Below are 56,317 nucleotides of genomic sequence, written 5' to 3' on the forward strand. Positions count from 1 at the left end.
CGGATCGCGACGAAGAAGTCGTCGCCGACCGAGACCAGCCCGATCGTCCCGCCGAGGCTCGGCTGCTGGCGCAGGGCATGGATCAGCCCCGCGAGATCGCCGGTCAGCGCGACCGGGAGGATCTCGGCCTCCCAGCTCTCGTCTTCCCGGTACACCACGACGGCGAAGTCCGTCGCGTCCACATCCGTCATTTCCACCCCACCGGCGCGGTTCCTGCCAGGGCATGGTCGCAGATGCGGCGAGCCCTCGTGCGCCCCACCGCCAAACTCGGCGCCATACCCGTGCGTGAGGTGGGGAGTCAGCACCGCTTTGCGGTGCCCGCGGCAAGAACCTACTGGATCCGCGTCAATTGATACGGAAGGTACGGCGGCGCAACGCCGCGTGGATCCGCGCCCGGCGCGACCGGTGCGGCGTCACGCGGCGGCGCAGCTCGCGGGCCTCGGCCAGCTCCCGGAGGAAGAGCGCGCGGCGCCTGAGGTGCTCGCGCACCTGCTCGGGGGACACGTCCGCATGGGGGTCCGCGGCGGGCTCGGCCCCGGTCCCGGGAGCGCCTGTGACATCGGTCACCGCGGCGTCGCGCGGTTCCGGAGGGCCGGGAGGCCCGGGCGGGTCCGGCGCGGACTCGCGAGCCCGCGCCGACACTTTCGGCTGCTGGTCGCTCTCGCTGCTCATAGGGGCATCGTGCCCAGCTCAACGAGCCTCTACCCCGCTTTCGCGAGGTCCTGCCGGTGATCCCGAGTGGGCTACGGTGAGCGCATGCAGGTACTCGCCGTCGACCACCCGCTCGTCGCGCACAAGCTCACCACGCTGCGGGACGTGCGCACCGACTCGCCGACGTTCCGCCGCCTGGCGGACGAGCTGGTCACCCTCCTGGCGTACGAGGCGACCCGCGACGTCCGGGTCGTCGAGGCCACGGTCCGGACCCCGCTGGTCCCCGCCCAGGGCGTCCAGCTCGCGAGCCCGAAGCCGCTGGTCGTGCCGATCCTGCGCGCGGGACTCGGCATGCTGGACGGCATGACCCGGCTGCTGCCGACGGCCGAGGTCGGCTTCCTCGGGATGATCCGGGACGAGGGCACCCTCCAGGCCCAGACGTACGCGACCCGGCTGCCGGACGACCTGTCCGGCCGCCAGTGCTACGTCCTCGACCCCATGCTGGCCACCGGCGGGACGCTCGCGGCGGCCGTCAAGCTGCTGTTCGACCGCGGCGCGGACGACGTCACCGCCATCTGCCTGCTCGCGGCTCCCGAGGGCCTGAAGTACCTGGACCAGGCGTGTGAGGGCATCGCCGCGCCGATCCGGGTGGTCACGGCCGCGATCGACTCCCACCTCAACGAGCAGGGCTTCATCATCCCGGGCCTCGGCGACGCCGGGGACCGCCTGTACGGCGTGGTGTGATTCCGCCCGAGTCGGCGGGAGTGGCGGCGCATCGTCCCAGTTGAGGGGCTGGGTGTTACGGAGCGCCAGATGTTCGTTCCAAGTGGCAAGGGGTAATAACCCGCTACGGAACGTCAGTGCGCGTTCCCCTCCACCGCCCCGGCACAGGGGACCGTTTCGGACCGGGCGGCGCGAGCGAGCTTCGAGGAAGCGTCATGGCACACCAGATGGCACACCAGGGGGACGGCGAACTGCCGCGCTTCGCCGCGATCGGCGAGCGGCTCATCGAGGAGTACCACGGGGTGCACGCGGCCGAGACGGTGTCCCGCTGCGTCTCCGCCGCCCACTACGGCGCCGAGGAGGTCCTGGGCGCCGCGCCGCCGGACCTGGTCGAGAAGATCGCGCGCAGGCACCTGGACGTGCTCGCCGCCGTCGCCGCCGACAAGCGGCGCCAGTCGCGGCGCTCGTCCTTCGACAACGCGCCATAGGCCCTGCTTTGCCGGGGGTGGGGGCTGTGCGAAACTGAACCGGGGTCAGTACCACCGCTGGGGGGTGGGCCCCAGTCCCCCCGAGGGCTCGCGTCCCGAGGGCGGGACCAGTGGCTCGACGCTCCGGGAGGCAGCCGTGCCCGCCAAGAGGTACATGACGTACGCCGCCATGGCCTTCGTCGTGTTCTACGTCATCAGGGAACCCGGCGCGCCCGCCCGTTCGGTGGGCAGCGCGGCCGGCGGCCTCGCCTCCGCCGCGGACTCCCTGACCGCCCTCGTCACGACGCTCGCCTGAGGCCCGCATGAGGCTCGTGACTCCCGGTGACTCCGCCCCGGCGTCGGTCAACAAGTACCTGCTCCCGCACGAGAACCAGGTCATCACGGTGCGGCGGCATCCCGCCGTGCTGATGGTGCCGGTCGGGCTCGTCCTCGGCGGCCTGATCATCGCGGGCGTGCTGAGCAACACCGTCGCCAGCGACGCGGGCACCGTCATCTCCTGGATCTGGTGGGGCTGGCTGATCCTGCTCGCCTGGTTCGTCTGGCGCGTCGCCGAATGGTCGGTCGACTACTTCGTGATCACGAACCAGCGCATGCTGCTGACCACCGGCCTCATCACCCGCAAGGTCGCGATGATGCCGCTGGCCAAGGTCACCGACATGAGCTTCAAGCGGACGATCGCGGGCCGCATGCTCGGCTACGGCGAGTTCGTGCTGGAGTCCGCCGGCCAGGACCAGGCCCTCTCGACCGTGGAGTACCTCCCCTACCCGGAACAGCTCTACCTTGAGGTCTGCGAGATGATCTTCCCGAACAAGAACCCCTCGGACGACTGAGGCGCGTTCCTCGTTCCTCGTTCCTTGTTCGCGCCGCCGCGCCGTCCCGGGCGCGTCCCGCCGCTGTGCCGTTCGCCGTCCTGCGCCGTGCCTTTCGCCGTCTCGCCGGTCGGCGTGCTCGGGCCGGTGCGCGAAGGCGCTGGGCAGAGGCGCCGCGGCGCGGAATCGTGAAAGCGTCTCGCGAACACGGTCCGTCCGAAAACTGAGCTTCGGCCGATCTTGCCCGGCATCGTCGGATACCGTCGGAGGCGACAGGCGTCGCGACCGCCGGACGGGCCCGCGCGCCGGAGCCGGGAAACCGGACCGGTGTTCCGCGACGTTGACCACCGGTGTCAGGGGACGGGCCGCGCCGGACGGACGATCTCTTCTTCCGCCGCTTCGTTACTCTCGATGTGCGATAACCCGCAATGTGCAATCATGTCGGCACCCCAGCCGCCTGATTACTTCCGCTAAGTGAGTCCACATGCCGGGTCCAGGCAACGTCGGCGAACGTGTCCGCAACCTGCGCCTGACCAGACGCTTGTCGCAGGCACAGCTCGCCGGTCACGACCTTTCTGACAGCTACATCTCACTGATCGAGTCCGGGAAACGGACCCCGACGCCGACCGTGCTGCGCATGCTCGCCGAGCGCCTCGGCTGCACCCCGGAGTACCTCGCCGAGGGAGTGGAACCCGAGCAGCGCGCCCATCTGGAGGTACGGGAGCGCCACGCGCACCTCGCGCTGCTGGGCGGCGACCCCGCGACCGCCGAGGCGGGCTTCGACGAGGTGATCGCCCGCAGCGACGATCCCGACCTGACGGCGCGGGCCCGCTGGGGTCGCGCCCGCGCCCTGGAGGAGCTGGGACGCACCGAGCACGCCATCGCGCTCTTCGAGGAGCTGCGCGAGGCCGCCGAGCGCGACCCGGGCCGGGCCAGCTGGCTCCCGCCGGTCATCGCGCTCGCGCGCTCCTACCACGCGGTCGGCGACCTCGGCCAGGCCGTCGCCCTGGGCGAGCGCGCGATGGAGCGGCTGCGCCGGCTCGGGCTCACCGTGGGGCAGGAGTACACCGAGGCCGGCCGCGTTCTGCTGCTCGCCTACGTGGATCGCTCCGACCCTGTTCGCGCGCACACCATCGGACGAGCGCTCCTGTACCCGGAGGCGTCCGGCGAGGCGGACACCACGAGCGCCGCCTATCAGCGGGCGAGCACGCGCGCGCTGGAAGAAGGCGCGATCGGTGACGCCCTGTACTTCGCGGATCAGGCCCTCGCCGCCCGTACCGACACCACGCCGGTCCAGGCCCGTGCCCGTCTCAACCTGGCGGCCGCCAAGGCGCTGCTGAGGGGGGTCATGCCGTTCTCGGAGGCCGCCCCGGCTCCGCTTCCCGGCGGCGCCTCCGTTCCGGTGACCGGAGAGTTCACCGGTGAGGGCACGCCCGGTATCGAGCGTCCGCGCGCGGAAGGCACCCGTGAGGCCGCGCAAGAGGCACTGGAACTGCTGAAGGGGACGACGGAGCTCGGAGGGGCGGAGGCGACGGAGAGCACCATCGCCAGGGCGCGCGCGCTGGTGCTGGTGGGCGAGCTGGAGCAGGGGATCGCGGCGCTGGAGCAGTTCCTCGACACGGGGATGGCGCTCGCCCCGCCGGCGGACACCCACCCGATGACTCCGCAACCTGCGGGCGACCTCATCGCACGCACTCAGAAGACCGTCCTGGCTCGTTTGGCCCTAGCGCGTGCACGAGTGGCCCAGGGGGAAGTGTCGGCCGCCCAAGTGGTCCTCCGCGCCGCGTCCGAGCAATTGAGCACGCTCCCCGCCGGTCGTCCAGCGGCCCATCTCTACCGGGAACTCGCCGAACTGTACGAGCTCGTCCAGGACCCCGACAGCGCCGCTGGGGCGTACCGGCAGGCACTGGAGGCCGCGGGGCTTCGGGCCGCCAGAGCGCGCGAGGCGAACTGCGACCTCGGCCGCGTCTGACCCTCCGGTTTTCGGACAGCGGGGGTGTGGAATAAAACCACACTCCCGCTGGTCTTATCCTGCAAACGTAGGATGATTGGCTGACCGGACGTGCCGGTCGACCGGGGGGAGGGACATGACGCTGCGCACCGCCCGCCGCGCGTCGCTCGTCGACCAGGTGATCGACCAGCTCACGAGCGAGATCACCGCGGGTACCTGGCCGGTCGGCGGCAAGATCCCGCCCGAGCCCGTCCTCGCGGAGGCGCTCGGGGTCGGCCGCAACACCGTCCGGGAGGCCGTCCGCGCCCTCACCCATGCGGGGCTCCTCGACAGCAGGCAGGGCGACGGCACGTACGTGCGCGCCACGAGCGAGCTGTCCAGTGCCGTCCGGCGCCGCCTGGAGACGGCCGAGCTCGTCGAGACCCTGGAGGTCCGGCGCGGCCTTGAGGTGGAGGCGGCCCGGCTCGCCGCCGCGCGCCGCACCGCGGCGGACATCGAGGCGATCACCGCGGCCCTGGAGCGCCGGGACGCGGCGTGGACGCTCGGCGACCACGCCGCCTTCGTGGAGGCCGACCTCGCCTTTCACACCGCCGTCGTCGAGGCCACGCACAACCGGGTCCTCACCGACCTGTACCGCGACTTCAGCGCGGCGCTGAGGGCCAGCATCGGCGCCGCCGGGACCCTCCTGGAGCACGCCGACGTCCCGCACGGCCCGATCGCCGCCGCCATCGAGGCGGGCGACGCCGCGGCCGCCGCCCAGGCCACCCACGCCTGCCTGGACCGGATCCTCGCCTCCGCGGCTCCCGACCATTGACGCCGGACGCGTGAGACGGCGCCCCTGAACCGGCCTCACGCAGCCGTCCTGCCCCGTTCCCCGCTCCCACGTTCGGTACGACGCGCCCAGAAGGCGCATGACGAAGGCGAAATGAACCCCTCTGCGATGACCCCCGTTCCGCACGCACCCCGAGCCTCCCGCGCCACGGCCGCCTGGTCGCTGATCGGGATCGTCCTGCTGACCGTCAACCTGCGAGCCGCGATCACCGGCGTCTCGCCGGTGCTCGGCGAACTGCGGGACGCGCTCGGCCTCTCCGGCGTCGAGGTGAGCGTCCTGACCACGCTGCCGGTGCTGTGCCTCGGAATCTTCGCCTCGCTCGCGCCGGTGCTGGCCCGCCGGCTCGGCACCGAGGTCGCCATCGCCGGGTCGCTGGTGCTGATCACGGCGGGGATCATGCTGCGGCTCGTCCCGGCCCGTGCGGCGCTGTTCGTTGGAACGGTCCTCGCGGGTGCCGGGATCGCGATGGGTAACGTCCTCCTGCCCGCGGTCATCAAGCGCGTCTTCCCCGCCCGCGTGGGCTCGCTCACCGGGCTCGCCATGATGCTGATGGCCGCGAGCGGCGCCGTCGCCGCCGGGCTCGCCGTCCCGCTGGACGACGCCGGCGGCTGGCGCCTGGCCCTCGCCGTGTGGGCCGTCCCGTCCCTGGTCGCCGCCCTCGCCTGGGGGCCGCTGGCGCTCCGTGCCCGCCGCTCGGAACCGGCCCCCGCCGCGCCCGCGTCGCGTCCGTCCTCCTCCGAGGGCTCGCTGCTCCGCTCACCGGTCGCCTGGTACGTCGCGATCTTCATGGGGCTGGCGTCGCTGATGTTCTACGTCCTGATGTCGTGGCTGCCGGAGATCATGCGGGACGCCGGATACGCCCCCGCCACCGCCGGGATGATGGTGTCGACCATGATGATCGTCGGCATCCCGCTCGGCTTCCTCGTCCCTGTGTTCGCCGCGCGCCTGCGCGACCAGCGCCTCCTCGTCGCCGCGGTCGCCGCCGCCATGGCCGCCGGCATCGGCGGGCTGCTCCTCGCACCCGCGGCGGGCTGGGCCTGGGTCGGCGTCCTCGGGATCGGGACGGGCAGCGCGTTCCCCCTCGCCTACACCCTGCTGAGCCTGCGGGCGCCGGGTCCGGGGGTCGCCGCGCGGCTGTCCGGCATGGCGCAGACGGGCGGCTACCTCCTCGCGGGACTCGGTCCGCTGGCGGTGGGCGTCCTGCACAGTGCCACGGGCGGCTGGGACGTGCCGCTCGTCCTCCTGCTCGCCCTCATCGTGCCCGAGCTCGTGTTCGGCCTCCTGGCCGCGCGCCCGGGATTCGTCCAGCCGAGTGCCACCCGTCCTGAGGGCCACCTTGAGCACCTGGTCGAGCCCAAGGAGATGGCCGTCGCCGAACCCGCCCGGAGCCGCTGACCGGAAAGGTCAGCCGTTCATGTTCACGGCGTCGAGGTCCAGGACGCGCGCGTGCAGGACCAGGCGCTGGTGGAGGGCGGCCCGGAGCGCGCGGTGCAGGCCGTCCTCCAGGTAGAGCTCGCCGTGCCACTGGACGACGTGGGGGAACAGGTCGCCGTAGAACGTCGAGTCCTTGGCGAGCAGCGACTGGAGGTCGAGCTCGCGCTTCGTGCTGATGAGCTGGTCGAGACGGACCTGGCGCGGCGGGATCTTGGCCCAGTCCCGGGACGAGAACCCGTGCTCGGGATAGGGCCTTCCGTCACCCACCGCCTTGAAGATCACGCTCCGAGTCTACGGCGTCCCGCGGAGTCGGAGAAGGCGTCGCAACTGGCCGGGTCATCCGACCGGCTTCCGCCGGTAAACCACCTGCGGCACCGCTCAGTGGCACGGTAGGTAAGTACCGCCGCGGCCGGTGCGGCCCACGCTCCGTCCGCCGGGATTCCGGGACCCGCATTGTCTCGGGACAAGGGCGCGGACGCGCGCCGCATTTCCCACCTCCCATAATGGCGTGCCCGCTGTATTCGTTGCTCGTCAAGACTTGCCCTGTGGGCAATCGCGGGATACAACACGAACGAGGGATGAAAAACACGGTCCGCACGCAGGCGCCCCGGGACGGCGGTCGCGTCGCCCTCGCTCTCACCATGGGCGATCTGCGTCATCGCTCCCGATCCCGCCGACGGTTCGGAGGTTCACGCCGGCGGATTCGACCATTTGCCGTCCCGGTCCGGCCGGACCGGGGAGCGAAAGGGGTGCTGAATGTCGAAAGCCGGTTGGTCTCGCGCGGTATGGCGAAGGAGCGCGCGCAGTAACGGCAAAGGCAACTGCGTCGAGGTGGCGTCGGCGGCGTCCGTCATCGGCGTCAGGGATTCCAAGGACATCGGCGGTCCCGTGCTCGCCTTCTCCGCGGCCGAGTGGCGCGCCTTCATCGACGGCGTCAAGGCGGTCGGGCGGTAAGACGGAGAAGCCGCCGAAAGCAGCGGGTCTCGATGCCGTGGGGACGGCATCGAGACCCGCCTGGATCACTTGAACGGCAGCTCGGACGGAGGCGCCGGCCTGGTGCCGGTCCACGCGGCCGAGCGGAGGGTCTGGTACTCGATGACGAAGCCCGGGCGCATCTCCCGGTACTCGCCGCCGGACCTGGTCAGCTCCTCCTGCCGGGACAGCATCGCGCCGGTCCGCTCATCGAAGATGATCACCGTGCGGCTCCGGTAGGTGCCCGCCTCGCTCGCCGGCCGCCCGTCCGCGGCGGTGACCGTCGTGGTGCGCTCGCCGGAGGCCAGCGCGATGCCCCGCCGGCCCAGCGGGTCGCTGTCGCGCCCGATCGCCCGGACGCCCGGCTGCGCCGCCAGCGCCCGCATCAGGCCCGCCCGGACCTTCGGCGGGAGCGGGGCGTCCATGATCGACGCCACCCGGTGGATCGTGGACGAGGCCCGCTGCTCCGGCGGCAGACCCTTACCCGCCGGGAGACCCGCCGCCGCGTCCGCTTCGCCCAGGAACTCCTTGGCGAGCTTGGCCGGATCGGTCGGCAGGCTCTGCAACTGCTCCACCGACTTCCCGTCCAGGAACTTCCCGCCCCCATGGGGATAGGTGCCCTTCTCCGGGCCGTCGGACCGCCACTTCGTCGCCTTCGTGGTGTACGTGATGTAGCGGTCGTCCGACCGCACACGGAAGCTCGACGGCGACCCGGCCTTGCGCCACAGCTCCGCGTCCCGTGCGGTCAGCGGCCGGGCCGGGAGATCGCGTCCGTAGTACGCCTCGCCCATGCCCGACTTCGCGCCCCACCACCCGAACGTCTCGTCGTGCGCACCGGTGATCGCGTAGGTCCCGGTCCTGGCCCGCATGATGTACGACTGGCCCGACACCACGTCGGCGTACCAGTACCTTCCCACCGGCTGCTGCTCGGCCTTCTCCGCGGCCGCCAGGAACGCCGCCTTGCCGTCCAGGCTGACCGTGCCGGACGGCGCCGGCGCCGGCGCGTTCCCGCCGGTGAACGCGATCGCGACGGCCGCCGCCGCGCCCGCCGCCACCAGGCCGCCGCCGAGCCCCCAGCCCAGCCGGGGCCGCGAGCGGCGCGGCGGACCGTCCAGCAGCGCCCGCGCCCGCCCGATCATCTGGGCGGTGGGCGGCGGCGGCTCGGGGTAGGAGTCGCGGACCATCCGCACCTCATCCATGCTGTTCCTCCAGAGTGAGCATCGGATTGGTCCCGCCCAGCGCTTTGCGCAGCGTGGTTCGGGCACGGTTCAGCCGGGAACCGACCGTGCCGTAGGAGATCCCCAGCGCCGCCGCGACCTCGTCGTGGCTCAGGTCGGCCAGGGCGACGAGCAGCAGCACGTCCCGCTGCCCCCGCGGCAGCGCCGCGACGGCCCCGGCGATCTCGCCGCGCAGTCCCTCGGCGCTGACCCGCGCGTCGACCCGATCGGTGTGCTCCTCGGTGTCGCGGCCGGGCCCGAGCCGGGCACGCGCCCGCAGCGCCCGCGTCTCGGCCCGCTGATGCCTGCCGACGACCTTCGTCGCGATGCCGTACAGCCAGGTGCGCACGCCCGCACGCGCCGGGTCGTAGCGCCCTCGCTGCCGGAACGCCTCGAGGAACGTCTGCGCCGCGACGTCCGAGCCCGCGTCCGGCCCGAGCCGCTTGGCCGCGTACCGGTAGATCTCCGCGAAGTACGCGTCGAAGACCCGGTCGAACGACTCGGCCGGATGGGGCGGGGGATCCCCTGTCATGTGGTGCCTCTCCTTAGCGCGGATGGCGGTCACAGGGGTATCAACCGCTCCCCCCTCCCGCTTTCCACACCGCACACCCACCCTCGAACGCGACAAGGGCGGCACCCGAAGGTGCCGCCCTCATCAAGAAAGCGGAGGATGCGAGATTCGAACTCGCGAGGCGTTGCCACCAACACGCTTTCCAAGCGTGCGCCCTAGGCCACTAGGCGAATCCTCCACGCGGAAGCTTACCGGGTTCCGGGCAGTGACCGGACCTCAATAACCGCCGAGACAGGGATCGGGCCGTAGACGTGGGGGAACAACTCGTCGCCGGCGGGCTCGTAGCGGACGGGGGAGCCGATGGAGGCGGCGTCGATGACCAGGAGGACGAGGTCCGCGCGGTCGACGTCGCTGTAGAAGCGGGTTAGGACGCCGTCCACTTGGTCCATGTCGGACGAGCAGTGGATGAAGCCCTCCTCGTCCAATGTCCTGCCGAGGGTGGACATGGTGTACGACACACCAGTCTCGCGGGCGGACTCCCAGTGGCGCCGTTCGGCGATGTGCAGGAGGGTCTTGTGCGGAGGGACGGGCATGGAGGCGAGCCTACGCGCGCAACCGTGCCAACCCTGGACCCCGGATGCCATAGACTCTGGGCAGACCCCTCGCACGGCGTCACCCTGTGAACCTCCCCAGGGCCGGAAGGCAGCAAGGATAAGCAGGCTCTGGCGGGTGTGCGGGGGGTCCTTTTCGCTTCTGGCGCTCTGCTTCTCGAGGGAGGGCGGACCCCGATGAGTCTGGCTCTGTATCGCAAGTACCGGCCAGCGACGTTCGCGGAGCTCAAGGGGCAGGAGCACGTCGCCGAGCCGCTCCAGCAGGCCCTCCGCAACGGCCGGATCAACCACGCGTACCTGTTCAGCGGCCCGCGCGGCTGCGGCAAGACGTCCAGTGCCCGGATCCTGGCCCGCTCGCTGAACTGCGAGGAGGGGCCGACGCCCGACCCGTGCGGCAAGTGCGACTCATGCGTCGCGCTCGGCCCGTCCGGCACCGGCCACATCGACGTCATCGAGATCGACGCGGCCTCCCACGGCGGCGTCGACGACGCCCGCGACCTGCGTGAGCGCGCGTTCTTCGCGCCGGTCTCCGCGCGCTTCAAGGTGTACATCATCGACGAGGCGCACATGGTCACCCGCGAGGGCTTCAACGCGCTGCTGAAGCTCGTCGAGGAGCCGCCGCCGCACCTCAAGTTCGTGTTCGCGACCACGGAGCCGGAGAAGGTCATCGGGACGATCCGGTCCCGGACCCACCACTACCCGTTCCGGCTGATCCCGCCCGGCGTCCTCCAGGAGCTCGTCGAGGAGATCCTGAAGTCGGAGGACGTCCCGTACGAGACGTCCGCGCTGCCGCTGGCGGTGCGCGCCGGTGCCGGCTCGGCCCGCGACACCCTCTCGATCCTCGACCAGCTGCTCGCCGGCTCCGACGAGCAGGGCATCACCTACGCGCGCGCCGTCTCGCTGCTCGGCTACACCGACTCGGCGCTGCTGGACGAGGTCATCGCCGCGTTCGCCGCCCGCGACGGCGGCGCCGTGTTCGCCGCGATCGACCGGGTGATCGAGAGCGGCCAGGACCCGCGGCGCTTCACCGCCGACCTGCTGGAGCGCGTCCGCGACCTGGTGATCCTGGCGAACGTGCCGGGGGCCGGCGGGTCCGGGCTGCTGAACGTCCCGCCGGACGAGCTGGAGCGGATGCGGCGCCAGGCGTCCTCGCTCGGCCCCGGCGAGCTGACCCGCGCCGCGGACCTGCTGCACACCGGGCTGACCGAGATGCGCGGCGCGACGTCCCCGCGGCTGCTGCTGGAGCTGATCAGCGCGCGGATCCTGCTGCCCGCCGCGTACGAGGACGAGGCGTCGATGTTCGCGCGGCTCGACCGGCTGGAGCGCCAGGCCGCGCAGGGCGGTTTCTCCGGGAGTGTCCAGGATTCCGGTGGGATGACGCAGGCGTTCGCGCCGCCGTCCGCCGCCGCCGCTCCACCGCCCGCTGCCGCTGCTCCGCCTCCTGCCGCCGCTCCGCCTCCGCCTGTCCGTCCTCCGGCCGGGCCGCCGGCGGCTGCCGAGCGTCCGGCGCCGCCTCCGGCGGAACCCGCGCGGCCGCCCGTCGCCGAACCGCCCCAGCGGCCGGCCGCTCAGGCGCCGCCGCGTCCGGCGCGACCCCAGCCCGAGCCGTCGCAGCCCGTCCAGGCTCCGGCTTCGCAAGGCGGCGAGGGCATGGACGTCTCGACGGTGCAGCGCCTCTGGCCTGACATCGTCGAGGCGGTCAAGCTGAAGAGCCGCGCCACCTGGATGGTGGTGATGTCCGGCGTGCGGCCGGTGGCGCTCGACGGCAAGCTCCTGACGCTGGGCTTCGACGCCGAAGGCGCCCGCCTCGGTTTCGTCAACGGGAACCGCGACGCCGTCCTCCGCGAGGTCCTCAAGGAGCGGATGGGCGTCGACTGGCGGATCGAGACCGTCGTCGGCGGCGCGCCCCAGCAGGGCGGCGGACGCCCGCCTGGCAGGCCGACGCCGTCGGGCGGGGGATCCGGGCCCTCGGGCGGGTTCGGCGGGGCCGCACCGGCGCAGCCGCCCGCACCGCAGCCCCCGCCGCCCGTCCAGCCGAGCAGGCCCGCGCACCAGGCGCCGGCCCCGCGAGAGGCATCCGACCCGGGCCCGCTGCCCCCGCCGCCGGACGAGGAGCCCCCGCCCCCCGACCCCGGCCCCGTGGACGAGAGCGACGAGGTCGACCCGGAGGGCGACGCCGACGCGGACGGCAGCGAGGCGGAGATGAACGGCATGGCGCTCATCCAGCGGGAGCTGGGCGGCCAGATCATCCGGGAGATCGACAACTCCTGAACGGCGTCGGCACACCGGCGGACGGACGTACCGGAACACGTTCGGAGGCCGTAGTCTCGGGAAGACGGACACCCGGGAGGGCCGCCGGACAGGAGCCCTTCCGGGGGCTGGACATAAGGAGTGCACCGTGGAACCCGGTGGTCAGCTGAACATCCAGGAACTGCTCCAGCAGGCTCAGGCCGTGCAGGAGCAGCTCTTCACCGCGCAGCGCGAGCTCGCGGAGGCCGAGGTGAAGGGCTCCGCCGGCGGCGGGCTCGTCACCGCGACGGTCAACGGCGAGGGCGAGGTCACCGGCCTGGTGATCGACCCGAAGGCCGTCGACGCCGACGATCCGGCGGACACGGCCGAGACCATCGCCGACCTGGTGCTCGCCGCGATCCGCGACGCGTCCCGCAAGGCCCGCGAGCTCCAGCAGGAGAAGATGGGCCCGTTCGCCGAGGGCCTCGGCGGCCTCGGCGGCATGCCCGGTCTCGGCGGGATGCCCGGCGGCCTTCCCGGCGGGTTCCCCGGCCTCGGCGGCGGCACCGGAGGTGCTCCCGGGGCCTGAACCCGGCCGAACCGACCGGCGGCACTGGTGACCGGACGGCCCCTGCCCTAGGGTGAGCCGTCCCACCGGAGCCGCCGCAGCGACGAACGAGAGGAAGGTCCGTTGTACGAAGGGGTGGTCCAGAACCTCATCGACGAGCTGGGCAGGCTGCCCGGCGTCGGCCCCAAGAGCGCGCAGCGGATCGCCTTCCACCTCCTCGCCAGCGACCCCGCCGACGTCGAGCGCCTCGGCAAGGCGCTCAAGGAGGTCAAGGACAAGGTCCGCTTCTGCAAGACGTGCGGCAACGTCGCGGAGGAGGAGGAGTGCCGCATCTGCCGCGACGTCCGCCGCGACCCCCAGGTCATCTGCGTGGTCGAGGAGTCGAAGGACGTCGTCGCGATCGAGAAGACCCGGGAGTTCCGCGGCCGCTACCACGTGCTCGGCGGCGCGATCAGCCCGATCGAGGGCGTCGGCCCGGAGGACCTGCGCATCCGCGAGCTGATGCAGCGCCTCGCCGACGGCACGGTCACCGAGCTGATCCTCGCGACCGACCCCAACCTGGAAGGCGAGGCGACCGCCACGTACCTCGCCCGGCTGGTGAAGCCCATGGGCCTCACCGTCACCCGCCTGGCGAGCGGCCTGCCGGTGGGCGGCGACCTTGAGTACGCCGACGAAGTGACTCTCGGCCGCGCATTCGAAGGACGGAGGCTGCTCGATGTCTGACGCCAACAGCCCGGAGGACTGGAACGTCCTGGCCGAGCGCGTGGCCTGCCACGTCGAGAACTACCTGAACGGCCTGGAGGCCGTCGCGCGCGGCGACGGCGGGACGCACACCGTCCCGCTGCTCCTGCTGGAGGTGTCGCAGGTCATCCTGGCCGGCGCGCAGCTCGGCGCCAGCGCCGACGTCATCCTGCCGGACAACTGGGAGCCGGAGATCGGCGACGACCCCGACCTGGACACCGTCCGTCAGGGCCTCGCCGAGCGGCTCGACGGCCTCGACGACTACGTCGAGGTCTTCGACCCCTACAAGGACACCGAACCCACCGCGTACCGCCTGTCGGACGACCTGGTCGATGTCGCGAGCGACCTCGTCCACGGCCTCCGCCACTACAAGCAGGAACGCCCCCTGGAGGCGCTCTGGTGGTGGCAGTACTCCTACTTCAACCACTGGGGCAACCACGCCGGTGCCGCCCTGCGCGCCCTCCACGCCGTCGTCGCCGGCGCCCGCCTAGACGTAGCCCAAGAAGCCGCCACCGTCCAATAACCACCCGCCATCCGCCGCCGACGCCCGCCAGAGACAGTCGCGCGCCGATGCCGGGACACGTCCCGGCCAGATCGTGGCACGGCGCGACCGGCTCCCCGTGGACGAGACGAACCACGGCACACCGCCCCGGATGGGGCTCACGGCGCCGCCGTCCACACCACGACGCCGCCTGGCGTCGGGGCGGTTCAGGGGATGCGGAGCCAGGTGGCGAAGTTGGCCAGGGATTCGGGGCGGCGGCGTTCGAGGTCGTTCAGCATCCTGACCGTCTCGTGAACCATGGGATGGTTCCGCGTCTGCTGAGGCGCCACCTGCCGGGCCTTCTGTAGAGCTTCCAAGGCGCGGGCGCGATCACCGTGGTACAGGAAGCCCCTGGCCAGGTCGATGTAGTAGTGCCCGAGCCGGACGGGTGCGACGGTGTTCGGCAGGCGGGTGCGGCGTGCGCGCTCGACTGCTCCAGTGCCGTCGTACATCTCCACGGCGACGGCGACCTCGTGCATCGAGACGTTGGACGGGCCGAACTCCAGCCCGTAGTGGTTCGCGTCCACGCCGAGCAGGCGGGTGATCTCACGTGCTTCGTCGATGTGCGCCCATGCGGCGGCCGCGTCGGGCGTTCGGGCTGCGAAGACGGCCGACCGCAGATGGGTGGCGCCGAGGACGCTGAGGGCCGGGGCGTCCAACCGTCCGACATCGTCGCCGAGGTCTCGGCGCACGCGGTCCAGAACGGCAGTGCCTTTCGCGTAGGCGCCGCTCGCCAGGAAGAGGGTGGAGCGCTGCCATTGCGTACGAGCCGTACGGAGTGGGTCCTGGGACGCCTCGGCTGCTCGCTGTACGCGGTCCATGGCCAGTGCCCGCAGGTCGAAGTAGCCGAGGGTGTAGGCGATCGCGGTAGCGCCTGTGTACGCCTCCGAAAGGAGTGCCTGGAGCGGAGCCGGGGCGCTGGAGACGTGTGCGGCGGCTGTCAGCTCGTCCAGAAGGGCTGGAAGCATCTCGCCGAGTTGGACGTACCGCGCCTTCTGGCCGAGCTGGGATGCGCGGGCGACGTCCTTTCGTAGATCGGTGACGCCGCGGGGCCGGACGTCCTCGTCAGGCAGGTCCCACGCCAGGAGTGCCCGGCGCAGTTCGGGCACGGTGGAGTGCACGCGGTCATGCCGTGATTCGTCCCGGTAGGGCTGGCCGGTCAGCTCGTCGAGTCCCACTCGCAGCGCGCGAGCCGCACCGGCGATGAGGGCCTGGGACGCGGGTTTGTGGCCGCTCTCCACCTGGGCGATCAGACTCTTGGAACACGGAATGCGTTCGGCGAGCTGCCGCTGTGTGAGGCCGCGGAGTTCGCGGGCGCTGGCCATCCGCCGTCCGATGCTCGTCGGGTCGCATCCGGTACGAGTAGACATGTTCCGGCCTTTGCTAGGTGTCGCGCCGACTCCTCTCCAGACTAGGTAGGTGCGGGACTTTCGGGGTGGGGTTTTGGGCGTGTGGGGTGGGTAGTTTGGGGCGATGGCGTGTCGGATTAGTGAGCTTGTGTTGTTGTGCCGGGATCCGGAGCGGTTGGCGGAGTTCTGGTGTGAGGTGTTGGGTTATGTCGTCCTTGGGCGGGACGACGACGGCGATGTGGAGATCGGGCCGCCGGACGAGGGGTTCGGCGGGCTTCAGCCCGTGCTGATCCTGAGTCGCAGTGATCAGCCCAGGAGGGGGCAGCTGCCGCTGCACATCGATGTGAACCCCAGCGACCGGGATCAGGACGCGGAGCTGGAGCGGCTGCTGGCCGCCGGGGCGGTGCACGCGGACGTCGGGCAGACCGGGGAGGAGAGCTGGGTCGTCCTCGCCGATCCGGAGGGCAACGAGTTCTGCCTCCTGCGCAAGCGGCTCTGACGAGGAAGCTTTACCTGGCCGTAATGCATTCGGGTGCGCTCGGTAGACTCTCGGATTGGTACGCCCTGACCCCGATCCGAGGAGCGCCCACCCGTGGCTCTTGTCGTGCAGAAGTACGGTGGCTCCTCCGTCGCCGACGCCGAGTGCGTCAAGCGGGTCGCCCAGCGCATCGTCGCAACGAAGAAGGCGGGCAACGACGTGGTCGTCGTCGTGTCCGCGATGGGCGACACGACGGATGACCTCATCGACATGGCCAAGCAGGTCAGCCCCCTGCCGCCGGGCCGTGAGCTGGACATGCTGCTCACGGCCGGCGAGCGGATCTCGATGGCGCTGCTGGCGATGGCCATCGCGAACCTGGGCCACGAGGCCCGCTCGTTCACCGGCTCCCAGGCCGGCGTCATCACCGACGGCTCGCACGGTAAAGCCAAGATCATCGATGTGACGCCTGGACGCATCCGCACCGCGCTGGACGAGGGCTCGATCTGCATCGTGGCCGGCTTCCAGGGCGTCTCGCAGGGCACGAAGGACATCACGACGCTCGGGCGGGGCGGCTCCGACACGACGGCCGTGGCGCTCGCGGCGGCGCTGGACGCCGACGTCTGCGAGATCTACTCGGACGTGGACGGCGTGTTCACCGCCGACCCGCGGATCGTGCCGCCCGCCCGGAAGATCCCGAAGATCTCCTACGAGGAGATGCTGGAGATGGCCGCGAGCGGGGCCAAGATCCTGCATCTGCGGTGCGTGGAGTACGCGCGCCGGTACAACATCCCGATCCACGTGCGGTCCTCGTTCAGCCAGAAGGAAGGCACGTGGGTCGTCGACAGCAGCGAGATCGAAGGACACGACATGGAGCAGGCGATCATCTCCGGGGTCGCGCACGACCGGAGCGAGGCCAAGATCACCGTGGTGGGCGTGCCCGACAAGGTCGGTGAGGCCGCCACGATCTTCACGGTGCTGTCCGAGGCCGAGATCAACATCGACATGATCGTGCAGAACGTGTCCGCGGCGTCCACGGGACGGACGGACATCTCGTTCACGCTGCCGTCCAGCGACGGGCAGAGCGCGCTGACGGCGCTGAACAAGCTGAAGGAGCGGATCGGGTTCGAGTCGCTGCGCTACGACGACCGGATCGGCAAGGTGTCGCTGATCGGCGCGGGCATGCGCTCGCACCCGGGCGTCACCGCGACGTTCTTCGCCGCGATCGCCGACGCCGGGGTGAACATCGAGATGATCTCCACGTCGGAGATCCGGATCTCGGTCGTCGTCGCCCAGGACGACATCGACACCGCCGTCGTCGCCGCGCACCGGGCCTTCGACCTCGACTCCGACCAGGTCGAGGCCGTCGTGTACGGGGGCACCGGCCGCTGATCGCGCTTCCGGAGAGGGCCGCACGGGATCCGTGCGGCCCTTTCCGTCTGTGGCGCATGCCGCTGACGTTCCCGTCCCTCGGGTGGCATGGTCGATGCGGGAACCGGCCGCGAGCGGCGGGAGTTCAGTCAGATGGACGCGCGGACGCGACTCGACGACGAGAGGGTGAGTGCGACCATGGGCCCGACTGCCCGGCCGGCACGCACGATGACCAGGGGCACGGGCGGGCCGACGCTCGCCGTCGTCGGCGCCACCGGGGCCGTGGGGGCCGTCATGCTCGACCTGCTGTCCACCCGCCGGAACGTGTACGGGGAGATCCGGCTGGTCGCGTCGCCCCGGTCCGCCGGGCGGACCCTGACGGTGCGCGGTGAGCCGGTCGAGGTGGCCGCGCTGGCGCCGGAGGTGTTCGACGGGGTCGACATCGCGATGTTCGGCGTGCCGGAGGCCGTGTCCGCGGAGTGGGCGCCGGTCGTGACGTCCCGGGGCGCCGTGGTGGTGGACAACTCCGGTGCGTTCCGGATGGTCCCGGACGTGCCGCTGGTCGTCCCCGAGGTGAACCCGGAGCGGGTGCGCCGGCGTCCGCGCGGGATCGTCGCGAGCCCGAGCTGCGCGACGCTGTCGATGATCGTGGTGCTCGGGGCGCTGCACCGCCGGTACGGGCTGCGGGAGCTGGTCGTGTCGTCCTACCAGGCGGCGTCGGGCGCCGGCCAGGACGGGATCGACACGCTGTACGAGCAGATGGAGAAGGTCGGCGGCGACCGGGCGCTCGGCAACCGCGCGGGGGACCTGCGCGGCGCGGTGGGCGAGTTCGGGCCGTTCCCGGCGCCGCTCGCGCTGAACGTGGTGCCGTGGGCGGGCGAGGTCCGGGACGGCGGCTGGAGCTCGGCGGAACTCAAGATACGGGACGAGTCGCGGAAGGTCCTCGGGCTGCCCGAGCTGCGGGTGACGGCGACCTGCGTCCGCGTCCCGGTGGTGACGGCGCACTCGCTGTCGGTGCACGCGGTGTTCAAGGAGCGGGTCGAGCAGCGGGAGGCGCAGGCCGTCCTCGCCGCGTCGCCCGGGGTCGTCCTGTGCGACAACCCCGCGTTCCAGGAGTTTCCGACGCCCGCGGACGTCGTCGGCACCGACCCGGTCTGGGTGGGACGGGTGCGGCGCTCGCTGGACGATCCGAAGGCGCTCGACCTCTTCCTCTGCGGCGACAACCTGCGCAACGGCGCGGCGCTCAACACGGCTCAGGTGGCGGAGCTGCTCGCCGCCGAGCTCACCGCCTGAACGCCGCCCCGGCCGGAAGCCGCGTCCGCGCACCTTGCGGCGGGGAGACATGAGGATCGTCCGGGAAGCTCCACACCGCTTCTCCGCGCGAGCGAGCCGGCGCACCGGGCTTTAGGGTGGCATGCGTGACCGAGACGAAGGCCGTGAAGTCCGAGCAGACGCGGGCCCTGATCGTCGAGACCGCGCTCAGGCTGTTCCGCGAGCGCGGCTACGAGGCGACGACGATGCGGGCCATCGCCAAGGAGGCGGGCGTCTCGGTCGGCAACGCCTACTACTACTTCGGCTCCAAGGAAGAGCTCATCCAGGCCTACTACGACGAGCTCCAGGAGGAGCACGCCGCCGCCTGCCGCGCCGTGCTGGCCGCCGAGAGGGAGTTCGCGCCCCGCCTGCTGGGCGTGCTGAAGGCCCGGGTCGACACGATGGTCCCGTACCACGCGTTCGCGGGGAAGTTCTTCAAGTTCGCCGCCGAGCCGACCAGCCCCCTCAACCCGTTCAGCGCCGAGTCGGGCCCGGCGCGGGACTCGGCGGTCGCGATCTACCGCGAGGTCGTGGACGGCTCCAGCCTCAAGATCGACAAGGAGTTCCGCAAGGAGCTGCCCGAGCTGCTGTGGCTCTACTCGATGGGCATCGTCCTCTACTGGGTCCACGACAGCTCGCCGGGCTGCCGCAAGACCTACCTGCTCGTCGAGCGGACGGTCCCGCTGGTCAACCGCATGGTCTCGATGTCGCGCCTCCCGGGCTTCAAGTCGGTCACCCGGGAGCTCGTCCAGATCATCCGCGACGTCCGCGCCTGAGGCGGCGCGCCGCATCGACCGGCACAGGTGGCCGGGTCAGCGGAACAGGATGTCCCAGTGGTCGCTCTCCCTGGCGAAGAGGGTCCCGTCCGGGGCGCGGTAGAGCGCGGCGCCGTCCCCGCGCCTCCCCTCGGACGGGTAGCGCGCGATGGCGCGGTCGACGCAGGGCGTGGGCGCGATGTCCAGTTTGTAGCCGTTCGCATGGCTGTAGGTTCCGCCGGCGTGGCCGCGCTCGGTGCCGCCGGTGACGGTGATCTCGCAGCCGCTCTCCGCCGCGAAGTCGAGCAGGCCCTTGACGGTGCCCCACCGGAGGCCCTCGAACGAGGTGCAGGTGTGCTTCGTCCGGTCGGAGCAGTTGCCGGTGGAGCGCCACCCGATGCCGTTCACCCGCAGGACGTACTTGGCGTACTGCTCGTCCAGGGGGAGCGAGTCCGGTACCTGGGTCTCGTCGATGCGAGGCGGCACCGTGCGCGCCGGCAGAGGCTTCGGCGCGGACGCGGAGGCCGGCGGTGCCATGACGATGAGCGCGGCCGCGCCCGCCATCACGGCGGGCGGGATCGCGATCGGACGGACCGACCGGCCTCGGGACGCGTCGCTCGGGCGACGTCGGGACGTGCCGCCCGGGCCATGCCGGAGGCGGCGAGCTGACGTGCGGATACACGGATGTGCGTCGTCCGGCCGTGACATGCGGTCGTCCCCCCGGGTCTCGGCTCTCCGGCGCGGAGAGCGACGGTTCGAGCGCTGCGCCGCCGCGCGGGGCGGCGGTGCCGGGGGGCCGCCGGTCGCCGGGACCGGCTTCCGCTCGCGATCGGCCGTGGGGAGGAATGCCCGGCTTCTGATCTTGTAAACCCGGGGACGGGCGGGCCTTACCGCCCGTCCCCGGGACGGTTCACGACATACCGAGATGCTTACGGGCGAATCCGATCTCCGCCGCCATCTGGGTGATCCGCTCCTCGACCACCAGGGACCCGTGTCCGGCGTCGTAGCGGTACATCTCGTGCGGAACGCCCAGCTCGGCGAGCCGTCCGAGATAGTTGTCGATCTGCCGGATGGGGCAGCGCGGGTCGTTCTCCCCGGCGAGGATCAGCACCGGCGCTTTGACCCGCTCTGCGTAGGTCAGCGGCGACGACTCCCGGTAGCGCTCGGGCACCTCGTCCGGCGAGCCGCCGAACAGCGACCGGTCGAACGCCTGGAGGCCCTCCATCTCGTCCTCGTAGGCGGCGACGTAGTCGGCGACGGGAACGGCCGCGACCGCGACGCTCCAGTCGTCCGGCTGCGTGCCGATGCCCAGCAGCGTGAGGAAACCGCCCCACGAGCCCCCGGTGAGGACCAGTCTGTCCGGATCGGCCAGCCCGCTCGACACCGCCCAGTCGCGGACGGCCTTGATGTCCTCCAGCTCCGTGAGCCCGACGCGGCCCTCGATGGCGTCGCGCCACTCCGAGCCGTACCCGGTCGAACCCCGGTAGTTGACGCGGACGACCGCGAAACCGTGGTCGACCCAAGCCGCGGTGGACGCGACGAAGGAGTCGTCGTCCTGCGCGGTCGGCCCGCCGTGGATGTCGAACACGGTCGGGTAGGGGCGGTCTCCGTCTTCGGGCTTGCTGATGAGCGCGTGGATGCGTCCTCCGGGGCCGTCCACCCAGACGTCCTCGACGGGTACGGACGGCGGCGCGGGCGGGCCCGGCGGGACGAGGACGACCTCGCCCGACGTCGACCGGATCACCGGCGGTTCGGCGGCGGACGACCAGGAGAACTCGACCGTCCCGTCCGGGCGGACGTCCGCTCCGCCGATCACCCCGCGCGGCGTCTCGATCCGCGTGAGCTCGCCCGTGCCGAGGTCGTAGCGGTACAGCTCGTCCCGCGCCTCGTGCGAGTGGGAGATGAGCAGCGCGGACCCGTCCGGGTACCAGTCCGCCCCGATCTCGCCGGGCAGGTCGAGGACGATCTCCTGCTCGGTGCCCGCGACCGGGTCCCAGATGAGCAGTTCGTCCCGTCCGCGGCGCTCGTGCCCGACGAGCAGGCGCGCGTCCCCCTCCACCGGCGCGAACCCGGACCCGTACACGCCCTTCCCGGGACCGTCCCACAGGTCCGCTACCGTCGACCCGTCCGGCCGGACGACGCGCAGCGCCATGTGGCGGCTGTCGCCGTGCTCGCTGTGCCCGATCGCGATCAGGCCCTCGTCCCGGGACAGCCCGGCGACGTGCGCGTCCTCGGCATGGTGGTAGAGCACCTCGGGCTCCGCACCCGGACGGCACAGATGGACGGTGTTGCCCGCGTCCGTCGTCCGCCCGACGACGGCGAGGCCGCTCGCGCCGAGCGACAGCCCGGACGGGTACGACGGCTCAAGCCCGGGGACCGCGGGGACGCTCTCCGTGCCCTCCGCCGCGCCGAACGGGACGCGCTTCCACACGCCGAACTCGTCGCCGTCGGTGTCGGCGAACCACCAGACCCACGCGCCCGTGGGGTCGACGGCGCCCATCCACGTGCCGTTGGGCCGGTCGGTGACCTGCCGCCGCTCGCCGGACGCGCGGTCCCAGGTGTAGATCTCCCACGTCCCGGTGACGTTCGACCGGTAGATGCTGCGGTGCGGGGCGTCGCGCGCCCAGCGGGGCAGGCTGATCCGGGCAGCCCGGAAACGCGCCTTCCAGCGCTCTTCGTCGACCATGCCCCCAGTATCGCCGGTCCCGGACGGGACGGACGGCCCCTCGCGAACGGCTCCGCTCAGGCGCCGGACGGAACCGACCCGTCGGACCTCTCCCAGGTGCCGTCCGGCACGCTCCCGCGCATCGCCGACCGCGCGTCCGGACCGCACGCCTCATGGATGACACCCGCGACGCGCTCGATCGTCCGGACCCCGTAGGCCATGGACGGCGTGTCCTGGGTGAGCACCACGATCGAGTAGTCCTCGCCATGCCCGTCGAAGGCACCGATGCTGTGAACCCGCCAGTAGCGGTCATGCCGGGGCAGCCAGCCGTTCTTCACGTGCCAGTCGATCCCGGGAGGACGTCCGGTCGGGGTCCCCCAGTTCTGTGACGGGACGACCTCGCCCATCAGCTTCAGCGCGTAGGCCCGCGCCTTGTCCGGCAGCAACGCGTTGTGCGCGGTGAGCAGGTCGAGAAGGCGCAGCTCGTCCCGCGCGGTGATCTGCGTGAGTCCCCAGAAACCGGTGGGACCGAGCGTGGTCCGCGCCATCCCGGCCCGCTCCACGAACCGCTGGATCCGGGCGCGTCCCACCGACCGCCACAGCGCGGACGCCGCGGCGTTGTCCGACTGGGTGATCATCCTGCGTGCCAGGTCTCGCTCGAACGCGGCGAGCGCCCGCCGCTCGCTCGCGGCCCGGTGCAGCAGGGCGCCGAGGATCGTCACCTTCACGACGCTCGCGGAGTCGTAGCGCCGATCTCCCTGGACGGCGCAGACGATGCCGCGCCGCCGGTCGCGCACCGCGACCGACTCGGTGCCCGCGCGCCCGGCCAGCGCCGCGCGGATCCGCGCGCCGAGCCTCCGCGCCGCGGCCGGATGCCCGGAGGAGTGGCACGGACGTGCCGCGGCGGGCGGCGACGGCTCGGCCGCCGCAGGAACGGCCGCGCTCAGCGCCACCCCGGTGCTGACCACGACGAACAGGCTTCGGAAGAGATGCTCCGGCACGGACGCCACGCTAGTGATCACCAACAGTGATCAACTCGTCACGACACGCGGGAAAGTCGATCTAGACGCCAACCGCGCCGGAGGTCCACCGGCGCGTTGCGCTCCGCGTCGTTAGGTCGCCCCTAGCGCGAGGCTGGGGTCAGGGAAGCGTCACTGGGTGGTGAGCCGGCCGAGGAGCTCGTCGATCGCGGCGCGGACCTGCCGATCCATCGCGCGGGCGAAGCCGGCCTCGACGGTGACCTGGGCGCCGGGCCGCAGCCGCGCGAGCGTGTCGGTGAGGTCGCCGAGGTCCTGCTGGTCGATGCGGCCGACGACGTGCGTCGCGATCAGCCGGACGAACATCGCGGCGAGGTCGTCCATGCTGCGCTGGAGCTCCTGGCCCGCCGACAGCACCTCGTCCAGCGGCACGCCCGCCCGCACGAACGTCACGGTGGCGTCGAGCTGGCGGCGGCTCCAGTGGGTGACGCGGTCGCCGTCCACCTCGATGAGCCCGAGCGCCACGGCGCGCTCGACGGCGGCCGGATCGACCTCGCCGGGGAACAGTTCCGCCAGCTCGTCCAGCGTCATGGTCGCCGGGACCTCGTTGGACCACGGGGTCGTGACGGCCTTCTCCACGCCGAGGACGGCGCCGATGTCGCGGCCCTGCTCCCACGCGGAGAGCAGCTCGCGGATCCCTTCGAGGGTGTGCCCGCGTTCGAGGAGGTTGCCGATCATCCGGAGCCGGGCGAGGTGCTCCTCGGAGTAGAGGCCGACGCGGCCGGCCCGCCGCGGCGGCGGCAGCAGCTTGCGCTCCTGGTAGTAGCGGAGCGTCCGCACCGGGACGCCGGCGGCCTGCGCGAGCTCGCCGATGCGGTACTCGCGGTCCCCGCCGGGGGTTCCGCCCTGGTCCTCCGCCGACTCTTCGCTCACGGCCGCCAGCATAGTTCGGGGGCCCATGATCCGGCCCGGGAGATCCCGGTGTCGGACACCGTCGTGTTCGTCCGCTGTGGACGTGGGCTACTCTCGCCCGGTCGCCCCCTGCCGGAGAGTGAGGCCACCATGCCCAAGACCCGTTCCGCCCTGCTCGCCGCGACCGTCCTGGTCGCCGGGATCGGGCTCAGCGGCTGCTCGTCCAGCAAGAAGTGGTGCGAGCACGACGCGACCGACCGAGTGGTCAGCGACAGTTACTGCAAGAACAAGACCCCCGGGTACGAGTGGGAGTCCGGTTCGAGCAAGGAGTACAAGCGGCACAAGCGCAAGAAGTAGCCGTTCCGCGATGCCCCGGCCGTCGCGCGGACGTGGCGGCCGGAAGGCGGCAGGTGGCGGCGCTAGGTGAAGCGGCGCACGGTCATGGCTCTGCGTTGTCGGCGCCGGCGCTTCTCATCGCCGGCTTGCGCGTCATCGGCGGCGATCAGGTCGCGGAGCGTGCGGGGGACGATGTCCTGGGGCTTGTCGGTGAACGTCGAACGCAACGGATCTCTCCCTGGCATCTGGTTCGGACGGTGCTGCCCGTCGGGGCTGTGCGGGGTCAGCTGTGCGGGTCGGCCATGCGAGTCGGCCATGCGAGTCGGCCGTGCGGGGCCGGGCTGCGATGGTGCGGCCGGACGGTCGCGGGTGCGCTAGGCGGCGGTGGCGTAGGCGGCCGAGACGGTCGTCAGGGCCCAGCGCATCCGGGCGGCGTACGTCTCGGGGTGGTCGCCGGCCTCCTGGGCGACGAAGGCGGCGCAGATGGACCGGTCCCCGTCGCAGTCGCAGAGCCGGGCGTCGATCGCCGTGCGGACCTGCTCGGGCGACGGGTGGTCGGACGCCTGGAGCTTGGAGCTGAAGAGGATCTGGGCCAGGTCGGATGTGCTCATCGAGATGAGGCTCAGCGTGTTCGACATCGTGTGCCTTCTTCCTGCGGAGGGGTCCTCGTTCCCCTGCTGCTGATTAAGACTGTGACGACTCGGCGAACTCATCGCCATCGGGGAAAACCCCCAACCTTCGTGGGGCCTACCCCTCAGGTGACCCGTAGTCCTGCCCCTACCCTGCCGTCGGACATGACTCCACTCTAACAGAACGGAATGCTCTATTCCATAGTCGAAGGACTCGGACACACCGCTCTGACCTGCACGTTCGGAGATTTTCTGAGACGTAGGGGGTCAGGAAGTCGGAGCGGGATGAGCGTGGTCCAGTCCCTTGCCGCCGAGGAGGTCCAGCTCGACCATCTCGGCGTCCCGTACGAGCGCCATCGCGGCCGACACCTCCTCGCTGCCACGGATCCGCGCGAGCGCGGCGTCCAGGTCCTCCTGGCTGCGCCAGAGCTCCGTCACCCAGATGGTGTCGGGGGCGTCGGCCTGCCGGTTGACGAGGTAGAGCTCGCAACCCGGATCGTCGGCGAGGGCGTCGGCGGCGCCCAGCAGGAGCCGAGCGAGGTCGGCGCCGCGGCCCTCGTGGGCGACCATCTTTCCGTAGCGGGAAACGGTTGCCATGGAACCCACATTAATGCGGCAGTGCAAACCGCGCAGCCTCGTGGAGCGCCGCCCGGCAGGCCCGGACGGCGGGGTGCGCGCCGCCTCCCCGGCGGGTCGCCGTGAACAGGCGCCGGGTGCGCCGCTCCCCCGGCAGCGCGAGGACCGTGACCGTGGGCGGGCGTCCCGCCCAGACGAGATCGGGCAGCAGCGCGGCGGCGTGCCCGCGCTCGACGAGACGGAGGTGCAGCAGCAGGTCGCTGGACTCGAACCGGACGTCCGGCTCGAACCCGGCATCGCGGCAGAGGCGCATCGCCCACTGCCGGGACGCCGTCCCCGCCGGTTCCATCACCCAGGGCCGTCCCGCCGCCTCGGCCAGGACCGTGGCCCGCGACTGTGCCGGAACGAGTCCACTCGCGCCTGCCACGGCCGGCGGTGATCCGGCGGAGGACGGGAGGGCCAGCCGGATCTCGTCTTCGCACAGCTCCTCGAACTCGATCTCGGGCGGACGGGGCATCGGGTCACCCGGGTACTCCTCGGTAACGACCAGGTCGAAGTCACGGGACAGCAGGGCCGGCAGCGCGCTCTCCGGCTCGTGCTGAGTGACCTCGACGCGGAGGCCGGGATGGGCGTCGCGCAACACGTCCAGTGCGTCCGGGACGAGGGCGAGCGCGGCGGTCTGGAACGCCGCGACTCGCAGCACGCCGCTGATGTCCCGCAGGGACGCGACGAGTTCGGCTTCCGCGCGTTCGAGGCGTTCAAGCACGACCTCGGTGTGCGCGACGAGGATCTCGGCCTGCGGGGTGAGACGGACGCGCCGTCCGACCGGTTCCAGCAGCGGGACGCCGACCTCCCGCTCCAGGACGGAGAGCTGCTGGCTGATGGACGAGGGGCTGTAGGACAGCGCCGAGGCGACGGCGGCGAGCGTCCCGCGGTGCTTGAGCTCGCGGAGCAGCCGGAGGCGGTGGAGATCGAGCATGGGGGAGCCCTATTCATCGGCTGGACTGATGATTATCGCTTAAAAACCTTCGCTGGACCGATGTATAGACGGTACGCCACGCTGAGTCCCATGGTCATCGCCCCCGCCGCCGCACCGCCGATCTCCTTCGTCGCGCGTCCCGCGGCCAGGGCATGGACGTGCGACGCCGCGCCACGTGAGGATGTCGCCGCCTTCCACAGGGCACTCCCGGGCTACGCGCCGACGCCGCTGGTGGAGCTTCCCGAGCTGGCCGCCGATCTGGGCGCGGAGCGGCTCTTCGTCAAGGACGAGTCGTTCCGGCTCGGGCTCCCCGCCTTCAAGATCCTTGGCGCGTCGTGGGGCGTGTACCGGGCTCTGTGCGACCGCTACGGCATGGACGCCGACGTCAGCACGGCTGCCGATGCGACCGATCCGCTGGCTCGCCTCCGCGCACGGGTCGAAGCGGAGGCGCCCGTCCGGCTCGTCACGGCGACGGACGGAAACCACGGCCGCGCGGTCGCGGTCATGGCACGTTCCCTGGGGCTGGTCGCCGACATCGTCGTCCCGCAAGGACTTCACCCGGACGCCCTGGAGGCGATCTCACGTGAAGGGGGGCGGCTGACGGAGGTCCCGGGTACCTATGACGAGGCCGTGCGGTACGCGGCTGACACAGCGGTGTCCGACGCGTCCGCGCTGCTGGTGCAGGACATCGGCTGGCCCGGTTACGAACGGGTAGCACGCTGGATCGTCGACGGCTACTCCACCCTGTTCCGCGAAATCGACGAGCAACTCCACGCGGCCGGCGCGGGCCGGGCGGGTCTCGTCGCCGTCCCGGTCGGCGTGGGCTCGCTCGCCCAGGCCGCCGTCGTCCACTACCGGGCCGGGCGCGGCGGTCCCGCGCTGCTGGCCGTGGAGCCCGAGGCTGCGCCGTGCGTGCTGGCGAGCCTCGTCCACGAGCGGCCGGTGACGGTCGGGGCGGGTTCGACGATCATGTCGGGCCTCAACTGCGCGACCCCGTCCGCCTCCGCGTGGCCGTTCCTGCGCGCCGGGCTGGACGCGGCCGTGGCGGTCTCCGACGCCGACGCCGTCCGCGCGGCGGGCGAGCTGGCCGCGCTCGGCGTCCCGGCCGGGCCGTGCGGGGCCGCGTCGCTGGCCGGCATCCGGGCGGCCTTCGCCCGGGGCCGCCTGGCGTCCGGAGAGGCGGGCACCGTGGTCCTGCTGTGCACCGAGGGGACGGCGGCCAACCCCGCGGTCACGGAGGCGCCTCGCCGGGAGGCGGGACGTCACGCCCCAGCCACGCGCTGAACCGCAGCCTGTTCTCGGACGACGGGTCGGACAGCTCGATGCCGCCCGCCCCGCTGCTGATCCGCACCGCGCCGTCGGGGCACGCGGCCAGGAACGCGAAGACCCCTTCGGTCAGCGCGGACATGACCGGGCTGGACGTCACGGCCACCGAGACGGTGCCGACGGTGATCGCCTCGCCGCGGCCGGCGCCGTCCGCCGGGGGCTCGCTGTGGTACTCCATCGCGACGCCGCGCTCGGCGAGCTCGCGCCGGAGCCGCCGGGTCAGCTCGTCCCGGCGGAAGAGGTCCGTGCCCTCGCCGGAGATCTCCAGGAATGCGATGATCGTCATCTTCCCCAGTCATCCGTTCGTTTCGGTCGCGGACACCGTCGCAGGAGGGACGCGCCGCGCCCGCAAGCCGATGACCTGGGGAGAGTCTCGATTGAGGAAACACCGGAGCGTAGCCGGGGCGAACGAGGAGATTAGCCGCGCACGCGGCGGGAGCCCGGTGCGGGGGACCGCGTCAGAGCGTGCCCAGGAGATCGCGGAGCAGGACGCGGCTCTCGTCCACCGGGAGGGCCTCCTCGGCGAGGCGCGTCCAGGCCTGCTCGTAGTCGTCCACCTCGGCGGGCCTGTCCAGGTAGAGGGCGGTCGCGAGGAACTCCAGGTAGACGACGTCCGGGATCGCCCGCTGCTCGAAGCGCAGCACGGTGAACGGCTGCCCCACGGGCAGGAGGGCGGCCCCGCCGACCGGGATGATCCGCAGCTCGACGCCCGTGCGGTCGCCGAGGCCGAGCAGGTGCTCCAGCTGCCTGCGGATCACCCCGCGCCCGCCGACGAAGCGCAGTAGCGCCGCCTCGTCGACGATCGCCGCGAGCGTCCGGTCCGGCGAGCGGTGGAACTGCCGCTGCCGCAGGAGCCGCACGGTCAGCCTGTCGTCGAGCTCGGCCCGCCTGCCCTCGGGCTCGATGCTCTCCCGGACGGAGAGGGCGGCCCGGGCGTACTCCTCCGTCTGCAAGAGCTCCGGGATCTGGCACGGATCGTAGGTCCGGACGACGTCGGCGGCCTCCTCCAGGTCGAGGAAGGAGTGCGTCCAGGTCGGGACCGTGTCGCTGTACCGGTGCCACCAGCCGCGCGCGTTCCCGTCGCGCGCGAGCCGCATCAGGGCCGCCCGCTCCTCCTCGTCGGTCACGCCGTACAGGTCGAGCAGGTCGGCGACGTCGCGCGCCTTGAACGAGGTGCGGCCCAGCTCCATCCGGCTGATCTTGGAGTGGCTGGCGCGGATGGCGTAGCCCGCCGTGCTGCGGCCGATCCCGCGGCCCTCGCGGAGCTCGCGGAGCCGGGCGCCGAGGAGGAGGCGGCTGGCCGTCGGCCCCTGGGCGGTGACCTCCGCGGGCCGCCGCGCGCGCTCGCCCTGCCCTGCGGTCACCGCGGTCCCTCCGGCCGTTCTTCGATCAGCGTGACACCCCAAGACTCTAGAGCCGCGTTCTGCGTTCGCGCAGGAGGGCGGCCGATGCTCGTCCGGCATGCGGCTTTGCCCCGGCATTGTACGGCAAACGTGCATATGCACGTGCAGATGAACATCCGTCACGAGAGCGAACGTGCAGAGTGCCTTGCACATGCACAGGCGAAGGAGGAGGATGGCCGCCGTCGGAGCCCACCGGCCAAGGGGCCCGGCATGCGACGGGCGGCCTCCTGTGGGCTAGACAGGAGGCCGCCCTAGCCCGTTTCCCATGCCGTACACGCAGAGAAGGGCGTAAGAGATGAGAGTATCCGTACGCATAGCGGACGAGGACCAGGAGATCGCCTCCGAGGCGGCCACCACCCGATTGCCACTCTCCTACGTGCTCATCCTGGGCGTCATCGTCGGCCTGGCCATCGGCATCATGCTCGCCGCCAAGCTCGCCGCCCGGCCCCGGCACGCGGGCGGCCGGCACGAGGCCGCCGTGTCCGACCACGGCCTGCTGCGGCGGAGCCGGACCAGGCGCTGAGAAACGGTATGGCCGGATCCGTGTGGCATGAAAGAATCCGGCCATGCACCGTGTCGTCGTCCTGGCCCTCGATGGCGTCTACCCCTTCGAGCTGAGCATCCCGGTCCGCATCTTCGCCACCGCCACGTCCGCGCGGGGCGAACCGCTCTACGAGGTACTGACCTGCGGCCTCGACGGCGGCCAGGTCCGCACGTGCGCCGACTTCGCCGTCGCGGTCGAGCACGGCGCCGAACTGCTCCCGACCGCGGACACTGTGATCATCCCCCCGTTCGCGCCGCCCGGACCCGGTCCCCACGGCCGGGACGACTGGTTCCCTCCGCCGCTCGCCGCCGCGTTCACCCGCATCCGTCCCGGCACGCGCATCGTCTCGCTCTGCACCGCCTCCTACGTCCTGGCCGCCGCGGGACTCCTGGACGGCCGTCCGGCCACCACGCACTGGAACGAGGCCGACCGGTTCCGGCGGCTGTTCCCGGAAGTCCGGCTCGACCCGGACGTCCTGTTCGTGGACGACGGCGACGTCCTCACCGCGGCCGGTGTCGCCGCCGGCATCGACCTGTGCATGCACATCGTCCGCCGCGACCACGGCAGCGAGATCGCCAACCGCGTCGCCCGCCGCTGCGTCGTGCCGCCCTGGCGCGAGGGCGGACAGGCCCAGTTCATCGAGCGCCCCGTCCCCGGACCGGCGGCGGCCACCACGTCCGCGACCCGCGAGTGGGCGCTCGGACGCCTCGACCGGCCCATCTCGCTGAGCGAGCTCGCCGACCACGCCCGCATGAGCGTCCGCACGTTCTCCCGGCGCTTCCGCGACGAGGTGGGGATGACGCCCGGCCAGTGGCTGGCGCAGCAGCGCGTCGAGCACGCCCGCCGCCTGCTGGAGACGACCGACCTGCCGGTCGACCGCATCGCCGAGCAGGCGGGCTTCGGGACGGCCGCCTCGCTGCGCCAGCACCTGGTCGCCACGATCGGCGTGCCGCCCTCGGCGTACCGGCACACGTTCCGGTCGGGCGGCCGGAGCCGCCACGCGGTGGATCACGCCTGACGTCCACCGCCAACCGTTACAGCGCCAGTTGTTAAGGTCGAGGTCGAGCGCAGGAGAGGACCGCCATGGACGAGGACGGCCGGGACCGCGAGTACCGCGTCGAGGAACTGGCGGCCGAGGCGGGCATCCCCGTGCGGACGCTGCGCTACTACCAGGAACGCAGGCTGCTCCCCGCGCCGCGCCGCCAGGGCCGGGTCGCGGTGTACTCGGCCTCCCACCTGGACCGCCTGCGCCTGATCGCCGAGCTTCTCGACCGGGGTTACCGGCTGGACGGCATCGAGGAACTGCTGGCCGCGGCCGGACAGCGCCGCGACGTGACGGAACTGCTCGGCTTCGAGTGGGCGGCGGCCGCCCGCTGGTCGGACCAGGAGTCCGCCACGATGTCCCTGGACGAACTGTCCGAACTGCTCGGCGGCCAGCTGACCCCGGAGATCCTCGCCGAGGCGGCCGAGCTCGGCTACCTCACGCCGCGCGACGGGGACATCGTGATCAACAGCCCCCGCCTGCTGGACGCGACCGTGCGGCTCGTCCGCGCCGGGATCCCGCTCCGCGCGATCATCGCGGTGACCTGGGAGCTGGAGGCCGCCTTCGACCGGATGGCCTTCAGCTTCGTCCAGCTCGTCCGCGGCCACCTGCTGGACCGGCTGGGCGACGAGCCGTCCCCGGACGACCTCGACCGGCTCGCCGAACTGGTCGGGACCCTGCGCCCCGTCGCCCGGACCGTCGCGGACGAGCACTTCGGCCGCGCGATGGACCGCCGGCTCAGCAAGGACGTGGCGGAGATCAGGGCGCGCATCCGGCCTACGCGCCGGTAACATACCCCTACCGCACCAGCGCGGGATGGTTTACTCTCGGCCACAATCCCAGTTCAGACTGGTGATGAACGCGAGAGCAGGTGGGCGCAGTGGTCGACGTCAACGGTCAGGTCGCGGTGGTGACGGGCGCGGCCCGCGGACTGGGCGCGCTGCTCGCCCGGCTCCTCGCCGCCCGCGGCATGCGCGTCGCCCTGCTCGGACTGGAACCCGCCGAACTGGCCGCCGCGGCCGCCGCCTGCGGACCCGGCGCCCGGCACTGGGAGGTGGACGTCACCGACGACGACGCCCTCACCCGCGCCGCGTCCGAGATCAAGGCCCACTACGGCCGCGTCGACGTCGTCGTCGCCAACGCGGGCATCGCCACCGGCGGCCCCGTCGAGTACTCCGACCCGCGCACCTTCAACCGCGTCATCGAGGTCAACCTCCTCGGCAGCGTCGCGACCGCCAGGGCCTTCCTCCCCGCCCTCAAGGAAAGCAAGGGCTACTACTTCCAAGTAGCCTCCCTCGCCGCGCTGTGCTCGGCCCCGATGATGGCCGCGTACTGCGCCAGCAAGTCCGGCGTCGAGGCCTTCGCCCACTCCCTCCGCGCCGAGGTCGCCCACCACGGCGTCCGCGTCGGCGTCGGCTATCTGAGCTGGACCGACACCGACATGGTCCGCGGCGCCGACGAGGACGACGCCCTCCGCGAGATGCGGGCGCGCCTCCCGTTCCCGACCAACCGCACCTACCCCCTCGAACCGACCGCCGAGCGGCTCGCCGCCGGCATCGTCCGCCGCCGCGCCCACGTGTACGGGCAGCGCTGGCTGCCGGTCATGCAGGCGGCCCGCGCCCTCGTCCCCGCGACCGTCACCCGCCACGCGCGCCGCATCCTCCCCGACCTGGAGACCGCCTGGCTCGCCGGCGGCGCGTCCACGCACCTCGTCGGCGCGGGAGGCGCCGCCAACGACGTCACGATGCACGGCAGCGGCCGGGACGTCCCATGAAGGCCGTGACCCGCCACCTCCGCGACGACCTCAACGAGATCGCCGCGGAAGTGGCCCGCGAGATCGCCGCCCGCGTCCCCGCCTACGGCCACGTCCGCAACGCCGCCGTCGCCGGACCCGTCCGCGACGCCCTGTCCGTCTGCGCCGGCGGCCAGGACAGGCTCACCGCCCTCGACGCGTTCCGCCGCCTCGGCGCACGCGAGGCCCGCGCCGGCCAGGACGTCCGGCACCTCGAATCGGCCCTGCGCGCCGGCGCCCGCGTCCTCATCGGCCGGACCGCCAGCACCGCCGCCCGCATCTACCCGCCCACCACCGAGTTCGTCTCCGTCATGGAGACGGCCTTCACCGCGGAGAAGGAGATCGTCACCGCGGCGGTCGAAGGCCACGCGGAAGCGGCGCGCCCCACGATGACGCGCCGCCTCCGCACCCTCCTCAGCCGTCCTCGCCGTACCGGTGGACGGCCCGCTCGTTCGGCACGCAGTGCGTCATCTGGAGCCCGCTGACGTCCCGGGAACCATTGTTGCCCAGATTCGCCAGCCGCTCCTTCTCCTCCTCATCGAGCGTCTGGCTCTGTAGCGGCTTCAGATGCGAGACGTCCTCCGGACCGATCCCGAGCCCCTTCCCGACCCGATGCCCGAGGTCGTCCTCGACCATCAGGAAATGCCAGACCATCCGCTCCTGGACGTCGCGGTCGCACTGCGACAGCTGCGTGACGAAATTGTGGACCAGGTCGTCCCGCTCCCAGTCCTCCATGAGCAGATACCGCTGGCCGGCCTGCTTGTAGTCGCTCGTCAGCGGGATCCGCTTCCGCGTGACCCGGCCCCTGATCTCCGGCCCCTGCTCGTCATGCGTCGGATACTGCGCCTCCCGCAGCCCGCCGTGAATGGACGGCTCGTAGTTCACATGCGGGTTCTCCCCGCCGCCGCCCTGGTCGTAGGCCATCAGGCCGTCGCGCTGATTCGTCCGCACCGAAGTGCTCTTCGCCTGGTTCACCGGCAGCTGAAGGTAGTTCGGCCCCACCCGGTAACGCTGGGTGTCGCTGTAGGAGAACGTCCGCCCGACGAGCATCTTGTCGTCGGAGAAGTCCAGCCCGTCCACCAGCACACCGGTGCCGAACGAGATCTGCTCGTTCTCCAGGAAGTTGTTCTCCACGTTCCGGTCGAGCACGATCCGCCCGACGGGCTTCGCCGGGAAGTCGTTCTCCGGCCACACCTTCGTGTCATCGAGCGGATCGAAGTCCAGCTCGGGATGCTCCTCGTCGCTCATCATCTGCACGAGCAGCTCCCATTCGGGATAGTCGCCCCGATCGATCGCGTCGTGCAGGTCCTTCGTCGCGTGCCCCAGATCGTTCGCCTGGACCGCGGCGGCGTCCTCCTCGGTCATGCTCCTGACGCCCTGCTTCGGCATCCAGTGGTACTTCACGAGCCGCGTCTCGCCCGTCCCGTTCACCCACTTGTACGTGTTGACCCCGAAGCCCTGCTGGTGCCGGTAATCCGAAGGGATCCCCCGCGGGCTGAACAGGTTCACGATCATGTGCATGCTCTCCGGCGTCTGCGACATGAAGTCGAAGATGCGGTTCGGATCCTGCCGGAACGTGATCGGATCCGGCTTCAGCGCGTGGATGACGTCCGGGAACTTGATGGCGTCCCGGATGAAGAACACCGCCAGGTTGTTCCCGACGAGGTCCCAGTTCCCGTCCTCGGTGTAGAACTTGATGGCGAACCCGCGCGGATCCCTCGCCGTCTCCGCCGAGTCCCGCCCGCCGATGACGGTCGAGAACCGCAGCGCGACCGGCGTCCTCTTCCCGGCCTCCTGGAAGAGCTTGGCTCGGGTGAGCCCCCCGATCGGCTCGTCCCCCCACTTGCCGTACGCCTCGAAGAACCCGAACGCCGTCACGCCCCGCGCGTGCACCACGCGCTCCGGAATCCGCTCCCGGTCGAAGTGGCTGATCTTCTCCAGGAACTGGTAGTTCTCCAGCGTCGCGGGCCCCCGCGCGCCGACCGTCCGCTGGTTCTGGTTGTCGTAGACCGGGTGCCCCTGCCGGTTGGTCAGCACCTCGCGGTCGTCACCGTCCTGCGGCCCCATGCTCGAAACGTCCGTCACGACGCGCTCCCCCCTCGCTCGCAGACCCGGACACCGAACCCGGACCCAAGAGCGGCCCTACCCCAACTGACCAGCCGAAACACGGCCGACCGCGTCAGTCCTGCTCGGTCAGCGGCCTGGCGATGTCCTCCAGGCCCTTCTGCTCCGCCCGGACGCCGAGGAACACCTTGACCAACCCGGCGGCGATCATCAGGCCGGCACCGACACAGAAGGCCACCGCCGTGTCACTCGGCTTCCCGCTACTGACGAGATCCGAGAAGATGAGCGGCCCGGAGATGCCGCCCGCCGCGGTGCCGATCGCGTAGAACAACGCGATGGCCATCGCCCGCGTCTCCATCGGGAAGACCTCGCTGACCGTGAGATACGCCGAACTCGCCCCCGCCGACGCGAAGAACAGCACCACCGACCAGCACGCGGTCAGCGTGATCGCGGTCAGATGCCCCTCGTTGAAGAGCCACGCCGTCACCAGCAGCAGCACCCCGGACAGGATGTACGTCCCGCTGATCATCGGCTTGCGGCCCACCGTGTCGAAGAACCGCGCGAGCACGAGCGGCCCGACGAAGTTCCCGACCGCGATAACGGCGTAGAAGTACCCGGTATTGGTATCGATATCGAAAAACTTCGTCAAGATATCGGCATACCCGAACGTGATGGCGTTGTAAAGAAAAGCTTGCCCCACAAACAACGCAAACCCAAGAACAGCACGCTTCGGATACCGCTCCCACACCGTCCGCGCTATGGTGCCGAACCCGATGCTCTGCCGCTGATGAATGGTGATGGCCTTACCAGGCTCATCGAGCCGCCCGCCGGCCTCCTCCTCGACCTCCCGCTCGACACCACCGACAAGCCGCTCCGCCTCATCGGTATGCCCATGAATGATGAGCCAGCGCGGACTCTCCGGCACTGAACGCCGGACGACCAAAATAATCAGCCCGAGCACCACACCCAGCCCGAACGCGAGCCGCCACCCCACATCGACCGGCAACCCCGACAGAAGCGGCACGGTCAGCAACGCCCCGGCCGCCGCCCCCAGCCAATAGCTACCGTTGATCACAATATCGATCCGACCCCGATGCTTACTGGGTATCAGCTCGTCGATCGCAGAGTTGATCGCCGCATACTCCCCACCAATACCGAAACCGGTGAGAAACCGGCACATGAAGAACCACCACGCCGTCCACGACAGCGCGGTCAATGCAGTACCGAGCAGGTAGATCGCCAACGTGATCATGAACAGCTTCCGCCGTCCGAACCGGTCGGTGAGCCACCCGAAGAACAGCGCCCCAGTACAAGACCCGGCCACATACAACGCAGCGCCGAGCCCAGAGACCTGCCCGGACCTAATATCCACGCCGCTGCCGGCCTTGCTGAGCTGCGGCGCCAGGTTGCCGACGATCGTGACCTCAAGCCCGTCCAGAATCCAGACGGTCCCAAGCCCCACAACGATCATCACATGCCACCGCGACCAGGGAAGCCGGTCCAACCGAGCCGGAATCCGAGTCCGAACGACCCCCTCCCCCAACCCCATGCAACCCCCCGAAGCTAGACCAACACCCTTGGTGAAGATCTCCGCCCCGACCCAACACAAACACCTAAGGTCACCCACCGAAGCCCTACGCCGGACGCCCTGACCAATGGCTACTGAGCTTGAATGTGTGCTGTCGTCATGACGTGCTGAGCGGGAGGGAGAGGCCGGTCTCGGTGAGGCGGCCGCCAATGAGGTGAAGCCGGTACCGGAAGAGTCTTAGGTCGCGCCGCACGGTGGTGATGAGGCGGTCGGGGTCGGTGAACAGGGCCTTGGTCAGTGGGCCGCGGCGCAGTAGTGACCACAGGCCCTCGGTCGCGTTGAATTCGGGTGCGTAGGTCGGCAGACGGACGACCGGTCACCAGTCGCGGCGGGTGACGAACTGGTGCATTCCTGTCGTGAGGTGGGTGTTCAGGTTGTCCCATACCAGCACGATCGGGCCGCCGAGCTGGGCGTGGGCGGCCTGGACCAGGTCGCGGTGGTCGGTCCAGGCAAAGCTCTTGCGTTCCGGCGGTGGCCGGTCATTCCGCCGGAACCGGTGAAGCAGCCGGGACCGCTGACCGGACTTGTAGCAGGCTGGCGGGCGACCGAACCCTGCGGCGGGACCGGCCGCGCACCCGCACCACCGGGGTGCCGCCGCGCGGTGCCCAGGTATGGGCGGTGAGCGGCGTCACCGGTGAAGCCAGACTCGTCCTCGAAGAGGATCCAGGCCCCGAGCGCCGCCGCCGTCCTTCACCTGCGGTCAGGCCTCCTTCACCCACCCGGCGATCGCGGCCTCCTCGCGCTCGATCGCCCGGCGCACCGGGACCTGACAGGACCTGTCATGCCGACGCGGCAACGCGCCTACACCCTGGACGGTGTGACCGAGGTGGAAGCGCCGCCCGATCACGGACGGTCGGCCGCTGCGGTGCGCGGCCGAACGGTTCCCGGTCTCGGTCTCCACGGCTCAACGGTGGGCCGCCCACTACCGGGAACGGGGCGAGGCGGGCATGGGCCGACCGGTCCAGCCCGCAACAGCTCCGCCACCGCGATTCCTCCCACTCTTGCACGGCACACGGACGCCCGAACCTGGGCTATGGCTACCTGCACAACGTTATCGACGACCACAGCCGCCTGGCCTGCACCGAATTCCTGCCCGACGAGACCAAAGAGTCGGCCGCCGCGTTCTGGGCCCGCCCACACGCTCACTTCACCGCCTGCGGCATCACCCTGGCCTGCGTCCTGATCCACAACAGCTCCTGCTACCGCTCCCGGCTCTGGCGCGACACTCTCGCCACGGCTGACGTCACCCACAAACGCACCCGCCCTACCGGCCACGAACCAATGGCAAGGTCGAGCGCTCTCAACCGCAGCTTGTTCGACGAATGGGCCTACCACCAGCCCTATCACTCAGAGACCGAACGCCGTCGAGCACTCCCGCGATGGCTGCACACCTACAATCACCACCGCGGCCACACCGCACTCGGCGACCAACCACCCGCCACCCGCGTTTCCAGCCTCACGAGACACAACACTTCGGCTACGCCTCCATCACCACACCGAGCGCTGCACCTTCCCCCGACGCGGACGAGACAGCCCTGGGAGCTCTCGCAAGAACCTGCACCCGTCAATCACCCAATAGCCGCCTGAGACAGTCCCCCGTCCTAAGAACCGAACAATCCGATCCTTCGGGGGCATCCACAGCATGCCGATGACGATTCAGCGTCGGCTCTGATGATGACGAGGCCTTCCATGTGCCCGGCGAGTGATCCAGTACCATCCTGACACCATCGACGCTGGTCATCAACGGTCTCACCTTCGGCACACCCGCCATCATCAACTGCTGTGACGCGGGCGGTGAGGTTCGCGAGTGCAGGGGACGCCGTCAGCGGCGCGCGATACCCTGCGTAGCTGCTGGCGCTGCCGTCGGCCAGCGTGGATGATCTCGTGAGGAACCTGTGGCGGGATCAGGAACGAACGACATACCTGGAGATCAAGTGCGACCCCGCAAGATCGTGGACCTGTTCGCTGGCCCCGGTGGACTTGATGTAGCGGCGGAGAAGCTTGGTATCCCTACCGTCGGCCTCGAGTGGGAGGCCTCCGCCTGTGAGACACGACGGAGGGCTGACCTGAAGACCGTCGAAGATGACGTGCGCGGCTACGGGCCCACCGACTTCCCCGATGCGAACGTGCTGGCCGGCGGCCCTCCTTGTCAGACGTTCACCGTCGCCGGCACCGGTGTCGGTCGCAAGGCTCTTGACAACGTTCTGAGCTTCGTTGAGCGGATGGTGAATCGAGAAGATCGCGATGTGATCGCGAAAGATCTCAATGATCTGAGTGATGAGCGGACCGGCCTGGTTCTCGAGCCGCTGCGCTGGGCGCTTGAGGCGATCGACCTGTGGAAGATCCCCTACGATGCCATCGTCCTCGAGCAGGTTCCGGCGGTCCTGCCCGTATGGGAGGCTTACGCGAAAGCGTTGCAGGGCGAGGGTTACGCCGTTGATTGCGATGTGTTGAGTACGGAAGTCTACGGTGTCCCACAAACCCGCAGGCGGGCCGTCCTCATCGCGCGCTTGGGTGCTGAATCGGTCAGCCTCCCCCGCCCTACTCACAGGACCTATCGCAAGGGCGTGCCGCGTGATGAGGGCGATCCAAGCCTGGAGCCGTGGGTGACGATGGAGGATGTGCTTGATCGCCCCTACCGATTCTCGGTGATCTCGAACTACGGCACAGGGGGTGATCCGAGGGATCGTGGCCGTCGATCCCACGACGAGCCCTCGGCCACCGTAACCGGGAAGATATTTCGTAACCGCGTCGTCTCCGATGCCGAAGAGGAGCTACCTCGCTTCAGCTACTCGGAAGCCGGCCAGCTCCAGACCTTCCCGCGGGATTACCCCTGGTCAGGGAAGGACGTGGGTCAGCAGATCGGGAACGCTGTCCCCCCTCGTCTGGCGATGCACGTTCTCTGTGCGGCATTCGGCTGGCCGCCGCCTACCGACAAGATGCTCAGAAAGCTCGAAGCCTGGAGAAGCACGACAACGCCGGCTTCGGGCGGTCGAGATGACGTGAACGCCAAGGAGATCGCCCGCCCTAACGGCTCCGGTACTCGCTGCGCGGTTTAGCCGATTCACCTCGGCGCATGCTCCGCTGAATGGGACTATGGTTGTATCCATGATGATTGTGCGGCCGAGAATCGCCTCGAGTCCCGGCGTCCGCAGGAGCATGAAAGCCAACAGAGGCCGCGACACCAAGCCGGAACTGGCGCTCAGGCGTGCTGTGCATGCCTTGGGACTCCGCTATCGGGTCTCGATACGTCCGCTCCCGGGTGTGAGACGTACGGCAGATCTGGTCTTCACGCGCGCCAAAGTGGCGGTCTTCCTTGACGGATGCTTCTGGCACGGTTGTCCGGACCATCACACTAAGGCGGCTACCAACGCCGCCTACTGGGCCGACAAGGTCGAGAAGAATCGCGCTCGTGATCGCGGGACCGATGCCTTGCTCGAGGCCGCAGGTTGGGTGGTCGTGAGAATCTGGGAACACGAGAACCCCCGGGAGGCGGCGCTCAAGGTCAAAGCGATCGTACGCGCGAGGTGACGGTCCGTCTGATCCAGGAAGTGAAAGGCCCCGGCCGTCCTGGACCGGGGCCCCTGCTCACTTACCGCCTGCGGTGCTTGAGGGCAAGCCGGCTGGCGAGTATGAGGTACACGAGGACCAGAACGCCGGTCCAATTCGGGTCGAGACCCGCGTGTCGAGCCAGCGCGAGGGTACTAGCCGGACCACCGATGCCCACCAGGACGACGGCTCCGATCCTGGCCTTGACCATACTTCGAATCTCGCCCGTGTCGGGAGAGAGACCGAGCGCTATCTCGGCGTGTGCGCTTTCATACTCTCCGTCCGGGGGTTGCTCTCCCCTTTCAGAGGGTGAAGAAGATTCCTGCCGTTCCGATGGCCCCTGCGGGGCGGTAGGCGTGATCACGGCGGTGCTCGCTCCTTTGAGGGATGTGGACCCATGGCGCCAGCCGTCTCGGAAAACGATCCTGGCGGGTCCTTCTCGCCCTGCGTGCCCGGTGAGGGGTCGATGGCTTTCCGGGCGACGAATATCTGTTGCGCATGAGGTTTGGTTGTGACGGCGCGCCAGCGAGCGGCCAATACCCCACGACCACTTTATGGCTTCGCTCGTAGAGTTCTCGCGTGCTGCCGTACGCCTCCACCGAAGAAGTGAAAGGCCCTGAGCACAGTGACAGAGGCGTCCACGTCTGCAAGGGATCAAGCACCTCGCCTGATGGGCCCTGGTCGTCGTCCTCTTCTCGGTGGAGGGTCTCGGCCTTGTTCGGGTCGCGCTGACGGTGTACTCATGGTCCTTCGCCACCCCTTCATCAACTTCAAGAGAACGGACTCGCACTTGGGGATGCCTTCGGCTTGGGCCTCATGACCCGAGCCCGACCAGGCATCCTCGCGCACACTTGAGCGACCCCAGATAAGCGAGCGGCCCACCGCCCGGGCGAGCCGGGCATAACGGAGTTTCTACCGATCGGCTTCACTGAGCGCAAGGGGGTGGGGCAAATCTGCGTGAAATGAGCCCTTTCGTGCTGATCGTTACCCTTACCGGGTCGGGGTAAGGTAAGGGTAATTCGCGTTTTGATCCTTACGTCCTTGGTATAGATGACCGGCTGTTGACATCCTTGCGGTGGACCGCATAATCTCGGTGGGAGCGGCTCGACTCGACTCGAGTCGTGATGGCCCTTGCCTGGATGAGCTTTCAGCCTGATGGTCTGGGACCTGTAACGATTGGATGGTCTCTTCAGGATTGCTGAGCGAGTCATTTCGATGGCTGGGCTCTGCGTCGGCATGCCGAAAGACGACCCTCCTTCGCCACCACAGGGCACAGAGGAAGGCGTTGGCGGCTCAATGAACGTTCGGTCGACCGATAGTGATCGGCGTCTGCATCGGGAGCAACTGGAGAAGCTCGAACAGTCGCTCAAGGACGCGCTGGCGATCGTGCAGGCCACACCACGTGAGAATCTGAAGGCTCAGGATTGGCTGGAGACCGCGGCCGAGGTCGGCACACACCTCGCCGAGTCGCGGGAGGCTCTGGCCGAGGTGCGTCATAATGTCGTTGGTGGAGCCCGGACGGCGTTGCTCCTTTACTTCCGCAGCCACCCTGGGCAAGAGGTCTCGCCCCATCAACTGGAGGGTGTTGCGGCCATCCGGGCATGGGCCCGACGTGTCCGCGAGCTTCGTCAGGTCGGTTGGGACATCGACACGGTCCGTGCGGGCGCCGACGCGCCGTACCGGCTCAATGCTCCATACCTGGAGGAGGCTGTTGCCTCGAGCGAAGAGACCATTGGGTCGATTGGCGGAGCGAGCCCGGCCGAGAGACTGATCGAATACCTCCTCCACATCAGTCCCTGGCCAGCGAGCCCCCAGCAGCTTGAACGCGTCGCCAAGGTTCCGACATGGCGCCAGGAGCTGCGCCAACTGATCGAAGAGGGTTGGCTGATCGAGTCGCATGACGATGCCCCGGGGGAGATTCCGCCCGGACACTATCGGTTGGCCAACTTGGAGTCATGACGGACTGATTGCTTCCCTCATTGAGCCCAGATGTCGTACCTGTCTGGCATAACATCACTCAGAAGGACACTCGCGTGTGTTGGTGGGGAGAGCGGATCTAAGTGATCAGTTCGAATGAGACCGAGTCTGCTGGAGGCTCCGATTGGTCGGGTGAGGACAGTCCTGTCGCTCAGGTCGTCCTCACCCAGTCAGAGGCTTGTCTCCAGTCCTACGCGGCAAACGCTGATCTGATCGAGGAGCATGCGAACATCGAGACCTCCATCAGAGAGGGAGGCTACGGACACAGGCAGCTGTACGAGCTGATCCAGAACGGTGCCGATGAGCTCATGGGTTCTCGCAACGGGCTGATTCATATCGTGCTCACGGCAGAGGCCTTGTACTGTGCGAACCGCGGTAACCCGATCACCGCCGATGGCGCCCGGGCCATTTTGTCCTCGCATTTGTCTCGCAAGCGAGGTGCAGAGATCGGTCGTTTCGGCGTCGGGTTCAAGTCCGTCCTGAGCGTTACCGATCAACCACTCTTCTTCAGTCGTACCGGCTCTTTCGGGTGGTCGGCGGCTCACGCGCGGGAGCGGATTCTCGAACGTGTTCCCGGGGAGCGGCCCACCCCTGTCCTCCGTATCGCGCATCTCCTTGACGCAGATCGGGAGCGCATGGCCGATCCGACGCTCAACGAGCTGATGTCCTGGGCCGTGACCGTAGTGAAGTTGCCCTTGCGTGATGACAGATTCGCCGGCCAACTCGCTGAGCAGCTCCGTGAGTTCCCGGAGGTGTTCGCGGTGTTCTCTCCGCACGCTGGCCGGATCATCCTCGAGGACCGCAGGAATGTTTCGTATCGCAAGGAGGTATTCGTTCAAGGCAACGGCGTTCGCCGATCGCTTCAGGTGATCGAGAACGGCGTCGAAAAGGATCCGTCAGAATGGTCGGTCTTTGAGACGAAGTCTACTCTCTCTGATGATGCATGGGCAGATGCAGGTGAGTATCGCCGGCGTGTCGCGGTTCCCATTGCTTGGGCCGTTCCGGATTCTGGGTGGAACAGGGAAGGAACTTTCTGGGCGTTCTTTCCAACGGAGTACACTACGACCTTGAGCGGTGTCCTGAACGCTGCTTGGAAGACGAACGAGGATCGTCGGCATATTCTCGATGGGAACGTGTTCAACAAGGAGCTCATGAGGGAGGCGGCCCGTCTGATCGCCGCCTCTCTTCCGAGTCTCGCCACACTTGAAGACCCCGCGCGCCCTCTTGAACTGATCACGGCTCGTGGTCGTGAAACGCGCAACTGGGCGGACGAACTTCTTACCGAGTGCATTCGCGCAGAGGTCGTTGATAGCCGTTCCATCCCCGACCAGGAAGGTGCGCTCCAGCGCCCCGGCGACGTCCGCATTCATCCAAAGGCTCCCGAAAAGAACGAGGAGCGTTGGAAAGTGTGGGTAGAGCGCTGGGCCTCGTACCCCGGCCGTCCTGTCGAATGGTGCCACCCTTCTGTGGAGAGGACGCAGACACGCAGGGCACGCGCCTATGTACTGATCGAGGACGCGAACGGCAGGGCGGCGACCGTCCAGGAGTGGCTGGAAGCGCTGGTCTCCGACGGCACGGCCGCTGCGTCCGCGGTCGCGTTGTCGATCGTGGCCGAGATGGTCGACGAAGGGCACCCGTACCAGGATCTTGCCCGCCAAGCCGCGGTTCTGCGTACGGCCGACGGGCGACTGGTCCCGCCGCAAGAGGGCAAGGTCTTCCGGCGTACGGCGATGGATCCCCCCTCCGAGGACACGGTGTACGTGGACCCGGAACTGGAAGACGACCCAGCGGCCTCTCAAGCCCTCGAGATCCTCGGGATCAAAGCGGCTGACGCTTTCGGCCGCTTCTCCGCGGCGGTCACCGGAGGCCTTGCCCTCTACCGAGGACCGGACTGGGATCGCTTCTGGCAGCTCGCCCGGCAAGTCCCGGTGGATCGTGCCGTTGAGCATGTGATCAGCCGTGGCGTGGTCGCGAAGCTCACGGTTCGAACGCGTGCCGGAACCTACAAACGGTTGAGCCGCTGCCTTCTACCGGGCGTTGTCATCCCCTCCGGGAGTCCGGATGACTCGGAGTTCGTGGTGGATGAGGACTTCCATCATGATGACTTCGATATGCTGCGTGAATTGGGTATGTCGGACGTGCCACGTCCTGATGTGAACCCGTCGTCGGCGGTGTGGTTCAGCGACTACCGGTCGAGCATGGTCGACCTGTACTACAAGGCCCTGCCGGCAGGTGTTCGCAGGCCCCAACAGGGCAAGATCGAGCTCGAAGGCGCCCATCCCGCCGGACACCTCGGGCTCCTGTTCGACCTCTCCCCGGCCGCGCGCTCTCGATTCATCCAGAACCTGCCGGCAGCGGGCCTGATCACCAAGTGGACGGTTCATGCGCTGACTCGTCCCGATGACACGCCGCTCCCCGTTCCCTCACCGTTGGTGTGGGCCATTCAGAAGAGCGGCAGGCTTGCCACGTCGATGGGCATCCGTCGGATCGCAGACTGCGTCGGGCCAGGCTTGGCCGCCCACGCTCGGGTCCTGCCGGTCGCAGATATCGACCCTGGTCTCGCGCGGGCTCTCGGCCTCGCCGACAGCTTGGAGGAGATCAAGGGGGGCCTCTGGCTTTCGCTCCTCGACCAGGCTTTTGAGAGTGAACGACATGTGGAGCTCGGTGCGCTGTATGCGCTTGCCGCCACGCAGTTGAGCGCTCCCGTCAAGATCCGTTGTCAGCAGGGCGAGACATGGACCACCTGCTCTCCTGCAGAGGCCGTCGCCACGGCGGACTCGAGCCAGTATCAGCGTCTCATGGCGGGCGGCATCTCGGCTCTGCTCGTTCCTGAGTCGGACGACGTCGTCCAGCTCGTGGACCAGTGGGGGATGAAGACCTTCGACGAGGTCTACATCACCGAGCTCCGTGCTACATCCTCAGGCCAGCCGACCCCCCTCGAGGACGTTTTCCCACAGCTGAAATTCGAACCCGGGCGTCCGTTGCGCGGCCTTGCCCTGCTGCGTTGCGAGGCCCTGGAGCAACTCGTCCGTACGCCGTCGGGCCAGACTTCACAGCCAGTCGACATCGGCCGGCGCGAAGACACGGTCTACTGGCTCGATCGCGGCGATGACCTGGCGCTTCTCAGAGAGTTGAACGCCCTTTTCAGGCTGGGACTCTCGGAGGAGCGTTGTCGTCAGATCCTTCAGCATCGTGAGGACATCCAGCGAGACCAGCAGATCATCAAGGTCCGGGAGCTGGTGGACCTCCGAGACAAGCTGGTGGCCATGCTCGGGGTCGATGTCCTTCGGGAGAGGTTGCCGTACGGATTGGTCGACGCGGTCGAGGCCGAGGAAGGTCCGGTAGACGACCGGACCGTCGCCGAGTTGGCGCTCGCCGTCCACGGCTCAGGCGTCCTGCGGGAGTTCCGGCAGGAACTGGAGGACCGGGGGTTCCCCGTACCGACTCAGATGGCAGGCAATCATCTGGCGAAGGCCTTCGTAGCGGAGCTTGGTTTCCCCGCCGAGTACGCCGGGTTCCGGCAGCCAGGCCTCGAGCCTGTGCTCACCGTGCAAGGCCCGGTGAACTTCCCGGCCTTGCACGACTACCAAGAGCTCATGGTCGGTCGGATCCTGGAGGTGCTCCAGAGCCGTCCGGCGTTGCGCGGAATGCTCAGCCTGCCGACCGGAGCGGGTAAGACTCGGGTCGCCGTGGAAGCGATCATTCGCCGTCTGCGGGTGCTTCCGTCCAACACTGTGTCCGCTCCGGTTCTGTGGGTGGCGCAGACGGAGGAACTGTGTGAGCAGGCGGTTCAAACCTGGCAGATGGTGTGGCGCAACACGGGTCCGGCGCAGCAGCTGACGATCAGCAGACTCTGGTCCACCAATGAGGCGGACCCCGTGAACGAGGGATATCACCTCGTCATAGCCACCGACGCCAAGCTGGAAAGGGTCATCGAGGCCGACGGCTACGGGTGGCTACGTGAAGCCCAGGTCGTCGTCGTGGACGAGGCACATGCGTCGATCAGTCCGCGATATACCCGAGTCCTCGCCGCTCTCGGGCTGACTCCTCATCGATCACGCTGCCCTCTGATCGGCTTGACCGCGACCCCGTTCCGTGGAACCAACACGGAAGAGACCGACCGGCTTGTCGCGCGCTATGGGCGCAACCGCCTGGACCATCACCGCGACGGCACGGAGATCCTGGGTGCCGAGCCGTACGTGACCTTGCAGAAGCTGGGCGTGCTGGCCCAGGTCAAGCACGAGGAGCTTCCGGGTGCGAGTCTCGATCTGAGCGCGCAGGAGCGAGACTCACTTGCTCAGCTACGTCGACTGCCGGCATCGGCTGAGGAGCGGCTCGGCCATGACGCCATCCGTAACGGAATCCTGATCAGCAAGATCCTCGAACTGCCCGACGACTGGCCGATTCTGTTGTTCGCTACATCCGTTAACCACGCCCAGACCATGGCGGCGCTTCTCACCCGTAAGGGCGTCTTGGCGGCCGCGGTATCGAGCGATACAGACCTTGGCCAGCGTCGGCATGCGATCGAGCAGTTCCGGCAGGGTAAGGTTCGCGTCCTGGCCAACTACAACGTCTTGTCTCAAGGGTTCGACGCGCCGGCGACGCGGGCGGTGATCGTCGCTCGTCCGACTTACAGCCCGAACGTCTACCAGCAAATGATCGGTAGGGGCCTCCGTGGCCCGCTGAACGGCGGCAAGGAGGAGTGCCTCATCGTCAACGTCGCCGACAACATCGCCCAGTACGGCGAAGAGCTCGCGTTCCGTCAGTTCGAGTACCTGTGGAAGAGCCAATGAGCACCGATGTTCAGCTGACGAAAGAGCAGCGGCAGGTCGTCGAAGCACTCGCAGAAACTCGTCTTCTGGTGACGGCTCCGGCCGGTTCCGGCAAGACCCTCTCCTTGATTCATCGCCTCGCCTTCCTCATCGAGGAAGAGGAACTCGCACCATCTGAGATCCTGGTGTTGAGCTTTTCGCGCGCAGCCGTCGGCGAGGTCAGGGAGCGTTTGGCCGGTTTCGGCACCGCCGCCGTTCAAGTGGACGTTCGGACGTTCGACTCCTATGCGACCTGGCTCCTGTCCGCGGTCGATCCCGATGGCTCCTGGCAGCGCCTGGGGTTCGGGCCACGGATTCGCGAAGCGACTCGGTTGATCAAGGAAGATCCGAACGTCGGTGAACTGGTGGGAGAGATCCGCCATTTGGTCGTTGACGAGGTCCAGGACCTCGTCGGTGAACGCGCTGAACTCGTCTTGGCGCTACTGGACTCCGAGCTTGAGGGGTTCACCTTGATCGGTGACCCGGCCCAAGGCATCTATGGCTTCCAACTCGACGATCCGCAGGAGCGTCTGGAGGGAGCGGCGCGGCTCTACGCGGAAGTACGTGAACGCTTCAAAGACGACCTCGAGGAGGTTGCGCTCAAGGGGAACTTTCGTGCTCGAGAGTCCGAGGCCCGGGTGGCGCTCCCCTATGGCGGTTCGCTAGGTGCCGTGGACGCGCCCTTCAGTGAGATTCAGCGACGCCTGCGGACCGCCCTCATGTCGGGGGACTCTCTCGGCACGATCGACCAGGCGGCCCCGGTTCTGGCCCGCATGGCCGGCACGACCGCCATGCTCTGCAGGTCGAACGACGAAGTCCTGCTGGTTTCGCGGCGGCTTCACGACCTCGGGGTCCCACACCGACTCCAGCGGTCCGCCCAGGACAAGGCCATCCCTTCGTGGGTCGGCTCGCTCTTCCGCGAGCTCGATTCCAAACAGCCGAAGAAGAACGAGGTACTGGACGTGCTCGGCGGGGCCGGCGCCGACCCGGAGGTGTTCTGGGAGCTTCTTCGGCGCATCGATCGAGGCCGACGCGACCAGACGCTCGATCTGCCGGCGATACGGAAGCGGTTGGTCCGTGGGGACCTGCCCGACGAGCTCAGTCGACAGACGTCGGGCGGCCTCTTGATCTCGACCGTTCATAGAGTCAAGGGCCTCGAATTCGATCAGGTGATCGTCGTGGACCCGGGTGATGCGCCTGAAGACGATCCCGTCGAGCAGGCCGAGCGTGCTCGACTTCTATACGTGGCCATGACTCGGCCGCGCGATCTCCTGGTCCATGTGAAGGCGACCGCCAAGCTCACTGCCGGCCGTCTCCAGCGGCAGCGCGACGGGCGGTGGGCTGAGCTGGGGTTCAAAGCCGGGCGAGTGTTCGGAATCGAGGTCCTACCTGAAGACGTGAACCGGGGTGAGCCGGCCGGCACGATCGGTTTCCAGGGAGATCCCCTGCAGATCCAACGCTACCTTGCGACCGCCGTACGAGAGGGTGACCCCATCACGCTCGTTCGGCTCCCGGTCGCATCGACCGAGGACTCCCCCGCGTACCTGGTAGAACACGACGGGCACCGGGTCGGCGTGACCACCGAATCCTTCGCCAGAGCGTTGCGAGCGCTTCTGCCCGGTCGCGGCCGTAGGTTGCCGCCTCGGATCAAGGAGCTTCGAGTGGACAACGTCGAAACCGTGGTCGGCCGTGAGGCGGCCGGTCTCAACGCAGGTCTCGGCTGGTCGGGCGTCTGGTTGCGACCGCGGATCGTCGGATTGGGCCGTTTCGACTGGGCAGGAGAGCAGTCGTGAGTTTCGACGAGCACTATGCGTTCCGCCGCGAGTTGGTCACCAGGCTCGAGCGAGATCTGATCGGACCGACCGGTGCAGATGAAGAGACGATCACGGATCCCCCCATCACCAAGTACGCCGCCGGGATCCTTTTTCCGCAGTCCCAGGACAGCATCGCCGAGACGAACCCGCTGGATGAGGCTCCCGAGGACAGGCGCCCAGAGGACTTTCCCGACCCGGCTGTTGCCATGGCTCACGTCCGTTATCCGTCCTCGATGGGGATGACCTTTTCGGTCGATCTCACGATCTCAGATTCGATCGTGGTCGAGGTGGAGGCGGCGCGCTACGTGGCCGATGCTCCTGCGGAAGGACGTCGCAACCGCACCAGCTCCGTGGCGGAGGAACCATGGCGACGCAGGAGCCTGTCGATCGAACCCAACCGCATCAAGGTCTCGGAGGTGGGGCAGCAATCGATCAGGGTCGCCGACAATCTTGAGCTGTTCGTTCGGGTACGGTCGGCGAACGCCGAGGGAGCCGCAGCCGTCACGTTGGCCCTCCTCAATCTGTTCGTGGCCCAGGACAACATCTCCGATCGAGATGAGACGGCTTTCTTCCAGCCGCGTATCACAGTACGGCCCGTCGGTGAATCGTCGCCTTTCGTGGAGCGGCCACCGCTTGGTTCCGCGGACATGGATGAGGAAGCCGGTGCCTACAGGCTGCTCTACCGTCACGCGCCGAGTTTCGCCACCGGCCATGGCTGTGCGGTGGAGTGGGAGCCCATCGAAGTCGCAATCAACGATCTGGCCGGGGCGCCTGCCCCTCGGTGGATTCGAACGACGTTCGTGCCTACCTACGATCTCCGGCTGGCCGACTCCAATCTTGGAATCGACGTCGCTCGTCTCGGAATGCATCGTCTCGCAACGGTGTCCGATGCCGAGGTCATCGCCGCGCTGAAGGGCTTGACCTCGGGCTACCGCGCCTGGATTCGCCAGAGAAGTGACCAGGTCGACGACATTCTGGACGAGAGTCTGCGCGAGACGGCCCTCGAGCACTTGAGACGGTGTACGACATCCTGCGATCGTATGGATGCGGGGATCCGCATCCTGGCGGATCCTGCGGATCCCGCCCCCATGGAGGCGTTCCGACTCGCGAACCACTCCATGGCACTGCAGCGTGCTCGTACGGAATGGCTGAGGTCCTCGGACCGAGATGTGTCCGAGCCTGATGAAACGGCGGCCACCTGGCGCCCGTTCCAGATCGCGTTCATACTTCTTTCTCTGCGCGGAGTCGCGGATCGAGAGTCGGTCGACCGCGATATCGCCGACGTGCTGTGGTTCCCAACCGGTGGTGGCAAGACCGAGGCGTACCTAGGCCTGATCGCCTTCTCCACTTTCCTCAGGCGACTACGAGACCCGCAGAACGGAGGCGGGGTCACGGTCCTGATGCGCTACACCCTTCGCCTGCTCACGGTTCAGCAGTTCGAACGTGCCGCCCTGCTCATGTGCTGCATGGAGCGGCTGCGTCGGGACGCCGGCGCCCGTCTCGGTCTGAGCGAGATCTCCATCGGCATGTGGGTCGGCCGAGGATCCACCCCCAACACGCTGGATGAGGCGAAGCGGTCCCTGCGGAAGCTTGCCAAGAACGAAGAGGTACAGGAGGAGAATCCGGTCCAGATCCGTTCCTGCTGCTGGTGCGGCACTGCGCTGGACCATGACGCCTACAACGTCTCCGCCGATCGCCTGGTTGTCGCCTGTGGCACCCCGGGCTGCGACTTCGCCGATGGCCTTCCGGTCCACGTGGTCGACGAGACCATCTATGCGCAGCGTCCGACCCTGGTCATTGCCACGGCGGACAAATTCGCCGGGCTGCCCTGGAAGCCTGTGATCGGCAACCTCTTCAACCACTTCAGTCCCGAACCACCGCCCGAACTGATCATCCAGGACGAGTTGCACCTCATCTCCGGCCCGCTGGGCACTCTGGCAGGTCTCTACGAGACCGCCGTGGACCTGATCGGTCAACGACCCAAAGTGATCGCCTCCACCGCCACTATCCGTCGTGCCGTGCACCAGGGTCTGGCGCTGTTCGATCGGCAGGTGGAGCAGTTCCCACCTCCCGGCCTCGACGCCCGGGACTCCTACTTCTCGGTTGAGACACCACCTTCCCGGAAGGCCAGCAGGCTCTACGTGGGGCTCATGGCGCCGGCCACCAGCCAGACCAGCCTGATGGTGCGGACGTACGCGGCTCTGCTCCATCATGCCCAGGTGATCGAGGGGAGCGACGAGGTCCGGGACACCTACTGGACACTCCTGGGGTACTTCAACAGCCTTCGCCTTCTCGGTGGTGCCAAGCTTCAGATCCAGGACGACGTCAACGACCGTCTCGACCTCCTCAGCGAGAGTCTCGGCCAGAAACGACGCGACATCGGCCGTGACATCGAGCTGACCAGTCGTGAGCCGTCAAGTGCCATTCCCGGTCACCTACAGGACATGTCCACGCCGTATCCAGATGCACTGGGCGTGATCCTCGCCACCAATATGATCTCCGTGGGCGTCGACGTGGATCGTCTCGGCTTGATGGTCATGATGGGGCAGCCTCAGTCAACCTCTGAATACATCCAGGCCACCAGTCGGGTCGGACGGAAATGGCCTGGGCTGGTGGTGACCCTCTTCAACGGAGCGCGGTCCAGGGATCGCTCACACTACGAGAACTTCACCTCGTATCACTCCGCCTTGTATCGCCAAGTGGAGGCGACCAGCGTGACGCCGTTCTCGGCGCGTGCCCGCGATCGCGGTCTGCACGCCGCGATCGTGGCCTTGGCCCGCCTGATGATCCCCATGGCCCGCCCCAAGGAGGCCGCCGCCTACATCGCCGATTTCGAGGACGAACTCAACGTGATCTGCGATCAGATCCTCGCCCGCGTCGAGCGGGTCGCCGACCGAGCGGAGCGAGACATGACGGAAAAGCACATCAAGGAGATCTTCGCCCAATGGCGCGAGGCGGCAGACGAGGACCCGGAGCTCACATACGGCACGTACCGACAGCCCGGACTGATGGTCGATGCCGGCAGATGGGACCAGTCGGACGACTCGATCGCTTCCTCGTTCGCGACGCTATGGAGTCTGCGCGACGTCGATGTCGAGTCGACCATCTACCTGGACAGGGGAGTGCGGTGAAGGGGAAACCTATAGGGGGCGTCCGAAGAGCTCAGCTAATCACGACCTATGGGGTCGGTTCTCTGATAGCCGTCGGCAGTGAGTCGTTCATGGTGGCCGGACTCGACCGCTGGCCCGAGCTCGGTCCCTTTGATCAGATCATTCACGAGCGCCGGCTGGAGAAAGAACTCAAAGTAGAGTGCTTCCGACTCCCCCCGGCGTCCGAAAGTGCCAAGTACGGCGACATTCCGGTGGTCCGGTTTCCCGAGATCCAGTCCTGCCCTGGGTGCAATCGACTGGCAAAGGCGAAGTTCTTCGGTGTCGGTCGCAGTCCTGCCAGGTGCAAGGAGTGCGATCGTGAGCTGGTGCCGTCCAGATTCGTCGTCTGCTGCGCCGCGGGTCACATCGACGACTTCCCTTACTTTCGTTGGCTCCACAAGGGCGGCAAGGCCACCGGAGGTGACTCTCAGCGGCACGACCTGAGGCTTAAAGCCACAGGACGCAGCGCCTCGCTCGGTGATATCGAGATCTCCTGTTCGTGCGGCGTGCGTCCGGTCACGATGGAAGGCGCCTTGAGGAAGGCTGCGCTGAGGGGGATCAGTGACTGCACCGGACGGCGCCCCTGGCTTGGTGACGTTCCAGCAGAGGATTGCGAAGAGCTTCCGCGGGCGATGCAGCGAGGCGCGTCCGGTGTCTGGTTCTCCGATGTGCGATCCGCGCTCTCGATCCCGCCATGGTCGGAGGGCGTCCAAAAGCTGGTGGAGCGCCACTGGAAGTCCCTGAAGAAGGCGCCTGACCTACGTGATCGCCTTGAAGAGCTGGAGCTGGACAGGCATCGGCTGTACAGCTTGGAAGAGATCATCCAGGCGGTCGAGAGGCGTCGTCAGGACGATGCCGGTTACACGAACGACTCCGAGGAGACGCTGAAGTTCGATGAGTACCAGGCGTTGACCAGGACCACGCCGGAGCAGCCGGGACCGCAGGATTTCGTCTGCGTACCATGGCCGGACAAGGCCATCACAACACAGCTGGCCCTCGACAGGGTGATGCGGGTGAAGCGACTACGAGAGGTACGGGTCCTCAAGGGATTCACTCGTCTGGCCGCGCCCAGCAGTGCGAACATCGATCAGCGGGCGCCACTCTATTCGGCAGCGTATGAGCCTGGTTGGCTGCCCGCGATCCAAGTCATCGGAGAAGGCGTCTTCCTCCGGCTAGATCCGGATCGAGTGGCCGAGTGGGAGTCACGGCCAGAGGTCCAGACCCGGGTAACACCGATCGACCATGCGTATCGAGAGCGTTTCGCGCGATCCGGCCTGGTCCCGGACCGAGAGATCACGCCACGGCTGGTCATGATCCATACGCTGGCTCACTCGATCATCAATGAGTGGAGCTTGGACTCGGGGTACCCCGCGGCGTCCTTGCGTGAGCGCCTGTACGTGTCCGACAAGATGTCCGGATTCTTGGTCTACACGGCCACCAGCGATTCTGCCGGAAGCCTCGGCGGCATTGTCGCCCAGGTGGAGTCGGGGCAGCTCGCCGCCTCTGTTCGCAGCGCCCTGGAACGAGCGTCGTGGTGTTCCGCTGATCCACTGTGTATGGAAGCGCAGACCGGTGGCACCGACAACTTGAACCGAGCCGCTTGCCACTCGTGTGTTCTTCTCCCGGAGACCAGTTGCGAGGAGTTCAACACGCTGCTTGATCGTGCCCTGCTGATGGGCACATCGGAGGTGCCCACTCTAGGGTTCTTCTCCTCTGGAGACGCTCGCGCGGCAGAAGGACACTTCGCAAAGCGTTGATGATCTCTGTGGCTGGAGCACGATTTCCCGATCTAGGGTAGAGAGCGATCACGATCTTCAGAGGCAGCTCCACCGGAGCGCTCTGCGAGTTTGGGGATCGGCAGGCGAATACGAAACGAGACGTGGCCGGAGTTGCCACATGAAGGCGGACCCCATCACTGGAGCTTGATTGTGTGATGCTGTCATGAGGCACTCGGGGTGTGGAGGAGGCCGATCTCGGCGAGGCGGTCATCGATGAGGTGGGGCCGGTACTGGACGCATCGCAGGCCGTGGCGCGGGTGACGATCAAGTGCTCCGGGTCGCGATGACCAGCGGGCCATGGCCCGGTAGGGCTCCAGTCCCTCGGCTGCGTCGAGCTCGGGCGCGTAGGCGGGTGGCTGCAGCCACAGCCGCTCACGGAGATCTTTTCGCTCGGCGGTCAGCCCCACCACCTTGCGGATCTCTCATTCTCCCGCCTACCGCAGGGATCCGGTCCTGTCATCGCCCACGGCATCACGCATCCAAGCTCGGTAGGACTCGCCTACAGGAAGCCGAACCGCTGGCAGATCACCCGAACCACACTGACCGATAGCGGGCCAACTCCTGTCGAACGATCAAGAGGCCGGATTCCCTGTTTGGGAACCCGGCCTCTGATCTGGCGGTTGCTGTCGGGGTGGCGGGATTTGAACCCACGACCTCTTCGTCCCGAACGAAGCGCGCTGCCAAGCTGCGCTACACCCCGGTGGTGGCTGCCCGGGAGTCGTACGTGCCTCCCGGCGCCTTGACCACTTTAGCGGATGCTGGAGGGTGCTGCGTCCTCAATATCGGGGGGCTTGCGGGCTGTGAAGCCGGTCACGGCGCCGGAGGGGGTCAGGGCGATGTCGGTCAGGCCGGCTGAGACGAGCCATCCTCGCAGGTCGGAGGTTGTGCCGGAGGGGCCGAAGAGGTTCAGGTGGCGCATTAGGGCTATCAGGGTCTCGTGGCGGCGGGTGGTGCCTCGGACGACTGTTGTGCCGTGGAGGGTGCCGCCGGGGCGGAGGACTCGGGCCAGTTCAGCGACTGCGTTCGCGGGGTCTTCGACGCAGTGGAGGCCGTTGTAGGTGACGCAGGTCTCGAAAGTGGAGGAAGCAAACGGCAGGTTCGTGATGTCTGCCTGGAGGAGCGCGGTGGGGTTCTTGCGGCGGGCTCGGGCCAGCATGATCGGGGAGAGGTCCGCGGCTACGTGGTGGGGGTTGTCGCGGATGGCCAGGCCGCCGCCGCACGGGACGTCCAGGGTGAGCGTGCGGGGTAGCGACTCGATGCTGCGCCAGAGGTGGCGGACGTCGTACGACCAGAGCAGGCGGGCGCCGAGGCGGGCCAGCGGTTTGTGCTGGACGGCGAAGTCGTAGGCCGCGGCCTGGAGGTGTTCGGTTCTCCAGTGCTCGCGGACGTCCATTACCGGGGGACGAGGGTGAGCAGCGAGGCTTCGGGTGGGCAGCAGAAGCGGATGGGGGCCGTCGGGGACGTGCCGAGGCCGGCGGAGACGTGGAGCCAGGAGCCGCGGTGGCGGTGCAGGCCCTTCACGCGGGGGCGGTCGATGCCGCAGTTGGTGGCGAGGGCGCCGTAGAAGGGGACGCAGACCTGGCCGCCGTGGGTGTGGCCCGCGAGGAGGAGGTCGTAGCCGTCGGCGGTGAAGCGGTCGAGGTTGCGGGGTTCGGGGGAGTGCATGATGCCGAGGTGGACGTCCGCGCGGGGGTCGACGGGGCCGGCGATCCGGTCGTAGCGGTCGCGGTTGATGTGGGAGTCGTCGATGCCGCCGAACTCGACGTCGAGCTCGCCGACCTTGAGGCGGCCGATGCGGTTGTTGAGGTCGAGCCAGCCGGCGGCCTGGAGGGACGAGCCGAGCTCGCGGTACGGCAGGTCGGGTTCGCGGCGCCGCTTCTTGTAGTCGGAGCGGCTGGTCCGCCAGAGGTAGCGGAGGGGGTTCTTGAAGACCGGCGAGTAGAGGTCGTTGGAGCCGTAGACGAAGACGCCGGGGCGGTCGAGGAGGGGGCCGAGGGCGTCCAGGAAGGGGCCGATGGCGTCCCGGTGGGAGAGGGTGTCGCCGGTGTTGACGACCAGGTCGGGTTCCAGCGCGTCGAGGGAGCGGACCCAGTGGATCAGGCGCGAGCGGCCCGGGGTCAGGTGCGCGTCGGAGATGTGGAGGATCTTCACCGAGGGGCGGCCGGGCGGCAGCACCGGGACGTCGAAGCGGCGCAGGCGGAACCAGTTCCGCTCGATCACCGAGGCGTACCCGAAGGTCGCGGCGCCCGCGCCGAGGAGGCCGAGGGGCACGGCGTAGCTCTTTCGCACGGTTCTCCCTTCTCTGCCCCCCATGGTTCCAGACACGGGCGGCCCGCGGTAATCCTGATGAGGCGGAAGGTCCCGGACGGGCATGATGGGAGCATGAGCGCCCTGAAGGAAAAGCTGGAGACCGACCTTTCCGCCGCGATGAAGGCGCGGGACGAGCTGCGCACGCGCACCCTGCGCATGGCTCTCACGGCGGTGAAGAACGAGGAGGTCGCCGGTAAGAAGTCGCGCGAGCTGTCGGACGACGATGTCGTGAAGGTTCTCGGCCGGGAGGCCAAGAAGCGGCGGGAGGCGGCGACCGCGTTCGGTGACGCCGGGCGCGCGGAGCAGGCGCAGGCGGAGCGGGACGAGGGCGCGGTGCTGGAGGAGTACCTGCCCGCGCAGCTCGGCGACGAGGAGCTGGCCGCGCTGGTGGCGGACGCGATCGCGGCGACGGGGGCCACGGAGCCGCGGGCGATGGGGCAGGTCATGAAGGTGGTGAGCCCGAAGGTCGCCGGACGGGCCGAGGGTGGACGGGTCGCCGCCGAGGTGAAGCGGCAGCTCGCGTCCTGAGAACGCGGAAGGGCCCGGCGGGTGCCGGG

Annotated in this window: 53 protein-coding genes, 2 tRNA genes, 1 other RNA gene and 1 pseudogene (1 of these 57 cut by a window edge); 33 read left to right on the forward strand and 24 right to left on the reverse strand. The window is 69.0% G+C overall.

Annotated elements, in window-relative coordinates:
* On the reverse strand, positions 1 to 191 hold the 5' end (the start) of the coding sequence (locus tag E1300_RS01225; RefSeq protein ID WP_131754971.1) for a tRNA adenosine deaminase-associated protein. It extends 295 nt beyond the left edge of the window; the window shows 191 of its 486 coding nt (coding positions 1-191); its start codon is at positions 189 to 191; its stop codon lies off the left edge, out of view.
* A gap of 154 nt (positions 192 to 345) precedes the next feature.
* A complete protein-coding gene (locus E1300_RS01230) occupies positions 346 to 672 on the reverse strand; it encodes a hypothetical protein (RefSeq protein WP_131754972.1) in 327 nt (108 codons plus the stop codon).
* Between the two features lie 84 nt (positions 673 to 756).
* Between E1300_RS01230 and upp the strand changes: the two genes are divergently transcribed.
* From upp to E1300_RS01260, 7 genes are all read left to right on the forward strand, one after another.
* Positions 757 to 1,395 (forward strand): uracil phosphoribosyltransferase, encoded by a 639-nt coding sequence (upp, locus tag E1300_RS01235; protein WP_131754973.1) that lies wholly within the window; start codon positions 757 to 759, stop codon positions 1,393 to 1,395.
* A gap of 194 nt (positions 1,396 to 1,589) precedes the next feature.
* A complete protein-coding gene (locus E1300_RS01240; protein WP_242618872.1) occupies positions 1,590 to 1,862 on the forward strand; it encodes a hypothetical protein in 273 nt (90 codons plus the stop codon).
* A 136-nt stretch (positions 1,863 to 1,998) separates the two neighbouring features.
* Positions 1,999 to 2,157: a hypothetical protein gene (locus tag E1300_RS49755; protein ID WP_165502622.1), complete on the forward strand. Its 159-nt coding sequence runs from the start codon at positions 1,999 to 2,001 to the stop codon at positions 2,155 to 2,157.
* A 7-nt stretch (positions 2,158 to 2,164) separates the two neighbouring features.
* The gene (locus E1300_RS01245; protein WP_131754974.1) at positions 2,165 to 2,692 is read left to right on the forward strand and encodes a PH domain-containing protein; all 528 of its coding nucleotides are present in this window, start codon (positions 2,165 to 2,167) and stop codon (positions 2,690 to 2,692) included.
* A gap of 463 nt (positions 2,693 to 3,155) precedes the next feature.
* Positions 3,156 to 4,643 carry a helix-turn-helix domain-containing protein gene (locus E1300_RS53290; RefSeq protein ID WP_131754975.1) on the forward strand — a complete coding sequence of 496 codons (1,488 nt, stop codon included), beginning with the start codon at positions 3,156 to 3,158 and terminating at the stop codon, positions 4,641 to 4,643.
* Positions 4,644 to 4,758: 115 nt separating this feature from the next.
* Entirely contained in the window at positions 4,759 to 5,436 is a 678-nt protein-coding gene (locus tag E1300_RS01255; protein ID WP_131754976.1) for a FadR/GntR family transcriptional regulator, read from the forward strand.
* Between the two features lie 126 nt (positions 5,437 to 5,562).
* On the forward strand, positions 5,563 to 6,849 hold the full coding sequence (locus tag E1300_RS01260; protein WP_131754977.1) for a CynX/NimT family MFS transporter: 1,287 nt from the start codon (positions 5,563 to 5,565) through the stop codon (positions 6,847 to 6,849).
* A 9-nt stretch (positions 6,850 to 6,858) separates the two neighbouring features.
* Here E1300_RS01260 and E1300_RS01265 read toward each other — a convergent pair whose 3' ends face one another.
* Positions 6,859 to 7,170, reverse strand: a complete 312-nt coding sequence (locus E1300_RS01265; RefSeq protein WP_131754978.1) for a type II toxin-antitoxin system VapB family antitoxin — start codon at positions 7,168 to 7,170, stop codon at positions 6,859 to 6,861.
* A 474-nt stretch (positions 7,171 to 7,644) separates the two neighbouring features.
* Here E1300_RS01265 and E1300_RS01270 point away from each other — a divergent pair, with 474 nt between their 5' ends.
* Positions 7,645 to 7,842, forward strand: coding sequence for a DUF397 domain-containing protein (locus E1300_RS01270; RefSeq protein ID WP_131754979.1), 198 nt, complete (start codon positions 7,645 to 7,647; stop codon positions 7,840 to 7,842).
* A gap of 65 nt (positions 7,843 to 7,907) precedes the next feature.
* On the opposite strand, the gene E1300_RS01275 is transcribed toward E1300_RS01270, so the two are convergent.
* The 4 genes from E1300_RS01275 to E1300_RS01290 form a co-directional block, all read right to left on the reverse strand.
* On the reverse strand, positions 7,908 to 9,059 hold the full coding sequence (locus E1300_RS01275) for a CU044_5270 family protein (protein WP_131754980.1): 1,152 nt from the start codon (positions 9,057 to 9,059) through the stop codon (positions 7,908 to 7,910).
* Positions 9,052 to 9,609 carry an RNA polymerase sigma factor gene (locus tag E1300_RS01280; RefSeq protein ID WP_131754981.1) on the reverse strand — a complete coding sequence of 186 codons (558 nt, stop codon included), beginning with the start codon at positions 9,607 to 9,609 and terminating at the stop codon, positions 9,052 to 9,054. The genes E1300_RS01275 and E1300_RS01280 overlap by 8 nt, the downstream gene beginning before the upstream one ends.
* Before the next feature lie 132 nt (positions 9,610 to 9,741).
* A tRNA-Ser gene (locus E1300_RS01285) sits at positions 9,742 to 9,826 on the reverse strand.
* A 10-nt stretch (positions 9,827 to 9,836) separates the two neighbouring features.
* Positions 9,837 to 10,181, reverse strand: a complete 345-nt coding sequence (locus E1300_RS01290; RefSeq protein WP_131754982.1) for a DUF952 domain-containing protein — start codon at positions 10,179 to 10,181, stop codon at positions 9,837 to 9,839.
* A gap of 60 nt (positions 10,182 to 10,241) precedes the next feature.
* On the opposite strand from E1300_RS01290, the gene ffs reads away from it, so the two are divergent.
* The 5 genes from ffs (at position 10,242) to E1300_RS01315 (ending at position 14,260) form a co-directional block, all read left to right on the forward strand.
* Positions 10,242 to 10,337, forward strand: an RNA gene (gene ffs / locus E1300_RS01295) — signal recognition particle sRNA small type.
* A gap of 39 nt (positions 10,338 to 10,376) precedes the next feature.
* Positions 10,377 to 12,470: a DNA polymerase III subunit gamma and tau gene (locus E1300_RS01300; RefSeq protein WP_131754983.1), complete on the forward strand. Its 2,094-nt coding sequence runs from the start codon at positions 10,377 to 10,379 to the stop codon at positions 12,468 to 12,470.
* A 127-nt stretch (positions 12,471 to 12,597) separates the two neighbouring features.
* Entirely contained in the window at positions 12,598 to 13,017 is a 420-nt protein-coding gene (locus E1300_RS01305; RefSeq protein WP_131754984.1) for a YbaB/EbfC family nucleoid-associated protein, read from the forward strand.
* 102 nt (positions 13,018 to 13,119) lie between these two features.
* Complete coding sequence (gene recR / locus E1300_RS01310; protein WP_131754985.1) at positions 13,120 to 13,719, forward strand: recombination mediator RecR; 600 nt, start codon at positions 13,120 to 13,122, stop codon at positions 13,717 to 13,719.
* Entirely contained in the window at positions 13,712 to 14,260 is a 549-nt protein-coding gene (locus tag E1300_RS01315; RefSeq protein ID WP_131754986.1) for a DUF5063 domain-containing protein, read from the forward strand. Before recR ends, E1300_RS01315 begins: the two co-directional genes overlap by 8 nt.
* Positions 14,261 to 14,445: 185 nt before the next feature.
* Here E1300_RS01315 and E1300_RS01320 read toward each other — a convergent pair whose 3' ends face one another.
* Positions 14,446 to 15,648 carry a helix-turn-helix domain-containing protein gene (locus E1300_RS01320; protein ID WP_131754987.1) on the reverse strand — a complete coding sequence of 401 codons (1,203 nt, stop codon included), beginning with the start codon at positions 15,646 to 15,648 and terminating at the stop codon, positions 14,446 to 14,448.
* A 103-nt stretch (positions 15,649 to 15,751) separates the two neighbouring features.
* Between E1300_RS01320 and E1300_RS01325 the strand changes: the two genes are divergently transcribed.
* From E1300_RS01325 to E1300_RS01340, 4 genes are all read left to right on the forward strand, one after another.
* Positions 15,752 to 16,126, forward strand: a complete 375-nt coding sequence (locus E1300_RS01325) for a VOC family protein (RefSeq protein WP_131754988.1) — start codon at positions 15,752 to 15,754, stop codon at positions 16,124 to 16,126.
* A gap of 93 nt (positions 16,127 to 16,219) precedes the next feature.
* Entirely contained in the window at positions 16,220 to 17,494 is a 1,275-nt protein-coding gene (locus E1300_RS01330) for an aspartate kinase (RefSeq protein WP_131754989.1), read from the forward strand.
* A 207-nt stretch (positions 17,495 to 17,701) separates the two neighbouring features.
* Positions 17,702 to 18,766, forward strand: coding sequence for an aspartate-semialdehyde dehydrogenase (locus tag E1300_RS01335; RefSeq protein WP_131754990.1), 1,065 nt, complete (start codon positions 17,702 to 17,704; stop codon positions 18,764 to 18,766).
* Between the two features lie 125 nt (positions 18,767 to 18,891).
* A complete protein-coding gene (locus tag E1300_RS01340; protein ID WP_131754991.1) occupies positions 18,892 to 19,560 on the forward strand; it encodes a TetR/AcrR family transcriptional regulator in 669 nt (222 codons plus the stop codon).
* A gap of 36 nt (positions 19,561 to 19,596) precedes the next feature.
* On the opposite strand, the gene E1300_RS01345 is transcribed toward E1300_RS01340, so the two are convergent.
* The 4 genes from E1300_RS01345 to E1300_RS01360 form a co-directional block, all read right to left on the reverse strand.
* A complete protein-coding gene (locus tag E1300_RS01345) occupies positions 19,597 to 20,106 on the reverse strand; it encodes a hypothetical protein (protein ID WP_207399415.1) in 510 nt (169 codons plus the stop codon).
* Between the two features lie 343 nt (positions 20,107 to 20,449).
* Positions 20,450 to 22,225 carry a S9 family peptidase gene (locus tag E1300_RS01350; RefSeq protein ID WP_131754992.1) on the reverse strand — a complete coding sequence of 592 codons (1,776 nt, stop codon included), beginning with the start codon at positions 22,223 to 22,225 and terminating at the stop codon, positions 20,450 to 20,452.
* 56 nt (positions 22,226 to 22,281) lie between these two features.
* Complete coding sequence (locus E1300_RS01355; protein ID WP_242618873.1) at positions 22,282 to 23,205, reverse strand: serine hydrolase; 924 nt, start codon at positions 23,203 to 23,205, stop codon at positions 22,282 to 22,284.
* A gap of 150 nt (positions 23,206 to 23,355) precedes the next feature.
* Complete coding sequence (locus tag E1300_RS01360) at positions 23,356 to 24,114, reverse strand: MerR family transcriptional regulator (RefSeq protein ID WP_242618874.1); 759 nt, start codon at positions 24,112 to 24,114, stop codon at positions 23,356 to 23,358.
* Between the two features lie 129 nt (positions 24,115 to 24,243).
* On the opposite strand from E1300_RS01360, the gene E1300_RS01365 reads away from it, so the two are divergent.
* Complete coding sequence (locus tag E1300_RS01365) at positions 24,244 to 24,450, forward strand: hypothetical protein (RefSeq protein WP_131754994.1); 207 nt, start codon at positions 24,244 to 24,246, stop codon at positions 24,448 to 24,450.
* Between the two features lie 62 nt (positions 24,451 to 24,512).
* Here the strand turns inward: E1300_RS01365 and E1300_RS49760 are convergent, their stop codons facing one another.
* The 4 genes from E1300_RS49760 to E1300_RS01380 form a co-directional block, all read right to left on the reverse strand.
* On the reverse strand, positions 24,513 to 24,656 hold the full coding sequence (locus tag E1300_RS49760) for a hypothetical protein (protein WP_165502624.1): 144 nt from the start codon (positions 24,654 to 24,656) through the stop codon (positions 24,513 to 24,515).
* A 147-nt stretch (positions 24,657 to 24,803) separates the two neighbouring features.
* Positions 24,804 to 25,067 carry a hypothetical protein gene (locus tag E1300_RS01370; protein ID WP_131754995.1) on the reverse strand — a complete coding sequence of 88 codons (264 nt, stop codon included), beginning with the start codon at positions 25,065 to 25,067 and terminating at the stop codon, positions 24,804 to 24,806.
* A gap of 258 nt (positions 25,068 to 25,325) precedes the next feature.
* Positions 25,326 to 25,655, reverse strand: coding sequence for a putative quinol monooxygenase (locus E1300_RS01375; RefSeq protein ID WP_131754996.1), 330 nt, complete (start codon positions 25,653 to 25,655; stop codon positions 25,326 to 25,328).
* Positions 25,656 to 25,665: 10 nt separating this feature from the next.
* A complete protein-coding gene (locus E1300_RS01380; RefSeq protein WP_131754997.1) occupies positions 25,666 to 26,613 on the reverse strand; it encodes a LysR family transcriptional regulator in 948 nt (315 codons plus the stop codon).
* A 90-nt stretch (positions 26,614 to 26,703) separates the two neighbouring features.
* Between E1300_RS01380 and E1300_RS01385 the strand changes: the two genes are divergently transcribed.
* Positions 26,704 to 27,897 carry a pyridoxal-phosphate dependent enzyme gene (locus E1300_RS01385; protein ID WP_131754998.1) on the forward strand — a complete coding sequence of 398 codons (1,194 nt, stop codon included), beginning with the start codon at positions 26,704 to 26,706 and terminating at the stop codon, positions 27,895 to 27,897.
* Here E1300_RS01385 and E1300_RS01390 read toward each other — a convergent pair.
* Both E1300_RS01390 and E1300_RS01395 read right to left on the reverse strand, forming a co-directional pair.
* Positions 27,845 to 28,225, reverse strand: coding sequence for a hypothetical protein (locus E1300_RS01390; protein ID WP_131754999.1), 381 nt, complete (start codon positions 28,223 to 28,225; stop codon positions 27,845 to 27,847). The two genes, E1300_RS01385 and E1300_RS01390, sit on opposite strands and share 53 nt — an antisense overlap.
* A 172-nt stretch (positions 28,226 to 28,397) precedes the next feature.
* A complete protein-coding gene (locus E1300_RS01395) occupies positions 28,398 to 29,303 on the reverse strand; it encodes a helix-turn-helix domain-containing protein (RefSeq protein WP_242618875.1) in 906 nt (301 codons plus the stop codon).
* A gap of 334 nt (positions 29,304 to 29,637) precedes the next feature.
* Between E1300_RS01395 and E1300_RS01400 the strand changes: the two genes are divergently transcribed.
* The 5 genes from E1300_RS01400 to E1300_RS01420 all read left to right on the forward strand — a co-directional run bounded on the left by E1300_RS01400 (position 29,638) and on the right by E1300_RS01420 (position 33,205).
* Positions 29,638 to 29,865: a hypothetical protein gene (locus E1300_RS01400; protein ID WP_131755001.1), complete on the forward strand. Its 228-nt coding sequence runs from the start codon at positions 29,638 to 29,640 to the stop codon at positions 29,863 to 29,865.
* Between the two features lie 43 nt (positions 29,866 to 29,908).
* Positions 29,909 to 30,904: a GlxA family transcriptional regulator gene (locus E1300_RS01405; RefSeq protein ID WP_131755002.1), complete on the forward strand. Its 996-nt coding sequence runs from the start codon at positions 29,909 to 29,911 to the stop codon at positions 30,902 to 30,904.
* 65 nt (positions 30,905 to 30,969) lie between these two features.
* Positions 30,970 to 31,719, forward strand: coding sequence for a MerR family transcriptional regulator (locus E1300_RS01410; protein ID WP_131755003.1), 750 nt, complete (start codon positions 30,970 to 30,972; stop codon positions 31,717 to 31,719).
* Positions 31,720 to 31,808: 89 nt separating this feature from the next.
* The gene (locus tag E1300_RS01415) at positions 31,809 to 32,702 is read left to right on the forward strand and encodes an SDR family oxidoreductase (protein ID WP_242618876.1); all 894 of its coding nucleotides are present in this window, start codon (positions 31,809 to 31,811) and stop codon (positions 32,700 to 32,702) included.
* A complete protein-coding gene (locus E1300_RS01420) occupies positions 32,699 to 33,205 on the forward strand; it encodes a PucR-like N-terminal domain-containing protein (RefSeq protein WP_131755005.1) in 507 nt (168 codons plus the stop codon). Before E1300_RS01415 ends, E1300_RS01420 begins: the two co-directional genes overlap by 4 nt.
* Here E1300_RS01420 and E1300_RS01425 read toward each other — a convergent pair.
* The 3 genes from E1300_RS01425 to E1300_RS53790 form a co-directional block, all read right to left on the reverse strand.
* Positions 33,135 to 34,805 (reverse strand): catalase, encoded by a 1,671-nt coding sequence (locus E1300_RS01425; RefSeq protein ID WP_131755006.1) that lies wholly within the window; start codon positions 34,803 to 34,805, stop codon positions 33,135 to 33,137. The two genes, E1300_RS01420 and E1300_RS01425, sit on opposite strands and share 71 nt — an antisense overlap.
* A gap of 94 nt (positions 34,806 to 34,899) precedes the next feature.
* Positions 34,900 to 36,255 carry an MFS transporter gene (locus E1300_RS01430; protein ID WP_242618877.1) on the reverse strand — a complete coding sequence of 452 codons (1,356 nt, stop codon included), beginning with the start codon at positions 36,253 to 36,255 and terminating at the stop codon, positions 34,900 to 34,902.
* Between the two features lie 817 nt (positions 36,256 to 37,072).
* Positions 37,073 to 37,273 (reverse strand): winged helix-turn-helix domain-containing protein, encoded by a 201-nt coding sequence (locus tag E1300_RS53790; protein ID WP_131755008.1) that lies wholly within the window; start codon positions 37,271 to 37,273, stop codon positions 37,073 to 37,075.
* On the opposite strand from E1300_RS53790, the pseudogene E1300_RS01445 reads away from it, so the two are divergent.
* From E1300_RS01445 to drmB, 8 genes and pseudogenes are all read left to right on the forward strand, one after another.
* Positions 37,215 to 37,842, forward strand: a pseudogene (locus E1300_RS01445) (integrase core domain-containing protein); the annotation flags it as partial. The gene E1300_RS53790 and the pseudogene E1300_RS01445 sit on opposite strands and share 59 nt — an antisense overlap.
* A 464-nt stretch (positions 37,843 to 38,306) precedes the next feature.
* A complete protein-coding gene (locus tag E1300_RS01450) occupies positions 38,307 to 39,431 on the forward strand; it encodes a DNA cytosine methyltransferase (RefSeq protein WP_131755009.1) in 1,125 nt (374 codons plus the stop codon).
* 100 nt (positions 39,432 to 39,531) lie between these two features.
* Positions 39,532 to 39,903 (forward strand): very short patch repair endonuclease, encoded by a 372-nt coding sequence (locus tag E1300_RS01455; protein ID WP_131755076.1) that lies wholly within the window; start codon positions 39,532 to 39,534, stop codon positions 39,901 to 39,903.
* Between the two features lie 1,314 nt (positions 39,904 to 41,217).
* On the forward strand, positions 41,218 to 41,880 hold the full coding sequence (locus E1300_RS01460; protein WP_131755010.1) for a KpnI family restriction enzyme N-terminal domain-containing protein: 663 nt from the start codon (positions 41,218 to 41,220) through the stop codon (positions 41,878 to 41,880).
* Between the two features lie 101 nt (positions 41,881 to 41,981).
* Complete coding sequence (locus E1300_RS01465) at positions 41,982 to 46,691, forward strand: DEAD/DEAH box helicase family protein (RefSeq protein ID WP_131755011.1); 4,710 nt, start codon at positions 41,982 to 41,984, stop codon at positions 46,689 to 46,691.
* On the forward strand, positions 46,688 to 48,502 hold the full coding sequence (locus tag E1300_RS01470) for a UvrD-helicase domain-containing protein (RefSeq protein WP_131755012.1): 1,815 nt from the start codon (positions 46,688 to 46,690) through the stop codon (positions 48,500 to 48,502). The genes E1300_RS01465 and E1300_RS01470 overlap by 4 nt, the downstream gene beginning before the upstream one ends.
* A complete protein-coding gene (locus tag E1300_RS01475; RefSeq protein WP_131755013.1) occupies positions 48,499 to 51,654 on the forward strand; it encodes a helicase-related protein in 3,156 nt (1,051 codons plus the stop codon). The genes E1300_RS01470 and E1300_RS01475 overlap by 4 nt, the downstream gene beginning before the upstream one ends.
* Positions 51,594 to 53,429: an MrfA Zn-binding domain-containing protein gene (gene drmB / locus E1300_RS01480; protein WP_242618878.1), complete on the forward strand. Its 1,836-nt coding sequence runs from the start codon at positions 51,594 to 51,596 to the stop codon at positions 53,427 to 53,429. The genes E1300_RS01475 and drmB overlap by 61 nt, the downstream gene beginning before the upstream one ends.
* A gap of 647 nt (positions 53,430 to 54,076) precedes the next feature.
* Here drmB and E1300_RS01485 read toward each other — a convergent pair.
* The 3 genes from E1300_RS01485 to E1300_RS01495 form a co-directional block, all read right to left on the reverse strand.
* A tRNA-Pro gene (locus E1300_RS01485) sits at positions 54,077 to 54,150 on the reverse strand.
* Between the two features lie 48 nt (positions 54,151 to 54,198).
* Positions 54,199 to 54,843, reverse strand: a complete 645-nt coding sequence (locus E1300_RS01490; protein ID WP_131755015.1) for a class I SAM-dependent methyltransferase — start codon at positions 54,841 to 54,843, stop codon at positions 54,199 to 54,201.
* Positions 54,843 to 55,763, reverse strand: coding sequence for a metallophosphoesterase (locus E1300_RS01495; protein WP_131755016.1), 921 nt, complete (start codon positions 55,761 to 55,763; stop codon positions 54,843 to 54,845). The genes E1300_RS01490 and E1300_RS01495 overlap by 1 nt, the downstream gene beginning before the upstream one ends.
* A 69-nt stretch (positions 55,764 to 55,832) precedes the next feature.
* Between E1300_RS01495 and E1300_RS01500 the strand changes: the two genes are divergently transcribed.
* Positions 55,833 to 56,288, forward strand: a complete 456-nt coding sequence (locus tag E1300_RS01500; protein WP_131755017.1) for a GatB/YqeY domain-containing protein — start codon at positions 55,833 to 55,835, stop codon at positions 56,286 to 56,288.
* The last annotated feature ends 29 nt before the right edge of the window (positions 56,289 to 56,317 follow it).

Source organism: Actinomadura fibrosa, assembly GCF_900659615.1.
Taxonomy (GTDB): domain Bacteria; phylum Actinomycetota; class Actinomycetes; order Streptosporangiales; family Streptosporangiaceae; genus Spirillospora; species Spirillospora fibrosa.

What these genes read in the sequence shown, in the direction of transcription:
- E1300_RS01405 (WP_131755002.1), top strand. Translation starts at nt 29,909, where the DNA reads ATGCACCGTGTCGTCGTCCTGGCCCTCGATGGCGTCTACCCCTTCGAG.
- E1300_RS01380 (WP_131754997.1), bottom strand. Translation starts at nt 26,613, where the DNA reads ATGCTCGATCTCCACCGCCTCCGGCTGCTCCGCGAGCTCAAGCACCGC.
- E1300_RS01230 (WP_131754972.1), bottom strand. Translation starts at nt 672, where the DNA reads ATGAGCAGCGAGAGCGACCAGCAGCCGAAAGTGTCGGCGCGGGCTCGC.
- E1300_RS01470 (WP_131755012.1), top strand. Translation starts at nt 46,688, where the DNA reads ATGAGCACCGATGTTCAGCTGACGAAAGAGCAGCGGCAGGTCGTCGAA.
- E1300_RS01430 (WP_242618877.1), bottom strand. Translation starts at nt 36,255, where the DNA reads ATGATCGTTGTGGGGCTTGGGACCGTCTGGATTCTGGACGGGCTTGAG.
- E1300_RS01260 (WP_131754977.1), top strand. Translation starts at nt 5,563, where the DNA reads ATGACCCCCGTTCCGCACGCACCCCGAGCCTCCCGCGCCACGGCCGCC.
- E1300_RS01255 (WP_131754976.1), top strand. Translation starts at nt 4,759, where the DNA reads ATGACGCTGCGCACCGCCCGCCGCGCGTCGCTCGTCGACCAGGTGATC.
- E1300_RS01385 (WP_131754998.1), top strand. Translation starts at nt 26,704, where the DNA reads ATGGTCATCGCCCCCGCCGCCGCACCGCCGATCTCCTTCGTCGCGCGT.
- E1300_RS01375 (WP_131754996.1), bottom strand. Translation starts at nt 25,655, where the DNA reads ATGGCAACCGTTTCCCGCTACGGAAAGATGGTCGCCCACGAGGGCCGC.
- E1300_RS01410 (WP_131755003.1), top strand. Translation starts at nt 30,970, where the DNA reads ATGGACGAGGACGGCCGGGACCGCGAGTACCGCGTCGAGGAACTGGCG.
- E1300_RS01320 (WP_131754987.1), bottom strand. Translation starts at nt 15,648, where the DNA reads ATGTCTACTCGTACCGGATGCGACCCGACGAGCATCGGACGGCGGATG.
- E1300_RS01365 (WP_131754994.1), top strand. Translation starts at nt 24,244, where the DNA reads ATGCCCAAGACCCGTTCCGCCCTGCTCGCCGCGACCGTCCTGGTCGCC.
- E1300_RS01350 (WP_131754992.1), bottom strand. Translation starts at nt 22,225, where the DNA reads ATGGTCGACGAAGAGCGCTGGAAGGCGCGTTTCCGGGCTGCCCGGATC.
- upp (WP_131754973.1), top strand. Translation starts at nt 757, where the DNA reads ATGCAGGTACTCGCCGTCGACCACCCGCTCGTCGCGCACAAGCTCACC.
- E1300_RS01370 (WP_131754995.1), bottom strand. Translation starts at nt 25,067, where the DNA reads ATGTCGAACACGCTGAGCCTCATCTCGATGAGCACATCCGACCTGGCC.
- E1300_RS01290 (WP_131754982.1), bottom strand. Translation starts at nt 10,181, where the DNA reads ATGCCCGTCCCTCCGCACAAGACCCTCCTGCACATCGCCGAACGGCGC.
- E1300_RS01300 (WP_131754983.1), top strand. Translation starts at nt 10,377, where the DNA reads ATGAGTCTGGCTCTGTATCGCAAGTACCGGCCAGCGACGTTCGCGGAG.
- E1300_RS53290 (WP_131754975.1), top strand. Translation starts at nt 3,156, where the DNA reads ATGCCGGGTCCAGGCAACGTCGGCGAACGTGTCCGCAACCTGCGCCTG.
- E1300_RS01335 (WP_131754990.1), top strand. Translation starts at nt 17,702, where the DNA reads ATGACCAGGGGCACGGGCGGGCCGACGCTCGCCGTCGTCGGCGCCACC.
- E1300_RS01390 (WP_131754999.1), bottom strand. Translation starts at nt 28,225, where the DNA reads ATGACGATCATCGCATTCCTGGAGATCTCCGGCGAGGGCACGGACCTC.
- E1300_RS01490 (WP_131755015.1), bottom strand. Translation starts at nt 54,843, where the DNA reads ATGGACGTCCGCGAGCACTGGAGAACCGAACACCTCCAGGCCGCGGCC.
- E1300_RS01240 (WP_242618872.1), top strand. Translation starts at nt 1,590, where the DNA reads ATGGCACACCAGATGGCACACCAGGGGGACGGCGAACTGCCGCGCTTC.
- E1300_RS01325 (WP_131754988.1), top strand. Translation starts at nt 15,752, where the DNA reads ATGGCGTGTCGGATTAGTGAGCTTGTGTTGTTGTGCCGGGATCCGGAG.
- E1300_RS01500 (WP_131755017.1), top strand. Translation starts at nt 55,833, where the DNA reads ATGAGCGCCCTGAAGGAAAAGCTGGAGACCGACCTTTCCGCCGCGATG.
- E1300_RS01245 (WP_131754974.1), top strand. Translation starts at nt 2,165, where the DNA reads ATGAGGCTCGTGACTCCCGGTGACTCCGCCCCGGCGTCGGTCAACAAG.
- E1300_RS01455 (WP_131755076.1), top strand. Translation starts at nt 39,532, where the DNA reads ATGAAAGCCAACAGAGGCCGCGACACCAAGCCGGAACTGGCGCTCAGG.
- E1300_RS01400 (WP_131755001.1), top strand. Translation starts at nt 29,638, where the DNA reads ATGAGAGTATCCGTACGCATAGCGGACGAGGACCAGGAGATCGCCTCC.
- drmB (WP_242618878.1), top strand. Translation starts at nt 51,594, where the DNA reads ATGGAGTCTGCGCGACGTCGATGTCGAGTCGACCATCTACCTGGACAG.
- E1300_RS01275 (WP_131754980.1), bottom strand. Translation starts at nt 9,059, where the DNA reads ATGGATGAGGTGCGGATGGTCCGCGACTCCTACCCCGAGCCGCCGCCG.
- E1300_RS01270 (WP_131754979.1), top strand. Translation starts at nt 7,645, where the DNA reads ATGTCGAAAGCCGGTTGGTCTCGCGCGGTATGGCGAAGGAGCGCGCGC.
- E1300_RS01495 (WP_131755016.1), bottom strand. Translation starts at nt 55,763, where the DNA reads ATGGGGGGCAGAGAAGGGAGAACCGTGCGAAAGAGCTACGCCGTGCCC.
- E1300_RS01315 (WP_131754986.1), top strand. Translation starts at nt 13,712, where the DNA reads ATGTCTGACGCCAACAGCCCGGAGGACTGGAACGTCCTGGCCGAGCGC.
- E1300_RS01420 (WP_131755005.1), top strand. Translation starts at nt 32,699, where the DNA reads ATGAAGGCCGTGACCCGCCACCTCCGCGACGACCTCAACGAGATCGCC.
- E1300_RS01460 (WP_131755010.1), top strand. Translation starts at nt 41,218, where the DNA reads ATGAACGTTCGGTCGACCGATAGTGATCGGCGTCTGCATCGGGAGCAA.
- E1300_RS01280 (WP_131754981.1), bottom strand. Translation starts at nt 9,609, where the DNA reads ATGACAGGGGATCCCCCGCCCCATCCGGCCGAGTCGTTCGACCGGGTC.